Genomic DNA, 57,671 nt, shown 5'->3' with positions numbered 1-57,671 from the left:
GCAGCATAACGAGCGCTACCAGCAACAGCGCCAACGGTTAGAAAGTGAGTATCAAGCGCAGTTAGAGCTAGGCGTTGAGCAGCTTGCCGAATTAAAAGCGCAGCTGGCGATGCCTACCCAAACCAAGCAAGAGGCCCAAGAGGCCGAGCTTGCCCAAGCGCGTTTAGACCAAACACAGCAGCAACGTAGCGCCGCCGCCGCAACGTTGGAAGCGCTGCGCCGCGAGCTTGAAAGCCATAAGCGAGAGCGCGATACCGCGGAGCAACAGCTGGTGCAGTGCCGCCAGCAGCGTGAGCGGGCCGAACAGCACTGCTTTGCGCTTTACCAGCAACGTGACCCTGAGCAGGGCAGCCTGCGCCATTTCTTGCGTTACCACCGCCCCGGCTGGGAGCAGCAGCTCGGCAAAGTGATCGCTCCAGAATTGCTGGAACGCCGAGACCTTGCCCCGCAGCTCGCTGAAGGAGCCAGCGACGACCTATTCGGCCTAGCGCTGGATCTTAGCGCCATTGCGCTGCCAGATTACGCCCAAGACGAAGCCAGCTTGCTGGCAGCAATTGAAGAAGCGGATAGTGTTAAAAAGCGCGCTCAAACGGAATGCGTTGCTGCCGAAAAAGCCCTGAAGCAACACAACGAACGGGTGCAGCAAGCTGATGAGGCCCAAGATCAGGCGCGGATGGGCTATCAGCGTGCCGAACAGGAAGTGGATTATGCCCTTGAGGCTCGCCGCCAGCAGCAAGAGCGCCATACCCAGCACCAGCAAGCACGGCGTGCGGAACATCAGGCGGCGTTGGCTCGCCAGGAGCAGGCTCAGGCCGAACTGCGTGAAGAGAAACGCCAGTCGCTTGCCGAGCTTGCCGAGACGCATCAGGGCCAACTGCTGGAGTTAAAAGCCGACGCCCAAAGCCAGCGGGATAGCCTGGATGGTCAGCTACGCCAGTACAAGCAGCAGCTTAGCGACGCCAACGAAGAACACCAGCGCCAGCGTAGCGAGCTAGAGGCTGCCTTCAGCCAGGAACTTGCCGAGCAGGGCGTAGACCCCGCGCAGCTTCAAGAGACGAAAAAGCGTTTAGAGCAGCAGAGTGAGCGCATTCGTAAGATTGCCGCGCGTCAGGAAGAGCTTACTGAGTACCAACGTTTTATGCGCGTGGAGTGGAGCCAGCACAAGCCTCAGTTGGTGGCCCAGGAAGCCGAGTTTGTTCAGCTTGATCAGCAGTTGAAGCGCGAAAAAGCGCGTCTTAAAAACGACTTCCAGGCCGCACGTGAAACGCACCAAACGGCGGTTAATGCGCTAAAAATTCAGCGCGCAAATGCTTACGGCAGCGTAGAAGCCCTGAAGCCGCTGCTTGGCCAGCTGGAAAGTTTGGACATCGTTGCAGAGGGTACGCCCTTAGCGGACGTTGTGGGTGACATGGAGGAGCGAATTGAGCGAGCGCGCCAAGCGTTAACCAGCCGCCACCAGCAGCTTGAGCAGCTGCGCCGGGGCTGCTTGGACGTAGAAAGCCAACTGATTAAAGATGCCAGCAGCGGCTTTGCCGATGCACTGCAAAGCGAGCGTGAGAAGCTGCCAAACGACAGCCCGCGGCTGGTGTTGCCGCTACTGCGCGACATGCTAAAACTGTTGGAAGATCAACAGCAGCAGTTGATTCAGGAAGGGCGCAATTTAAGTGATGACCTGGATAAATTCTTTATTGTCTTCCGCGACCTAAACCGCCGAATCAGTGCCCAGAGCCGTCGGCTTTCCGATGAAGTTGCAGATGACCTGCGCTTGGAAGGCATCAGCAAAGCGGAAGTGCGCATTCAATCAACCATCGATGAGCTGGGCTTTTGGGAGCCACTGAAGCTGTTTGCCCAGCGCTACAAAGCGTGGCGGGAATCTGGCCAGATGCTGCCTAGCGATGATTACCTAAATGCGCTGGCCGATGTGGTTGACTTGCTGCGCAGCGACCAGCAGTACAGCTTTGAAAGCCTGCTGCGCCTTGAACTGCACCTAAACGAAGGCGGCACTGATCTAGTGATCAAAAACGACCGCCAGTTGTTAGAGTCTTCCAGCCATGGCATGGCCTACCTGATTTTATGTAAGTTTCTGCTGGCGTTTACGCGGTTGCTGCGAGGGGATGCGCAAATCGCCATTCACTGGCCGATTGATGAAATTGGCACGCTGGCCTATCACAACGTCGAAAAGTTGTTCGATGCCTGTGACAGCAACCGTATTCACATTGTCGGGGCGTTCCCCAATCCAGAGTCGGAGGTGCTACTGCTGTTTGCTAATCGCTACCTGATTGAGCGGGATGCCAGCCAGCCTAATCAGCGTGTGCTAAAACGTATTGAACCGCGCCTTAGCCCGCTTGCGCAGCGGATCAAAGCGCGTCAGCAGGAGGTGAGCGCATGATTGAACACGGCCCGCTACTGGAACGCTTGCTGGCTGGCGAGTTTGTCTGCGCCGTCAGTGATGACAACGCCTTTCGCCACTTAGCTAATGAAGAGACCCGCGATGCGATTGACCTTTATCTGCGCCCGCTCAACCGCAGGCTAGCAAGCAATGAGGAAGGCAGTGTCTACTTTTTAGCTTGGCGACAGTTGAACGAAGCCGCTCGGGAGCAGCTGTCGCGCCAGCTGAATGACACGGTTAATAGCCTGTTGCCGCTGCTGGAATGGCTGCAGCTGGTTCAGGAAGCGTTAGGTCGTGACACCTTGGCAGCCCCAGGTGATGTGCTCAAACCCGCCGAGTTCAGCGCTAAGTGTGAAGATAACCAAAGCCTGCGCGAGCGTTTGGAAAAGCTGGCCACGGACAGCTTCTTTGGCTCCCAGAGCGACCAGTTAGATGCCCAGGTAAAGCAGCTATTCAAGCGCTTAAAAGAGCATGGCTACTTACTCCAGCCCCACACCGAGCGTCAGGTATTTGTGGTCACTGGTAAAATTGATTACCTGATTGAGATGGTGCGCTTTATCCGCGATGAGGAAAACTTGCCCATTGACGGCGAGCGGGAAGAGGGTGCCCAGGAGGCGCTGCTGTGAACGAACTGGAAAGCCGCCTTCTGAAAACTGGCGCCGAACGGCTGGCGCTATTGGGCAAACACGCCGAACGGCTGATGCAGGGCTACACCCGTGATGACGTGCCGTTGGACGGCCTCAACGACAGTGCGCTGCGCAAGCTGCTGGCCGCAAGGGTGTTATGGCGCCCCGATGAGCAAAGCGGCGTTAAACTTGCCCCTAAGGTGCGCGAACTGATCGCTGAAATGCTGGCCGATGAAACTCGCCGCCATGTCAATGCCGATGTCGCGGAAACCCTGGAGCTGGTGCGCTCGTTGGTACACAGCTACCGTGAAGCCCGCAGCCGAAGTGAGCACTGGCGACAGGAGCAGCAGCTGCTTCGCCTGCGTCAGGAAGTCGACGACCTGAACGGCCGCTTTGCCGACGCTATTGATAGTCTCTGGCAGCGGCTTAATAGCGACTTCGGCTTTGTTAGCCAGTTGAGCGATAAAATCCGCGAAAATGACCGCGCCCAGAAGCAAATTGTTAGGTTGTTGGATGGCTTGGTGCTGATTGACTTCGACGAGCTGATTGCGTTGGTAGGCAGCGATGGCAGCCTGCGCAAGCTACTGATCAGCCAGCTACAGCAGCGCTTAAGCCACCATTACACCAGCCTGCGGGAAGTGCAGCGGCGGTTGATTGAGCTAATGGCCCGCTTTCGCAAGCAGCAGGCACGCAGCCGCCTGATCAGCGGCATGGTCGCGTTTATGCGTGAGCACCCAGGCTTTGTGCCCGGCAATTACGCCAAACGCAGCGACGTTCCCGCCTTGTTCAACCACGCCGCGCCGCTTAATGCCGCTGCTGCACCAGCGCTAGATCGCGCGCTGGAAAACCGCGTGCTGGCGGAGCTGCTGCATAAATTGCCCACCCCACGCCATGCAGCGCAAACCGTTGAGTCGGCGGTGGCTGCGCTCACGCCGGAAGATAACCTTGCCGCTGCGCGCCAGCAGGCGCTTAAGCAGGATGTCGAACGCTTTTACCTCGCGGTATTAGATCAGCCTCCCGCCGAGCCGATCAGCGCGCTCGCTTATCTGTATGACAGCCACCTTGAATGGCCTGATGAAATTTGGCTGTTTCAGGTTATCTCCGAATACCAAGGCTTGCCGCGTAGCGAGCAGCAGGCGTTTCGCCTACACCAAGAGGAATCACCGGCTAGCTCATTTAACGATCTGCGCTTAATTCATGACGTTGCACTGGCGGTGGCAGTATGACGTTATCAGGCCGCGCCCGGACCGGGCTTAACGGGGTCGTTCGTGAGCTTAACCGTCAGCCGGTGGTAGAAAAATCCCGTGGCAAGTGGGTGGACGACGTAGTGGCGTGGTGCCACCAGCAGGATATTGATCTAACCATGCGGATTTCCAACCAAGCGCTGCGCTTTGACGCCACGCTCATAGCGCAAATCAACAGCATGTTAGAAGCTGACCGTTTGGCACCGCTGGGGCGCTCATTAAGTGGCTTAAGCAGTGCCGCCCAAGCAGCAGAAGGCGTTGAGGAAGATAAAAGCAGCCGCGAAGGCCCACGCGCCAAGCGGGTGTTAATCAGCTTGCCCCCACAGCCCTCGGCATGGCTTGCGCCAGAGCCGCGCAGCATTCGCGATGTGGATGTCAGCGGTTTGAAGCTGGCGGTGTTTGGGGCGCTTGTTCAAGTGGAAAACCTGGACAGCTTCTATGTGTTTTCACCCGAGATAGCAGCGCTTAGCGGCTACGCCCACCCGCTGGTAGTTTACCGTGGCGACAGCCACTACGGCGGCGGTTTCGCCCAACTGACAAACGCCTGGCGCAAAACCAATCGGCCACACCTCTACGCCGGCGACTTCGACGCCAAAGGCGTGACCCTAGCCCTAGACAGCGGCGCCACGCACCTGCTGCTACCCAGCATCGAATGGCTCACCCAGCACGTCACGCCGCTGCACATGCCCGCCGAACAGCTCCCGTTCCAACGCCGCCTACGCCAACTGTACGTTACGTTACCCAACCACCACCCACTGCGCCCGTACTTAGCCCTGCTGGAAAAACAGCGCGGGCTAAAGCAACAGTGGTTTGGTGGGGAGTTGGTGTCTATCGCTCTTAGTTAAAAACTGCCTTAGGGCTGCCACTCAACTCCGCTATTTCAAGTTTTCCCTTAATTAACCGCTAACAGGCTCAACCACACACGACGTTTGGACAGTTTTCCAAAATTGGCTTTGCCCTAAAGGAAAGCAGCGGGGTAGATTCAGTTGAGGTGACTGCATCAACCGTTTGCGACGCTAAGCGGTCATCTGCCAGCGCATATTCACAGATGCTGTTAGGCAGCAAGGCGCGTTTTTCTAACGAGAATTCCGAGAAAGAAGTAGCATTTACTCTTTTTTTTATCAGTAAGTTAGGTGAATTTTGGCAAGGTGGGGTTGCCAGAAAAACGCGCATGCGCACTAATCAACTGTTAGGCAAGGTTAGGTCTTGCCGTTAGTTTCCGCGATATTCCAATTAATAGGAGATTCTTTTGAATAAGGTTGTATATGTGAGTTCATACTTCAAGCCTGTTGGTAAAGCCGTAAAGGTCAAAGTACCAACTGGCGAGAAGAAAAAAGGGCTATTAGGCGGTGAAAAGGATGTCACACGAACAGAAGAAAAGTGGGAGCAAACTGGCTGGTCTAATTGCGAGATTGATGGTGAGAGGTTGGCTGACGATATTGCAAAGGCAGTTAAGTTGCTAAATTCAGAAGGTTATGAAGTTGTGAGCATATCTGAGGCTTTGTCTGGTGCATATAATTACCTCTACGCGACTACAGGCGGCCAGACAAATGCGGGTTACGGCTATGGCTACGGCTATAGTTATACGGAAGGGGTGACAATTGTTGCCAAAAAGATGGCCTAACAAGGTCGGTCACGGCGGCGCCTACTACATCTTGCACCACCTCCATTCCGTAGCCGCGCATGCTGGCGGCGTTAGAACGTCCAGCCGTCGTCGCGGTTCGAGTACGTTTTCGATCAGTTTTAAATGAGGTGTGAACATGAAAGCAGAAACGGAATCACGGATTTATTCGGTGGATGAATATGTCCGTCCGTCTGACGGCGAACCGATTCGTTCGGTTGTTCTGGAAACCAACGACTCTGTCGCTGTTGTTTGGTACGCCCACCCTGGGCAGGAAATAGCTGCCCATGTCCATCCTCACGGTCAAGATACTTGGACGGTTATCTCAGGTGAAGCCGAGTATTATCAAGGTGACGGCGTAGCCACGCATCTTAAAGCTGGAGATATTGCCATAGCAAAACTTGGGCAAGTACATGGTGCAATGAACTCTGGCCCAGAACCTTTTATATTTGTCTCAATGGTTGCGCCGGGCAATGCCGGTTTTGCGTTGGCTGAAAAAATAGGCAGCCACATATGAGTGCCAAGTTACTACGTTTTAATAATCGCCAGCAGGTTACACCGGAGCAAAGGCTGGGTGATCAACCAGGCATTGTCGGAATACATAGAAAAGCAGCAGCCTGAGCAAGAGCGCCGGAAACAAACGTTAGAGGCAATGGAGTCTGCTGCCCAAGGCAAGGTTGTTGATGCCAGCGAAGTTCACCGCTGGCTTAATAGCTGATGAGCCGAAAACGAGCAGGATGCACCGAGGTCAGGTAAGTGAAACTGGTTTTCACGGACGAAGCCATTGATGATTTGAAACGCCTCTGAGAGTTCATTGCGAAGCACAACTCGTCGGCGGCGGCCAGGATTGCCTCTGAGCTTGTTGGCAACATCGAATTACTTCCAGGCTTCCCCAGTGTGGGCGCATCGGTTGAAATGGCACCGGTGCCTGACTTTGTTCGAGATATGGTTTTCGGAAAATGCGTCGTTCGATATTCAGTCCATGCCAGTGCCATCATTGTTCCTCCGGGTGTGGCATGGTCTTGGAGGTGAACGGTAGTAGTTTAACTGCGGCACTCGGATGCCCTAGTATCTGCTTTGCTGCGTAAAAAACACCGGTGTGCTCTGCGTTAGCTGCCATGATTAACGTGTTCGCTATATTGTACATGTTAAGGTCTAAGGCTATACTTGTTCTGTAAGAAGTAAATGTGGAGGCTCTATGAAAATTGTGTCTTTTACAGAAGCAAGAAATAGTTTGAAAGCGGTATTAGATTCCGTTGTTAATGACGCAGATACAGCGGTGATTACTCGCCGTGATTCGGAAGATGCTGTTGTTATGTCGCTAGACTACTACAACAGTCTGATGGAAACGGTGCACTTACTGCGCTCACCGGCGAATGCTGAGCACTTGAATCGCTCAATTGAACAATTCAAAGCAGGTAAGGTAACCCACAGAGACTTGATTGATGAGTAGTCGTTTACTGTCATGGACTGACGAATCCTGGAGCGATTACCTGTATTGGCAAACCCAGGACAAAAAAACGCTGAAACGAATAAACAAGCTTATAAACGACGTTAGACGCTCACCCTTTGATGGTATTGGTAAACCAGAGCCGTTAAAGGAAAACTTGGCTGGTTTTTGGTCGCGACGTATAGATGATACGAATCGATTAGTCTACGCAGTTGATGATAATGCCATTACGATCATTTCATGTCGTTATCACTATTAGATTCAGCGCTTCCACAGGGCAGCTAACAAGTCATTGCGCCGAGAAAATAACTCGCTGGCGCTCGTCATTTTTCGGTGATTAAAACGTTAGCGCTCCACCAAATCCCGAAAGGGTACGTTGTTGGCTCGGGCTCGGGTAACGCAAACAATATAAACCTTGTTGTTGCGTGGTGCGCAGCACGCTATGATGTGCTTATAATTAAATCATTCCGCCACAAGGGACTCAAGCGGTTCTACGCTAGTGGCAGCACCGCTGGTATACAGGCGGATCATGCCAAGAAATTGCGTATGCAGCTTGCCGCTCTTGACACGGCCGTGTCAGTAGAAGGTATGGATATCCCCGGTTTTAGGCTCCACCCATTGAAGGGGAGAGACAAAGCGCGGTGGTCAATTTGGATCAACGGAAATTGGCGCATGACGTTCGAATTTCGAGATGGCAATGCGTATATTCTTGATTATGAGGATTATCACTAATGACGATGCATAATCCGCCGCATCCTGGCGAATTTATTCGGGAAGTGTACCTAGAACCTTTTGGTATCAGCTCCCGTCAGCTTGCTTCCAGCTTGGGTGTTTCACCTTCCACCTTGTCACGGTTGCTTAAGGGGGATAGTGGCATTAGCCCTGAAATGTCTTTGCGCTTGTCGAAGGTTCTCGGACGTGCCCCGGAGAGCTGGCTGGCCATGCAGGATATGTATGACCTATGGATGGCTCGCAGCACAATTAATTTGGACGACCTGCAGCCATTGGATTTTGAGGCCGCTTAACGATGGCTACGGCTGTCGTTGGCATCCTGCCGTAAAGAAACTGAACAACCCAACTTATTGGAAATCTGTATGCCGCCAGCCTAGGTTCAGATTTCTAAAGAGAAAGCACGGACGCGATATGAACCTACTCTTTCTAGGTACCTCCGCCGGTGTGCCCACGAAAACAAGAAACGTCTCCGGTATCGCTTTGCGAGAGAGCAAGGGGAGGAGCTGGTACCTGATCGATTGTGGTGAAGGCACCCAGCATCAGGTGTTGCATACCAGGCTGTCGTTCCATTCGTTGAAAGCTATTTTGATTACCCACGTGCACGGCGACCATTGCTATGGGCTGCCGGGCATACTGGCGAGTGCGGCCATGGGTGGCCGAAAAGCGCCGCTGACTATTGTGGCGCCCGCAGGTATCAAAACTTGGTTGGAGGCCACCTGTGAGGTGACGCAGCTCAGCTTACCTTTCGCCTTAGAGTTTATCGCCTCGGACGACCTGCCAAGCGTTGAGTTTGAGAACATCGCGGTTGAGACATTCAGCCTTTCACATAGGGTGGCGTCTTACGCCTATGCGTTCACGGAGCGCAAGGTTGATGCTGCCCTAGACATGGATAAGTTAGCGCAGAAGGGCATTCCGAGAGGGCCGTTGTGGGGGCAGTTGAAGCAAGGGTTTGATATTGAGTTCGCGGGCGAACAGTTAAAAAGCCATGACTACTTAATCTTTAAAAACACGCCCAGGAAAATAGTGATTGCTGGGGATAACGACCAGCCTGACTTGTTGATCGAGGCGTGCGCGGGGGCGCAAGCCCTGGTGCATGAAGCCACTTACAGCGAAGAGATGGCCCATAAAGCCGGTGATGTGGGGCATAGCTACGGCAAGCTTGTTGCTGATTTTGCCGAAAAAGCACAGCTGCCGAATTTGGTGCTGACGCACTTTAGCCCTCGTTATCAACGTAACCCCCATGCGTCGCCATCCATTGAGAACATCCGCGAAGAAGCCCAACGTGTTTATTCAGGCTCGGTGTTCTTGGCGCGAGATTTTGGCGAATACACCCTGGAAAAATCGGGCCACTTTTCTGAGGTGGTGGGCGAGTAGTGTTTTCTGTGCATGGTCGTCGCTGACCTGTTGCTGGGCTGGTTACGTTTATGTGTTTCGTGTTACAAGCCAGTGCTCGGTGCTGTTTGAGCCCCGATGATCGAACCCAGCAAGGAGAACCATCATGCAAAAGTTGAGAATCGACCTAGTGTCAGATGTAGCATGCCCGTGGTGCGCGATTGGCTACCGGCGCTTAGAACAAGCGCTAGAAACCCTTGATGGTGAGATCGACGTTGAACTCTTTTGGCAGCCTTTTGAACTCAACCGGGATATGCCGCCTGAGGGCGAGCCAATTCTAGAGCACTTGTGCCGCAAGTACGGAAAAGACGCAGCCAGCATGGAGCAGTCCCAGCGCGAGATTATGGCCGCCGCCGAAGCGCTTGGGCTGAATTTCAGCGGTGCCCTGGAACGCCGGGCGAACAATACGTTCGATGCCCACCGCGTGCTGGCGTGGGCTGGAACACAGAACCGAGAGACGGCGCTGCAGTTGGCATTGTTCGAGGCCTACTTTGGTGAGGCGAAAAACCCCGCCGACCCAGAGGTTCTGCGCGAGAAGGCCATCGAGGTTGGGCTTGACGGCGACGCCGCCGAGGCCATCGCCCGGTCGGATCAGTATGCGGACGACGTTCGAGCGGCAGAGCAGAAATTCGTGGAGGCTGGTGTCAATGCCGTGCCAGCCTTCATTCTCGACGGTCGCTACCTGATCTCTGGCGCCCAGCCTGCTGACGTACTTGTGGATGCGCTTCGTCAGGTGGCTGAGGAAAACGCTAGCCGCTAACATTCTAGAAGCTCCGCCTGAAATGAGGGCGGTATTGGCGGTACAACTGGCATTGGGTAGCACTGAACTTTATAGGTTTGAGGCAAACGAATGCGAACAATAATCGTGGTGTTGGCAAGTCTTACCTCTGCGGTAATGGCGATGGCAGAAGATAAGCCACTCAACTGTGATAATGCGATGACCACACTCGATATTAATCAGTGTGCCGCGATGCAGTTGGCGTCAGCGCAAGCGGAGCTGAGCCAGTATGTGAAGGCAAGTGTAACGCATCATGCTGATGACCCTGAGCTGGTGACCGCTATCGAAGCATCGCAGCAAGCTTGGCAGGCCTACGTCAACGCCCATTGTGATGCTGTGTATACGCAGTGGCGTGATGGATCTATTCGGGGAGTGATGGCGTTGACCTGCGAAACCGAGCTGACTCAGCAGCGAACCCATACCGTTTGGGAAACTTTTTTAACCTATATGGACAGTACGCCGCCGGTATTGCCAGAGCCAAACCTGTAACTTAACGCATCTTTAAGGGCGCTATGCCCTAAAACAGACAAGAAGAGACCTGCGAATGTTCAACAGACGCAGGCCCCGGTGTAAATCTCTAAAGAAAACAGGTGTTATCGACGTTCTAGCGTAAGCCAAGAAAGGAAAGAATCGCTACAACGATAACGATTGCACCGACGATATAGATGATATTGTTCATTAGTAAAACTCCTTTTCATAAATCTGAAATTGCGGGCGAACCACCAGACGCGTGGCGCGCGAGATAACGTTATGTGGGGCTAATCCTTTTCCTCATTTTGACGATAGGTTATTGGCTTTCTATAGTCTGTTCGCTAGGGCACAGTGTTGCGAAAATAAAGGCCAATGAGATAGGCATAACCAATCGCTGTTGCCGGGCAATATTTGTAACGCCGAGCGCTTCTGTCCCAACCCCAGCAATCTGTTACCACCGGTGCGGTTGAGCACAGTGAATAAGCTTCTACGGCGGCGATCGGATATATTGCTAATGGCAATGTATAGGAGGCCGATAGGGTAGATTTTGCATCGCTGTTGGTCGTTGCTTGAGTACCATACGCCTTCCTTAAGTGAGGGATTATTATGATTATTGTTGGCAACGATTATGCTGCCACCCTCTTTGCGTAGTCGGCTTTAGCGCATTTTAAACGGGTTTAGCCCGTTAGCCTGCTGCATCATCATGCGTTTGGCGAGCGGTACGCGTTCAGCAAGGTGCAGGCTGAGATCGCCCAGTTGGCGTAGTGGCTTGGAACCGGTAAACAGGTGGTGGAAGCTGTCGGTAGCGGCGATCATCGCTTGGTTGGCCAAGCGGCGTTGGCACTCAAACTTGTGCAGGCTGATGTAGTCACCGGGGTCGCGGCCATTAATGATCAGCTCCGCGAGGGTATCGGCGTCGTGCAGGCCGATGTTTAACCCCTGGCCTGCTAACGGATGCACCACGTGAGCGGCGTCGCCAATCAATGCCAAGCGCTTGCCGATATAGCGTTTGGCGTGCTGGCGTTTAATGGGAAAGCTCGCCCGGGCCACCACGCGAGTTAGCTTGCCCAGCCGCTCGGGAAAGGCGGTTTCAATGGCCATTTTTAGGGCGTCGTTGGATAGCTGCTCACGTGCTTTGGTGGCTTCGTCGCTGTCGTACCACACCAGCGATGCGCGCTGGCCTGATAGTGGCAGCATGGCAATCGGGCCGGTGGGGGTGAAATACTGCCAACTGATATCCTGTTGGGGCAGCTCAGTTTCCACGTTAATAATCATCGCCCGCTGATGATAGTCGTGGCTACTGACGCCAATGCCAGCGAGTTCTCTTAGTGTCGAATGTGCGCCATCCGCACCAACAATCAAGCGGGCGCTTAAGGTTTTGCCGTTATCTAGCTCCAGCATGCGGCCGGTGCTGGCTGCCATGGTGCTAAGCGGTGCGCACTGGGTGTAGCAAGTAACGCTGGGGAGGTTTTCTAAACGCTGCCACAACGCATATTGCAGGGTGCGGTTTTCGATGAAGATGCCGAAGTCGTCCATGCCGCTGTCGTGGGCAGAAAACAGCGAGTGGCCGGAGCCATCCTGGTTGGCGACATCAATATGGCGAAACGGACAGCAGCGATCTTCCGGTAGCACGGTGCCGCTGGCTTCTACAAACGCCAACGAGCGAGCATTAAGCGAGGAGATGCGTAGGTCATAATCGCCGCTAGGTGGGGTGGGGGCGCTGCCGCGCTCTACCAATCCCACCGATATATCCGCATCACCTAAACGGGCCGCTAGCGCAGCGCCCACCATGCCGCCGCCAACAATGACAATATCGTGATCCCACTGCATGAGACACTCCTTACGTTGAATAACGAGGGCATCATATTGCATGACCCTTTATTGTCATACAGTATCGTTTACTTGTCGCAGTGTTGCATAGGGTGATCCATTGACGCAGGCCGTGGAAATGACAAATAGCATCGCCCAGGCGGGTGAAGCGCTGGCGGGGTTTATTGAACGCCATCCTAAGCTGTGGGTGCTTACCGGCGCGGGGGTTAGCACCGACAGCGGCATTCCTGATTACCGCGATGCAGATGGGCAGTGGAAACGACCACCGCCGGTACAGCATGGTGATTTTATGGCATCACTTGCCGTGCGCCAGCGCTATTGGGCGCGAGCGCTGATTGGCTTTAAGGCCCTGCGTGAAGCCCAAGTGAGCGGCGCGCACCGTGCCCTAGCAGCGCTGGAAGCCATGGGCTATGTGGAGCTGCTGGTAACCCAGAATGTGGATCGTCTGCATCAGCGGGCAGGCTCCCGCAAGGTAATTGATCTGCACGGACGCGCAGACATGGTGGGGTGCATGTCATGCGGCTATCAACTCATGCGCCACGCTATGCACAGTGAAATGGCCAGCATGAACCCCCACTTTGCAGCGCTAGATGCCGGCCATGCGCCCGACGGTGACGCGGATCTAGAAACCGACTTTTCGATGTTTAAGATCTTGGACTGCCCACGCTGCAAAGGCATTTTAAAGCCTCAGGTGGTGTATTACGGCGATGTGGTGCCGTCAGCGCGACGTTTGGCCGCCCAAGTGGGATTGGAAAATGCGGATGCTGTTCTGGCTGTAGGCACTTCGCTGATGGTGTATTCAGGCTACCGCTTTTGCCGCGATGCCCACGCCATGGGCTTGCCGGTTGCCTCGCTGTCGCTCGGTGTCACCCGCGCCGATGCGCTATTAACCCACCAGTGGCGTGCACCGTTAACTCCTGTGCTAGAGCAAGCTGTCAGCTGTTTACAGCGGCGTTTACTTGACTAAAGTGCTAGGGTATTAGGCAGCTATATTGCCACCAACCGAGGAGTCGCCCGTGCTGACCTTTGAACACCTGTTTGCCACGTTGCCAGAACCTCTATGGGTTGCCTGTCAACCCACGCCCGTGGCGCAGCCCAGCCTGATCGTGTTTAACGACGCGCTTGCAGTGCAGTTAGGCATGCAAACGCGGCCTGATGATGCCACGCTTGCCCAATGGTTTAGTGGCAACCAACTGCCACCAGACGCAGAGCCACGGGCGCTTGGTTACGCTGGGCATCAGTTTGGTCACTTTGTTCCGCAGTTAGGCGATGGCCGTGCGTTGCTGTTGGGAGAAGTTATCGACCAGCAGGGTGTGCGACGTGACGTGCAACTTAAAGGCAGCGGCCGTACGCCGTTTTCACGTGGTGGCGATGGTCGTTCGCCGCTCGGCCCGGTGTTGCGAGAGTATTTGGTGAGTGAATTTATGGCAGCGGTGGGCGTGCCTACGACCCGTGCGTTAGCAGCGGTTTCGACCGGCGAGCGGGTTAATCGGCAGTTACCTGAGCCGGGGGCAATACTTGCCCGTGTTGCGAGCAGTCATATTCGTGTGGGCACGTTTCAGTTTGCGGCGGTTCGCCGAGATGAATCTGCGTTGAAAGCGTTAGCTGATCATGTGATTGAGCGCCACTATCCCGAGGCGGCCAAGGCCGAAGACCCTTATCTTGCGCTATTAGAAGCCGTTACGGCCCGCCAAGCGGCGCTGGTAGCGCGGTGGATGAGCCTTGGGTTTATTCATGGCGTGATGAATACCGACAACTGCAGTATTGCCGGGGAAACGATTGATTATGGCCCTTGTGCCTTTATGGAGCAGTTTGACCCGCAAAAAGCCTACAGTTCGGTCGATGAAGGTAAGCGCTATGCGTTTGAAAACCAGCCCACTATTGCCCAATGGAACCTAGCCCGCTTTGCCGAAACATTGCTGCCGCTGATGCGCGAAGAAGGTGATACCGTGGTAGCGCAGGCCACCGAGATCATTCGCCGCTTTGAGCCACTGTTTGATGCCGAGCAGCGCCGCCTACAGGCGGATAAGCTCGGCCTTGTAGCAGACAGCGACCAAGCCGCAGCGCTAATGACGGCGCTGGAAAGCCAGATGCACCAAGGCCGCATGGATATGACGGCCACCTTTGATGCGCTGACACATTATGCGCACACCTTAAATGAGCCGCATAAAGAAGCACTGCTAAGGCTGACGACCCAGCCCAATGAACTGGCGGCATGGCTAGAGAAATGGCAAGCAGTACAGGTGGCCAACCAAGACGGTGAGCGCTTAGCTGCCATGCGGCGTGCTAATCCAGTGATCATTCCCCGCAATCACCGTATTCAGGACGTTATCGATGCGGCTTACAAGGGCGATTTTGGCCCCTTCCATACGCTGCTTGGGGTGGTCACCCGGCCTTTCGATGAATCCGTAGAAGCCCGCCGCCTTGCCGCCCCTGCAACGGAAAACGAACAAGTGCTGAGAACATTTTGCGGTACGTAGTCTCGGTTTCTCCTGTGTTAAACTGTGATTATTTACAGGTAAGGGCGGAGGCAAGGGCAATCTGTGCGCAAAATTATTCATTGCGACTGTGACTGCTTCTACGCAGCGGTTGAAATGCGCGACAACCCAGCGCTTAACGATCTGCCTATTGCGATAGGTGGCAGCGTTGAGCAGCGCGGGGTTGTTGCTACCTGTAACTACCCCGCCCGCGAATTTGGTATTCACTCGGCCATGCCCATGGCGCAAGCACTTAAACGCTGCCCGCATTTAACCGTGATCCGTGGCGATATGGCCAAATACAAAGCGGTGGCGCGCCAAGTGTTCGCGATCTATCGCGATGTAACCGAGTTGATTGAACCGCTCTCGCTAGATGAAGCCTTTTTAGACGTTACCGATGTCACTCTGTGCAATGGCAGCGCCACTCGCATGGCCGAAGCAATTCGCCAGCGGGTTAAGCTTGAAGTAGGCATTACCGTTTCGGCAGGTGTTGCACCGAATAAGTTTCTCGCCAAAATTGCCAGCGACTGGCGCAAGCCCGATGGTCTGTTTGTGATCACACCGAACGCTATCGATAGCTTTGTGCAGCAATTGCCGGTCAAGAAAATTCACGGCGTAGGGCCGCGCACGGCTGAAAAACTCGCGGGGCTGGGGATCCAAACCGGCGCGGATTTGCGCGCTCGTCCGCTCACCGAGCTTGTAGAACAGTTTGGCCGTTTCGGGCATCGTCTGTTCGAACTCAGCCACGGGCGCGACGAGCGACCAGTGAAAACCCACCGTGAGCGGAAATCGATTAGCACCGAGCAAACCTATTCGCAAGATTTGCCGACGTTGGAAGCCTGCCGGCTTCAGCTCCCTGAACTGATCAACGATTTAGAGCGGCGCTATGCACGGCTTGACCCACCGCCCGCCGTGCGTGGCGTCATGATCAAGGTCAAATTCAACGACTTTACCCAAACCACCGTGGAACACGCCGACCCCGCGCTGGATCTTGCACAGTTCGAAACTTTGCTCAACGTCGGCTGGGCAAGAGGCGAAAGGCCCGTGCGGTTATTAGGCGTTGGCTACCGTCTGGCAGAAGAAACCACTGTTCAGCAACTGACGCTTTTCTAATTAACCTGTTAATACTTATGTCGATTGACGCTCATTCATAGGCGCGTTAAAACAGACGTATGATAGCCTGTTGGTTTTTTAAATTGTGCGGTGGTGAGTTCCCACGCTGCTTCCCTGTTTTATTCTTGTCTTATTACCCTGCGAGACCGCCATGTCTGCCCATGTCACCCAGCGCCCTCGTTTAGTGTTTGCCCATGCGAATGGCTTTCCTGGCTTAAGTTACCGCACGCTGCTGGAACCATTGGCAGCGTCGTTTGACCTTCACCCGCTGGATCGACTGGGTCATCACCCGGATTACCCGGTGAACCATAATTGGGGCAATTTAGTTGATGAATTGCTGAGTTACCTGCCGGATACGGATGCGCCCTTGCTAGGCGTTGGCCACTCGTTGGGCGGCACCTTGATGGCCATGGCAGCCGATAAACAGCCTGAGCGCTTCTGCGGCGTAATTATGCTTGATCCGCCGTTAATGCTGGGGCCAGATGCCTGGGCGATGAAAGCCGCCAAGCGGTTTGGCTTTATTGATCGCATCACGCCTGCCGGTAAAACCCAAGGGCGGCGCAGTGTGTGGCCTAGTCGAGAAGCAATGGCGAACTCACTGCGCCGTCGTGGGTTATTTCGCCGCTTTACCCCAGCGGCGTTAAACGACTACATTGAAGCAGGCACGCGCTTGTTGGATGACGGTAGCGCTGAGTTAACTTTTGATCCGCGTGTGGAAGTTGAGATTTTTCGCCATTTGCCGGATCACCTGTCAGGATTGCCACGCCGGGTCGGTGTGCCGATTCAACTGGTGGCAGGGCAGGAGTCGCACTTGCTGACTTCCGCGCGGATTAAGCGGCTTCAACGCCATGGGTTAGCCATTAGCGAGGTTCCTGGTACCCATATGTTCCCTATGGAGCATCCAGATGAAACGCGAGCGGCTATATTGGCAGCGTGGCAGCGTTTTGAGCAGGGTGCCAGCAAGCGCGCATAACGCGCATTAAGGAGGCAGCATGTATCTTTCCGTACAGCTAAGTTATTACCCGCTGGCCGATGATTTTAAGCCAGTGGTGAAAGAAGTGGTAAAACGTTTGGAAGCTACAGGGTTAGAAGTGCACCCTAATCGAATGAGTACCCAGGTGTTTGGGGAGTTCGATGCAGTGATGGCAGCCTTGAGTGATGTGATGAAATGGTCATTCGAGACCCACGGAAAAGCGGTCTTTACGGCGAACTTCCTTGAAGGCGACCGGCGTCCGCGTTAACAAAAACGCCGCCCGATTGGGCGGCGTTGATTTTGGCGCTATCAGTTAGTGCTTCAACCAATCATTTAAACCAGTCATTCAAACCAGCGATTCCAGGCACGATTCAATAATATCCAGCCCTTCGTTGAGTACGCTGTCTTCAATCGTGACGGGCATCAAGAAGCGAATCGTGTTGCCGTACATGCCGCAGGAGAGCAGGATCAGCCCTTCTTCACGGGCTTTCTTACATAGCGCCGCAGCAAGCTCTGGATTCGGCGTGCGATCCGTTTTATTAGAGACCAGCTCAAATGCTGCCATAGCGCCCATATTGCGGACATGGTCAATGCAGTCGAACTTGTTTTGCCACTCGCCAAAACGGGCCGCTAGCTTTTCACCTAGCGCCTGGCTTTTCTCGAGAATGTTTTCTTCTTCGAACACTTCCATCACGGCCAGTGCAGCGGCACAGGCGGTGGGGCTACCGGTATAGGTGCCGCCCAAAGAGTTAGGGCCAGAGGCATCCATCACCTTGTCGGTGCCGACAATCGCAGAGATGGGCATGCCGTCGGCCATACTCTTAGCCATCGTCATGATGTCTGGCTCAACGCCGCTGTGCTCAATGGCGAACATTTTGCCAGTACGGCCAAAACCGGACTGCACTTCGTCGATGATCATCAGCATGCCGTGTTCATCGCAAATTTCACGGATCTTTTCTAGGAAGCTCTTAGACGCAGGATAGAAACCCCCTTCGCCGAGCACCGGCTCTAAGACAATAGCGGCGGTGTCTTTTGGGTTGGCGTCGGTTTTCAGGGTCATTTTCAGACCACGAATGGCTTCGTCTTCGCTAACGCCGTGGTAGGGCACTGGGTAAGGGGCGCGGAATACGGTACCTGGCATTGGACCGAAGTCGGTTTGATACGGGGCAACTTTGCCGTTCATGGCCATGGTGTAGAACGTTCGGCCATGATAGCCGCCGTCAAAACAAACCACGTTAGAACGACCGGTGGCAGCACGTGCAATTTTAACTGCGTTTTCAAGCGCTTCTGCACCAGAATTGGCCAGCATTACTTTTGCATGGCCGCGTACCGGTACTAAGTGGCTAAGCTTTTCAGCAACTTTTACATAGCCTTCATAAGGCATCACTGTCTGGCACGTGTGCATAACCTTATCAAGCTGGGCTTTTACAGCCGCAACCACTTTCGGGTGGCGATGCCCTACGTTCAAAACGCCAATGCCGCCCGCGAAGTCGATAAAGCGGTTTCCGTCGGCGTCCCAGATCTCAGAATTTTCAGCACGATCCGCGAAAGCGGTGGCGGGGCTTGCGGCGCCCGCTGCGACGTATTTTTGCTTTAGTTCATTTAATTCAGCGTTGCTCATGGCTCAACTCCTTTGGATGTTGGGTATTTCTTGTACAAGATGTTCAGTGTTGCTGCTCATATGACATAGTCAGTCTTCATTGTTTCAGGATAGTCATTGAGACAATAAAAATGTGTAATAAGAAAAGATAATAGGTAAGTGATAACCAAGTTGGATCAGTAGCTCGTTGCTTCTAAGCCTACACACACCTCTTCTCTTAAGTCTAATAATAGAGGAGTGAGGTCTGGGCTTAAGCAATTGATAGCAGGCTTGGCAAAGAAAAACCCCTGCTGACGAGTAATGCCTGCATGGGCAAGCCATAACGCTTCTGCGCGGGTTTCAACACCTTCTGCGATCAATGCGGTGTTTAGCGCTTTCGCGAGCGAAATAATCGCATTAAGCAGGGCCTGACGTCGCGGTTCTTGATCGCAGTTCATTACCAGTTCGCGGTCAATCTTTAGTATGTCTGGGGTGAGGTCAGTAAGAAGGTCCAGGTTGGCATAGCCGTTGCCAAAGTCATCAAGCGCCGTTTTGAAGCCCATTTCACGGTAGGCTTCAATAATGTTGCGAAGATGCTGGCGGTCACGGACGCGTTCGGTTTCGGTAATTTCAAAAATTAGCCGATCCATTGGCCAACCAACACGCTGAGAAACCTCAAGTGTTGCTTGGATACAGGCTTCTGGTTCGTAAACAGCATTGGGCAAAAAATTGATCGATAAATCAGTTTGCATGTCCAGTTCGCTTGCCATTTCAATTGCCTTAACCCGGCAGGCTTGATCGAAACGATAAAGCAGATCGTCGGTCACCTTGGAAAGAACACTCCAGGCGGACTCACCATTAATACCCCGAACGAGCGCTTCATGGGTTACCACGCGCGCCAATGACACGTCCACAATGGGCTGGAAAGCCATCGTAAAATCAAAAGGGAGATCTCCCTCGCATCGTTTACAGCTTCCGTCTACCCTTGCGCAGTAACCCATGAAATCCCCCCTTTAGCAGTGTGCCTAGTCGCCCATCGGCCAATCGTTCGTGACAGCCGCGGATCAATTTAAAACTTTTTTACTATTTAATCATAGATTGGGGGAGTTTAGTTGCTTGTTAACTTTTCGTATAGGTCTTGTATAGAAATTATGGAGCGCCAAGTCGAACAAAAAAACGCCCAAGCGGGCGCTGAGATGCATCTTCTAGCAGCTACAAAAAAATGATTAATGACGAGCGTTAAATAATGCCTGCTTGTTGCAGAGCACGACGCTGTTCGCTGGTAATGCCAAGCTCGTCGAGCACCTGTTGAGTGTGTTCACCCAGCGAGGGAGGTGCTGTTTGGGCGCTGATAGACTCGCCGTTGATACGGATAGGATTAGCCACTAAGTCGACGTGACCTGCTTGGCGGTGGGGAAGCGTCTGCTTCAAACCGCGGGCTTTGACATGGGGGTCATCAAAGACGCGATCCAAGGTGTTTATTGGCCCGCTGGGCACACCCACGGCTTCAAAGGCTGCTAGCCATTCATCAGTTTTTTGTGTCAATAATACGGCTTCTAACAGAGGGGTCAGCACGTTACGGTGCTGCACGCGTGCACGGTTGGTTGTGAACCGCGGGTCTAGCGGCAGACTTGGCTGATCAACCACTTGGCAGAAACGCTTAAACTGCTCGTCATTGCCAACGGCAACAATCATGTGGCCATCTGCCGTGGCAAATGCTTGGTAGGGCACGATGTTGGGGTGTGCATTCCCGAGTCGCTGGGGTACTTGGCCGGAGGTTAAGTAGTTGAGCGCTTGGTTCGCTAGTACGCCCACCTGTACGTCCATCAGCGACATATCAATATGACATCCAATACCGCTGTCGCGTCGCTGGTAAAGCGCCGCCAGCACCGCATTGGCCGCATACAATCCAGTGAAAATATCGGTAAAGGCAACGCCGCTTTTGACGGGCCCACCGCCGGGCTCATTATCAGGCTTGCCGGTCAGGCTCATAATGCCGCCCATGGCCTGGATCATGAAATCGTAGCCTGCTCGGTGGGCGTAAGGGCTTTCCTGGCCAAATCCGGTGATTGAGCAGTAGATAAGCCGAGGGTTCAGTGCATTGAGGCTTTCGTAGTCCAAGCCAAATTTTTTCAAACCACCTACTTTGAAGTTTTCCAATAGAACGTCTGATGTGGCGACAAGCTGCTTAATTAATGCTTGGCCTTCAGGTTTTGCCATATCCACCGTGACCGAGCGCTTGCCTCGGTTGGCACACAGATAATAGGCCGACTCTGCACTGCCAGAGAGCCATGGAGGCCCCCAGTGGCGCGTGTCATCGCCACTGATGGGGCGCTCTATCTTGATCACATCAGCCCCCATGTCTGCGAGCATTTGCCCGCACCATGGGCCTGCCAGTACGCGTGAAATATCGAGTACTTTGATGCCTGCTAGTGGCTTGGCTGCTGTGCTCATTGGCTGATTCTCTTGTCGCTCGCCGTTTAGAAAAATGACTGAATGCCGGTTTGGGCGCGGCCTAGGATCAAGGCGTGTACATCGTGAGTACCTTCGTAGGTGTTTACCGATTCCAAGTTCACCATATGGCGAATAACACCGTATTCATCGGAAACGCCGTTGCCACCGTGCATATCCCGGGCAACGCGGGCGATATCCAGCGCTTTACCACAGTTATTGCGTTTGATCAGCGAGATCATTTCAGGGGCCCAGTTACCGCTGTCCATTAGACGACCCACCTGGAGGGCGGCTTGCAGGCCCAGCGTGATTTCGGTCTGCATATCGGCCAGCTTTTTCTGGATCAACTGATTAGCTGCTAGCGGGCGGCCAAACTGTTTACGGTCCAGGGTGTACTGGCGGGCGGCATGCCAACAGAACTCAGCAGTGCCTATGACGCCCCAGGCAATGCCGTAGCGTGCTTTATTCAGGCAACCAAAGGGACCTTTCAAGCCGCTAACGTTGGGCAGTAGGTTTTCTTCTGGAATAAACGCATTGTCTAATACGATTTCGCCAGTGATGGAGGCACGAAGGGATACTTTGCCTTCAATTTTGGGTGTGCTGAAACCTTCGGTGCCGCGTTCAACAATAAATCCTTTGATTTGATTATCGTGGGCGGCGGATTTTGCCCAAACCACCGCAATATCGGCAATCGGACTGTTAGTGATCCACATCTTGGCACCGGTTAAGCGGTAGCCGCCGTCAACCTTTTCTGCACGTGTGATCATTGAGCCAGGGTCAGATCCATGGTCTGGTTCAGTTAGGCCAAAGCAGCCGACCATTTCGCCACTGGCCAGTTTGGGCAAGTACTTGTGCTTCTGTTCTTCAGAGCCGAAGGCTTCGATGGGGTACATCACCAGCGATGACTGGACGCTCATCGCTGAACGGTAGCCTGAATCGACGCGCTCTACTTCGCGGGCAATGAGCCCGTAAGCCACGTGGTTCACGCCAGCACCGCCGTACTCTGGTGAAACGGTCGCGCCTAGCAGGCCAAGCTCGCCCATCTCAGTCATGATTTCACGATCGAAGCGTTCTTCACGAAAAGCACTCAGTACGCGTGGCTGCAAGTTTTCCTGGCAGTAGTCGTGGGCTGCATCGCGAATCTGGCGCTCTTCATCGGTGAGCTGGTGTTCAAGCAGCAGCGGGTCATCCCAGTTAAAACGGGTCATGGTGTGGACTCCTAGATTGTCATATCAATGATTCCAATGTATCGCCGTTTTTGTAAAATATCTACATTTTTTGAAAAAGAGTTTAATTGATGTCTCTTGCCTTAAGAACGCGCGTGATAACGGGGACCGGTGTCATCAAGTGGTCACGCATGAGGTTAGCCGCCTGTTCTGTGTCGCGGGCAAGAATGACGTCTACTAAGGCGGCATGTTCTTGACGCTTGATTTCCAGTGCCTGGGGGGACATTACGGTTTCCTGCAGCCATAGATGGCGATAGCGTTCTACTTGATCAAACAGTGTGTTGCGCATCTGTAGCAGGTGAGGCGAGTTGCAGCCGCTAGCAATAGCGGTATGAAATGCCTTATGGCGTAAATCCCAACCATCAAGCAACTCGTCTGGGGAGCTTACCTCGGTCACTTTAGCTAGCCGGTGGGCGGTGGCGAGTACGTTGGCTTCCCAGTCGTCGTCGCCACGTTCAATAGCCAGGCTCAAAATCAGGCCTTCAAGCTGGGCACGCGCGTCGTAGATATCGTTTAGCTCGGCCAACGACATGGGGGCAACGCGATAGCCGCGCTGGCTAATGGCAATGACTAAGCGGTCAGCTACTAGTTGGGATAGTGCTTCCCGCAGTGGGCCGGTGCTGGCACCGTAGTACTCCTTGAGGCGGCTCATCAAAAGCTTCTCTTCAGGCGCGTAACGGCCGCGAATAATGTCGTGCTTCAGTGCGCGATAGGCGCTGATAGCGAGGTTGGGACGCGGCGCATCGTGCTCCATGGTATCTCCTTAGACCAGCTTGGGGCGTGGCGATCAGCATTAAGTAACCGCTATTATCAATAAATTTTACAAATTTGGCACAGGTAACGACATTAGGTGGGCGTTCATTGTTAAATAGCGTTGCATTAGCATCTCACGCTAAAGCCGTGCTAACGTCATTACACCGCGTTTGCTTGTCGTTTACGGCAACCAGAAGCTGGGACTTTATACCCCCTTATCGTCAACCATACTTATAAGTCCAAGAAGGACGAAGGAACCGCTCATGCGAACTCTAAAATATACGGTAGCAGCCTCCATGCTGGCCGTTGCACTTCCCGCCAGCGCACAGCAGCTTTCTATTGCGACCGGTGGAACCGGTGGGGTTTACTACCCAATCGGCGGTGGCTTTGCTGAAATGATTAACAACCATATTGAAGGCGCTCAGGCGACTGCTGAGGTCACGGGTGCCTCCGTCGAAAACATGGGGCTGATTATGCGTGGCGATGCCGATCTGGCGTTAGCCCTCGCCGATACGGTCTATCAGGCTTATAACGGCAGCGGCGACTTTGAAAGCCGCCAGATTGAAAATATCCGTGCGTTGGCGTCTGTTTACCCTAACGCAGTGCAGTTAGTGACGCTGGCCGAGTCGGATATCCAGACCATCGCAGACCTTGCCGGTAAGCGCGTTTCCGTTGGTGCGCCAGGCAGTGGCACCGAGCTAAATGCACGCGCCATACTGGAAGCCAACAGCATTAGCTATGAAGATTTTACGCCTCAACGACTCAACTTTAACGAAACCGCAGATGCCATTCGCGATGGCGATATCGACGCCGGTTTCTGGAGCGTTGGGCCTCCTACCAGCTCTATTCTCAACCTTGCTGCAACCCGTGATATCCGCCTGATCGGTCTTTCCGACGAGGAAGTTGCCAACGCTCAGGAAGAGGAAGCGGTGTTTGCGCCGTACAAGCTGGCAGCGGGTATGTACGACGGGATGGACGAAGCTGTTCAGACCATCGGTATTCCCAACGTGTTGGTGGTGAATTCTGATATGGACGAAGAACTCGCCTATCAGCTGACACAACTGCTGTTTGAAAACACGGACGAGTTGATTGCTGTTCATCCTGCCGCTAACGACACCACCATTGAGTTCACCATGAACTCTACGCCAGTGCCGCTGCACCCGGGTGCGATTCGCTACTTTGAAGAAGTAGGGGCTGATATTCCTGATCGTCTGCGCCCTTAACTGTTGAAGGTCTTGTCATAAGGACCTTGCCATAAGGACCTTGCTATAAGGACATTGCCATGCAGTGGCAACAACGACTGATGACGCTACTGTTTGCATGTCTACCGCTCGCCGAAGTGGGGGCTTCCCCCACTTCGGCGATTGCGTCTATGCGTTTAGCCGTGGTGACTGAACAAGGCGACATTCTAGTGGATGAGCCGATGCCTTCAGGAGGCCGCTGGTGCATTCAGTGGCAACATTCTGTTGAGCACTTTACGGTGCTGGACTGCTATCGCAATGCGGCAGGCATTATGCAGCTAGAGCGTAGTCATCAACCTGACTTTGCTGCAGGGCTTGGCCATATCTTTGGTCGCGGCGAACAGGTCTCAGACGGTGAGGGCGGTTATTGGATCAATGCCATTGATGAGCCTGTCGCTAATAACCGTTATGTATTAAGAGTGGGCTCTTCTGCCGTCAATCACCAAGTGGTGTGGCCGGACGGTGAGCATTCAGCGGTGAGCTTAAGTGAGTACGCATCCGGGCAACGTGTGACCATTCAATTAATTGCACCTAGCGCCGCCCTGCGTGAATAAAAAAGGCATTAGTTAACGCTTCCGAGGACGTTCATGAGCGAATCCACTCCACCGCCGGTTATCATGCCCGGCGCGAATTCGATGCATCCCCGCATTGTACTGTGGTGTATCACCATGGTTGCGGTGGGGCTTTCACTGTTTCAACTCTACTCTGCCGGTATCCAGCCCCTCGGGCTTTTCTACCAGCGCAGTATTCATTTAGCGCTGATTATGTTGCTGGCGTTTTTGATGTTTCCTGCCTTTGGGCCAAAGCGCAAACGTGGCGTGTTGGGTTGGAGCATTGACCTAATTTTCTTTGCGGGAGCTTTGACCACCGGTGGCTATCTGGTGTTCTTTTTAGATGAAATTATCAGCCGGGCTGGTTTTTGGAGTGACACTGATATCTTAGTGGCCTGCATTGCGACGGTTACAGTGCTTGAGGCAAGCCGTCGGGCCGTTGGGTTTGGCATGACGGTGATTGGTCTGCTTGCCATTATCTATGCGTTTGCTGGGCCTCGGGGCGAGTTGCCATGGCTTGGTGAATGGATGCCCGGCATTTTAGAGCATCGAGGCTATACCTTGGACCGCGTCGCGGGGCAGCTCTATTTAGGGCAAGAGGGTATCTTTGGGTTGCCGTTGGGAGTTGCGGCGACCTATATCTTTATCTTCGTACTATTTGGTGCTTTTTTGGAAAGTACCGGTGCGGGTAAGTTTTTTATCGACATGGCCTATGCGGCTACTGGTCGCCAACGGGGCGGCCCCGCGAAAGCTGCCGTGCTGGCTTCAGCTGGAATGGGCTCTATTTCGGGTAGCGCGATTGCCAACGTGGTGACCACTGGGGCATTTACCATTCCGTTGATGAAGAAGCTTGGCTATCAGCCGAAGCAGGCGGGAGGAATAGAAGCAGCCGCCTCTACGGGTGGGCAGATTATGCCGCCGTTAATGGGGGCGGGGGCGTTTTTGATTGCTGAATATACCAATACGCCTTATTTGGAAATCGTTAAGATCAGTATCCTGCCGGCGATTATGTACTTTGCAACGGTGTATCTATTTGTTCATATCATTGCATTGAAGCAGGGGATGCAGGGGTTGGCGAAAAGTGAGCTGCCGCAAATGCGCCAAGTCATGAAAGATGGCTGGCACTTTTTGCTTCCACTAGCGGTGCTGGTGTGGCTGTTGGCGATGAGTATGTCGCCTATGCGCGTGGGTTACTACGCCGTGATCTCTATCCTTGCTGTGGCGGTGCTTCGCTATGCGGTGTGGTACTTCTTTATCGCTCCAAAACAAGGGCAGCAGGTAACCATAAGTCGCACCAAAGGCGTGGTGTGGGCGGGGCTGGTTAAGTTGGTTCAGGGCTTGGAACTTGGTGCACGAAATGCTGTGGCAGTGTCTATGGCTTGTGCCGTGGCCGGGATTATTGTCGGCGTTGTGGGCCTAACAGGGCTAGGGCTGAAGTTCTCTTCCATGATGCTGGCTTTCTCTGGCGGTAATCTCGTGTTGGCGTTGGTGATGGTGCTGCTGGCAAGCTTGATTTTGGGGATGGGGCTGCCGGTTACCGCTAGCTATATTGTCTTAATAGTGTTGGTGGGCCCGGCGCTGACCGCTGAGTTTGGGGTGCCGCTATTGATCGCTCACTTAGTGGTGTTCTGGTATTCTCAGGATTCCAACGTGACACCGCCTATTGCCTTGGCCGGTTTTGCGGGGGCGGCCATTGCAGGTAGTAAACCGATGGAAACCGGCTTCCAAGCGTGGAAGTTTGCCAAAGGGCTCTACTTGATTCCGCTGTTCATGGTGTTTAACCCAGAAATCATTATCGGTGGGCCAGTGCTTGTGGTGGTTTGGAATGCGGTGATTGCCATTTTGGCACTGTGTGCTTTTGCTGCCGCGCTTGAGGGTTACCTGTTTACTAAAATGTCCTGGTTACCGCGTTTGGCGATTAGCGGCGCTATTGTTGGGGTGTTCTATCCCAACCTGCTAACTGAAATTGCGGGGGTGGCCGTGATGGTCGTCGCGATTGGTGCCAACTGGTTCGCCAGTAAACAAGCGCCCCAGCCAACGAGTGGTTAATCGCGACACATTAATACACACCATAAAAAAGCCCGGTGACCGTAAGGCCGCCGGGCTTTCGCATTGCGTAGGTTACGTTTAGAAAATTGACTCTGCGGCACCAGACCCCTGCGAGCCACTAGCCTCTTCCAGTTCGCGGCTGATGCGGCGTTGTTGCTGGAAGCCGGGAAGATGGTCGCGGTGAAAGAGCTCAGAAATGCCCCCTGACTGACCCTCTGCCAGGCGGCGACCAGAAGCGGGGTCTATTCGTGCGGTAACGATGGTATCCGGACGTTCGGGTAGCGCTGAGGGGCTGCCTTCTAGTGCGTCACCCATAAAATCAATCCAGATAGGGAGAGCTGCGTTAGCGCCGTATTCAGCGATGCTGTCATTGCTGTCTTTGCCGACCCACACCGTCGTTACCAGGTTGCTGTTAAAGCCAGCGAACCATGCATCGCGCTGGCTATTGGTGGTGCCTGTTTTGCCGACAATATCGTCGCGGTTCAGGCTCAGAGCGCCACGGCCTGTGCCGGAAGTGATAACGTCACGAAGCATATCGCGCAGAATATAGACCGCCGCTGGATCAGCTACTCGGGGAGCAACTGGGTGCTCTTTACCGTCGATCTCAACCGTTTCCTGCCCTTCAGCACAGCTTGGGCATGCAACCCGAGGCGTTGCCTCGTGGATAAGCTCTTCATCATCGTTACGCGTGACGCGTTCGATAAACCATGGCGCGACCTGGAAGCCACCGTTAGCGATAATAGAATACGCATTGGTCATTTCCATAGGCGTTAAACTGGCACTGCCCAAAGCGAGTGAAAGCCCGCGTGGTAGGCGGCTGGGGGAGAAGCCAAACCCTTCTAAATAGCGAATGGTATGATCCAGCCCCATGGTTTGAAGTACACGAATGGTCACCAAGTTGCGCGAACGAGCAAGCGCTGGGCGCAAGCGCATTGGGCCTTGGAAGTCGCGGCTTGAATTGACTGGGCGCCATAATGAATTACTGCCGTCATCTAATACAACGGGAGCGTCATTGACCACGCTTGCTGCGTTCATATCGCCGTCCTCTAGGGCCGCAAGATAGATGAACGGTTTAAAGATAGAGCCTGACTGGCGTTGAGCCTGGACGGCGCGGTTGAATTTACTGGCATTAAAATCAAACCCACCCTGTAAGGCCAAAATAGCGCCAGTGTGTGGATCTTGTGCAACCAAAGAGCCTTCGGCGTCGGGACGCTGTGACAGGCGTAATGACCCGTCTTCGTTTTCAATCACGCGGACCAGATCGCCACGAACCGCAATTTGATTCGCACTGCTTGGTTCGGCGCCGCGACTGCGGGGGCTTAAATAAGGGCGTGCCCAACTCAGGCCACCCCAGGCAATTGTTTGCAGCTTGCCACCGCGGGTAAGTACTTGCATTTCACGGCCACCACTTTCAACCACAATTGCTGGCTGCAGTAGGCCATAGTTGGGCGTGCGCTCTAGTACCTGAAGCCAGTTGCTGACGTCGCCATCAATGCCTTCCACTTTCGTTTGGCTGCGCTCGGCGGCTTGGCGGGCGGTTTGACGAATTTCTGGTGACTCTGAAAGCTCTTCTTCAAGCCCTTGGGTGGTGGTTTGCTCTTGCGCTTCTACCAAGCTGGCCGCGATATCTTGCTGTTCTGAACCGCGCCAGCCATGACGTAGGTCGTAAGCCAGCAGACCATTTGCCAATGCTTGATGGGCGTAAGGCTGCATTTCGCTGTCAATTGTGGTGTAAATTCGGTAGCCACCGGTATAAGCCCTATCTCCAAATTGCTCGATGGCATATTGGCGAGCCATTTCTGACACATAGGCCGCGTCTACTTCGGTTTGGGTGTAGTGACGGCGAGCGGACACTGGCTCCTGCACAGCCGCAAGATAAGCATCATTATCAATATGCCCAAGCTCGCGCATGCGAAATAGAATCCAGTTGCGGCGAATAAGGGAGCGCTCTGAATTAGCCAGCGGATTAAAGGCTGAAGGCGCTTTAGGAAGCCCCGCGATCATCGCTGTTTGAGCCAGCGTTAATTCAGCCAACGGCTTGTCGTAGTAAGTTTCCGATGCGGCGGCGATGCCATAGGCACGATTGCCGAGAAATATCTTGTTGACGTAAAGTTCGAAAATTTCTTCTTTATCAAGAATCTGCTCCATTTGCAGGGCAAGCAGGATCTCACGAATTTTTCGAGTGAATGTCTGGTCAAGCGTTAGCATGTAGTTACGTGCAACCTGCATGGTAATGGTCGAACCGCCTGACCGAATGGCTCCACCACTCTGCGCCAGTTCAACCGTCGCCCTGGCGATACCACGAGGATCAACGCCTGCGTGGTCGAAGTAGCTGGCATCTTCTGCTGCGATAAGGGCATTGATCATGTCCTGCGGGATATCAGCAAAATCGACGGGCATACGGCGCTCTTCGCCAAATTCTCCAATGAGCTTGCCGTCGTTGGTGAAGATGCGAAGCGGTGTATGTAGCTCGAAATCTTGCAACTGACGTACATCGGGTAGGCCAGGAGAAAAATAGATAGCGGCGCCCACCACTGCCAACGCGGCGGCGCCAATGAGCGCAACAATTAGCGAAAAAAGCGACAGGATGAGGGTTCGAAAAAACGTCATGAACAGATTACACCCGTGGAAAGGAGTATAGACACGGTATCTAAACGGCCGTATCACGAAATTGGCTGCCATTATAGGAAGTCAAGGCAGCGGTCACCAGTGTTGATGTGGTGTAATGCCATTCGCGTGTGACTTTACTAAAAATCATGTAACCTCGAAATTCGCACGATAGGCAGGCGGAGCCGAACCCAAGATGCGCTTACTCAAACCCGGCAAAGGGTTGATTGGAGTCGATATTACCTCGGCGACCGTTAAGCTGTTAGAACTCAAACAGTATAATGATAACTATCAAGTGGAAAGCTACGCCGTTCGACCGTTGCGAGAAGGCGCGGTTATCGAAAGGCGCATCCGTGACACTAATGATGTGGCGAATGTGCTTAGACGTGCGGTTGAGCATGCGAAACCTTCAACCCGTAAAGCAGCAGTAGCCGTTCCGGCGAGCGCTGCTATTACCAAAACGCTTACTTTTCCTGCTTCGTTAAGTGAAGAAGAAATCGAAGAGCGAATAATCGCCGAGTCAGACCGCCATATTCCCTTTCCGTTCAGTGAAGTGGCATTTGATTTTCAGTGCCTGGGGCCTGCTCCTTTCGATGACGACCATCAAGAGGTTATTTTGGTGGCGTGTCGTCAGCAAGATGTGACTCAGCTTACCGAAACGCTAGAACTTGCTGGGCTTGAGCCTGCCGCTGTGGATGTAGAAACATTCGCGATGGAGCGGGCGTTGGCCGAGTTACGTCGACAACTTAACGTAGAAAACGATCCAACTGCCTGTGTGGGGTTAGTCGATATCGGGGCTAATATGAATGCCTTCCATGTTGTGCGTGGTGGGCACATTGTCTATAGCCGCGATACGGTGTTTGGCGGGCGCCAGCTAACAGATACGATTCGCGAGTATTACCACATGAGCATAGAAGAGGCTGGATTTGCTAAAAAGCGGGGAGGCCTGCCTGGCGATTATCAAGAAAAAGTGCTTACCCCTTTTCTAGAAACAGTGGTGCAACAGGTAGGGCGCTCGCTGCAGCTTTATTACACCGCTGGCCGCCAGCATGAGGTTCAACATATTGTGCTAGCGGGTGGTTCTAGTGTGATTCCAGGCCTTGCAGAGCGTATTGCCGATGATAGTGGCATGTCGGTAACCATCGCCAACCCGTTTCAACGTATGCGCATTAATAAACGGCTTAATAAAGAAGCGTTAAGCAATGATGCCCCCGCGATGCTAACGGCCGGGGGTTTGGCGATGCGGGTTAGCCAATGAGCATTAATATCAATCTTTTGCCCTGGCGCGAGGCACGGCGAGAGAGACGGACTCGGCAGTTTTACGGCGTTATGTTGTTTATGTTGCTGGCGGGCGTGGCCGGCGGCTTTGCGGTATTGCACGTCTATCAGCAGCAGTTAGCTGTTCAACAACAGCGCAATAATCATATTTCAGCTCACATAGAGCAGCTAGATAATCAAATCGACGATGTACGACGTTATCAGGGTGACACCGAGCAGTTGGGAGAGCAGCTGGCGCTGTTCCATACGCTTAATAACGAGCGTATGAGTACAGTGAGGCTGTTTAATGATATTGCCGCTAGCGTCGCAGATGGCGTCGTTTATCAGCGCCTGTCGCGCAGTGGACAGCGAGTGAGTCTTTCAGCGGTCGCCAGTAATGAACGTCAGATTTCTGACCAGTTACGCCAAATTGCCGATATGCCGGGGCTGGGGGTGCCATTGTTTTCAGAGGTTGCCAGCAGCCAGGACGACAGTCGGCGTGTTTTTCAGTTTGAAGTAATGCAACTCTCACCCGATGAAGCCGTTTCCATGGAGACAACACCATGACGTCTACCCGTGAGCGCTTCAAAAAGGACTGGCAACGCCTACGCAGCATCGACTGGCAATCGTTGGACATTAAAGAATCGGGTGAATGGCCTTGGCTACTTAAAGCTGCCATAGCGCTACTCATTTTTTTTATTGCTCTTATCGGTATCAACTGGTGGCTGGTGGGAGAGGCGCGCGATTCGCTGGCGACAGAAATGCGCCAAGAAGAGCGTTTGCTAGTCGAGTATCGACGCAAGGCGTCTGAAGCCGCATTTCTGCCGGATATTCGCAGTCAGTTAACCATTCTTGAAGACCAGATGGTGCAGATGCAGGCGATGCTGCCCACTAGTGCAGAAATTCCCTCTTTACTGGATAGCATTAGTGACGCCGCCATTGAAAACCGTCTCATCATTGAAACTATCCGTTTGCGACCTACGGTTAGTAATACGCATTATATAGAGCACCCTTTAGATATACAGGTGCGCGGTGATTATCACGCATTGGCACAATTCGTTGCGGATATCAGTGATTTGGCGCGAATTATTACCCAGCACGATTTAACGCTATTGCCGGTTGATCAGAATAGCGACACGCTACGGATGTCGTTGCTTGCACGCACGTACAGCTACAAATCAGCATCACAAGAGGGAGATAGCACGCCATGAAGCGCTTGTTAGGCCTGCTGTGTATTGCTGGCTTAGCTGGCTGCAGCGATCCTCAGCTAGGGCAGTTAGATCAAACCCTTGCAGAAATACGTCGTGCTCCCGGTGGTAAAGCGCCTGAAATAGTGAAGAAATTACCGGAGTATCAATCCCTCGATTATCGCTTTAGTGATGCGCGCAGTCCCTTTCTGTCGCCTGAAGGTGTCCGCGAAAATGTATTGCAAGTGGAGCAGGCAACCAGCGAACTTGCCCCCGATCAACAGCGCGCTCAAGAGCCTTTGGAGCGTTTCCAGCTCCAGGCATTACGCTTGGTGGGTACGCTACGTATGGGAGGTCGGCACGTTGCATTGATTGCGCCGCCCGAGGGGGAAATTGTGAGTGTTCGAGAAGGTAATTATTTAGGCACTAACCACGGCCTGATTAACCAGATTGGGCCGCGAGAAATCACTATCGTAGAACGCGTTTTCAGCCCTCAACAAGGGTGGCAAGAGCGTCAAGCAACGCTCACCCTTGAGGAATAGCCTTTTTACTTGTTATCGGATACCACGCCATGGTCGTCACCTTTCGCCGAATGTTGCTGTTGTTGATAGCTTTAATGCCGTCAATCAGCATGGCATCAGTGCTCACCGATGTAGATGTGCGCCAAACCAATAGCGGTGACGTAGAGTTAGTGCTGCAATTTAGTGGCGGTGTTGGCCAATTAAGAGGCTATCGCCTAGACGCACCTCCTCGTTTAGCGCTTGATTTAGCCGACACACAAAATGCGATTGCTCAGCGCCGTATCGATGTCAGTCGTGGGGGCGTTGAGCAAGTGACAGTGTTAGAGGGCGGCGGGCGGACGCGTCTCGTGGTTGATTTGAACCGGTCTCTTGATTACACCTCCCGAGTGGTCGGCGACCAGCTAAGAATCACGTTAGCATCAGGTAGCTCTGCGTCTGAGCCAGCGTTCCAGGCTAGCCAAGCTACTCAAGCTCTCCAAACTACCCAAGCTATTCAAACTACCCAGGCTACCCAGGGGCCACGTGTTGAGAATATTGATTTTCGGCGTGGAGAAGATGGTGCTGGGCGTGTAGTGGTGACGTTTGATCGCGCTGGCGTGGTGACTAATGTGCGCGAAGGTAGTGAAGGCAGCGTTATCGCGGAGCTACGTGATGTGGTGTTGCCGGATGCGCTTAACCAAGTTTACGATGTCACCGATTTTGCAACGCCGGTTACCCGAATTACTCCTCGTCTTGGGCAGCGTGATGTACGGTTGGAGCTGCAAACGAATGGCCCCTTCGCGATGATCTCATCGCAAAGTGGGCGTACATTGACGATTGAAGCGCAGCCAGTGAGCCAAGCCTCCCAGCAGGAGCGAGAACAACAGGGCGAATCTTTCACTGGGGCGCGGTTAAGTCTTAATTTTCAAGATATCGAAGTGCGTGCTGTGCTTGCCACTTTGGCAGAGTTTACCGGCCTAAACTTAGTGGCAAGTGATAGCGTTGCCGGACGTATTACACTTAATTTGAATGATGTTCCCTGGGATCAAGCATTAGCGCTAATTTTGCAAAGCCAGGGGCTGGCAAGTCGTGAACAGGGCAATGTGATCGTCGTCGCACCCGCCAGCGAGCTAGCGGCTCTTGAACGCCAAGAGATAGAGACACGCAACCAGCGCCAAACGCTGGCACCGTTAGTCACTGAGTTTATCGAAATAAAATACGCGCGCGCCGAAGACCTTGCTCAGTTACTTCGCGGTGGCGACGGTTTTGGGCTGTTAACTGACCGAGGACGAGTGAGTATTGATCAACGTACTAACACGTTACTGGTGCAAGATACCGCTGAACAGGTGCGCGATATTATCCGCACGATAGACCGTTTGGATGTCGCCGTACGCCAGGTGCAAATTGAAGCAAGGATTGTCATTGCCCGAGATACCGCGTCACGAGAGCTAGGAATTAACTGGGGAGCTTCAAGTACGCGAGGCTTTCAGCAGGACAGCGGCGGCGTTTTTGAAAGGCGAAACGTGAATCCTAACAGCATCAATCGTACCCAGGCGGGTCTGGCTGTTGATCTTGGCTCCACCGCTGCTTCCAATACAGGATTTAGTTTTGGCTACCTTTCTGGTGATATTCTGCTGGATCTAGAACTGCGGGCGCTGGAAAGTGAAGGTAAAAGCCAGACGATTTCTCAGCCCCGGGTGATCACTGCTAACCAGCGCACGGCGATTATTCGCCAAGGTGAAGAGCGAGCTTTTCAAAGCGTAGACGCGCAGGGGAACCCAGATACAGAGTTCAAAGAGGCCGAACTCTCCTTGGAAGTGACGCCACAAATTACGCCGGACAACCGCATCATTATGGATTTGGTGATCAAAAACGATAGTTTTCGGGAAAGTGAGTTTGGTGGTGAGCCGCCGATTGATACCAACCAAATAGAGACTCAAGTGTTGGTCGATAATGGTCAAACGGTAGTGTTAGGCGGTATTTTGACAACAGAACAGTTGAGCCAAATAGCCAAAACACCGTTGCTAGGCGATATTCCTTGGCTTGGGCGGTTGTTTCGCTATACCGAAGAGAGCAATGAAAAGGTAGAGTTATTGGTCTTTATTACTCCACGACTACTTGATGATGGTTTGGCGGTTCGCTGATGCAAGAGTTACCCAATATTTTTTTAATTGGCCCAATGGGGGCTGGTAAAAGCACCATAGGCCGCTTGCTCGCGGCTGAATTATCGCGTTCGTTCTTTGACAGCGATCACGCCATACAAGACCGTTGTGGTGCGGATATTCCCTGGATTTTTGACGTTGAAGGCGAGCCGGGCTTTCGTCTGCGCGAAAGCCACATGATTGATGAACTTACGCAGTTGCCCAACGTGGTAGTGGCGACCGGCGGTGGCGCCGTGTTGCGTGAAGAAAATCGCCGCGCTTTGCGAGAGCGTGGCACTGTGGTTTATTTGCTGACCACCGTTGACCAGCAGCTGAAGCGAACTGCTAAAGATCGGAATCGCCCGTTGTTGCAGTGCGATAATCGTGAACAAGTGCTGAACGACATGTTTGCCACGCGAGATCCGCTCTATCGAGCGACGTCCGACATTACGGTGCGAACTGATCGGCGCAGCCCACGTGCAGTGGTTAACGAAATTCTGCGCCGTGTCCATCGCATAGTAGACCCTTTAGAAGCTGCGCGGGCTCAAAGTAAAAAGGTATCACAATGACTGACATAACAAGTGCCCAGCGTACACTTACCGTGGCATTGGGGGAGCGTAGTTATCCTATTCATATTGGCGTTGGGCTTTTAAAGCGTGCCAATGTGCTAGAGCCTTATCTTGCTGGTCAGCAGGTTATGGTAGTGACGAATGAGACTATCGCGCCCCTATATTTAGAAACGCTTTACGCTAGTCTGCCCAGCCATTTAGAGATTCGTACGGTGGTACTTCCTGATGGAGAGCAGTACAAGTCCATCGAGCAGGTGAGCCGAATTTGGGATGCACTATTAGAGGCAGGGTTTAATCGTCGCTGCACGCTGATTGCCTTAGGTGGTGGTGTGATTGGCGATATGGTTGGTTATGCGGCGGCGGCTTATCAGCGCGGTGTTGCCTTTATTCAGGTGCCTACCACGTTATTGTCCCAAGTAGACTCATCGGTGGGTGGAAAAACTGGCGTTAATCATCCGCTGGGTAAAAACATGATTGGCGCGTTTTGGCAGCCGAAGGCCGTCATCGTGGATATCGATACGTTGGCCACACTGCCTGCTCGTGAGCTTTCTGCAGGTTTGGCAGAAGTTATTAAGTACGGGTTAATCCGCGATGAGCGTTTCCTAAGCTGGTTAGAAGACAATATGCAGGCGCTACGCAATGTTGAGCCCGCCGTTATTGCTGAAGCGATTGCCCAAAGTTGCCAGATTAAAGCCGACATTGTGGCGGAAGATGAAACTGAGCAGGGAGTTCGCGCGCTGCTCAATCTAGGGCACACCTTCGGCCATGCCATTGAAGCGCACCAAGGTTACGGTAATTGGCTACACGGCGAAGCCGTTGGCGCAGGTATGGCGATGGCCGCCGCGCTTTCCCATCAGCTTGGTTGGATTGATGACAATGCCCTAGCACGCGCTAATACGGTAATTAAAAGTGCCGGACTGCCGCTAGCAGCGCCTGCGGGAATGTCAGCAGATGACTTTTTAGCCCGCATGAAGTTGGACAAGAAAAATATCGATACTCGGTTACGTTTGGTGCTGCTCAACGCCCTGGGTGAGGCCTGCGTGAGTGACGCCACGCCACCTGATAGGCTGCGTGAGCTACTTAATCATTATCCGCGTGGCTAAAATATCGTATCGATAAAAAAGGTTTAAAACCCGCCATTGCGGGTTTTTTATTGTCTGGTCGTTAAGTAACGATCGCTTTGTATGTAATCCGTATGCCTTATGCGCTATCGGCATGGGTTTTTTGAGCCATTCACGACTAAAGTCTAATGCAGGCTTTTTATCGTTGAAATTTCGTTTTGCTGGCTTGCAAGTGGTTGAAGTTAATATGTTTTTTTATTAATCGCGAATGCAACTGCAAGATTTGACTAGGTTTTTTAAGGAGTGGCGGGGCCTGGGTGATTGCGCTACATGCAGGCAAATCGCTATGCTGAGTGTCCTTTTCTTGAAGCGGTGCGCGCGGGAAATGCGCTATTTTGAGCGGGCTGTCAGGTACTAAAAAAATAAAAACCCGTAATCATAACACGAAAGCACTGCTAAATAAATACGCTGACTAGAGGCACGCCCATGAATAGAGGTCTTCACCAGCCTGGCGAGTTTCGCGACAACTGTGGCTTTGGCCTTATTGCCCATATGGAAGGGCAGGCCAGCCACGACTTGCTGAAAACGGCTATTGAATCACTTACCTGCATGACCCATCGCGGCGGTATTGCGGCAGACGGCAAAACCGGTGACGGTTGTGGCTTGCTGCTGAAAATGCCGGTGCAATTCATGCGCGCTGCCGCGAAACAGGCGCTTGATGCGACGCTTGGCGAACGCTTTGCGGTAGGTGTTATCTTTTTGCCAGATGACGATGCACGCGCAGCTAATGCTAAGGAAGTCCTTGAACGCGAGCTAAATAACCGCGGCTTAGACGTATTGGGCTGGCGCGAAGTGCCCACCGACTCAAGCGTGTGTGGCCCTATGGCGCTAGACTGTTTACCGCGAATTGAACAGCTGTTTGTTCAGCCAGGCAGTAGTGAAAATTTAAGCAGCGAAAGCTTTGGCGTCGATTTGTTTATGGCGCGTCGCTATGCCGAGCAGGCGCTTCGCGGCGACGAGGACTTTTATGTCGCTTCGCTCTCATCAGAAGTTGTCTCTTATAAAGGTTTAGTCATGCCGGAAGATTTACCGGCATTCTACAAAGACCTTAATGATCCTCGCCTGGAAACCGCAATTTGCGTGTTTCACCAGCGTTTCTCCACTAACACCGCTCCGCGCTGGCCGCTAGCACAGCCATTTCGGTTATTGGCGCATAATGGCGAGATTAACACCATTGAAGCCAATCGCGGGTGGGCAAACTCCCGTAAAGCCAACTTTGTTAATGAGCGTCTGCCTGATATTGCTGAGCTTGACGAAATCGTCAATACCACCGGTTCTGATTCCTCAAGCATGGATAACATGCTGGAAGTGCTGCTGACAGGCGGAATGGAGTTGCACCGTGCGGTGCGCATGATGGTGCCACCTGCGTGGCAAAATGTTGAGACGATGGACGCCGAGTTGCGCGCGTTCTATGAGTACAACTCCATGCATATGGAGCCATGGGATGGCCCCGCTGGCGTAGTAATGACCGATGGCCGCCAAGCCGTTTGCATGTTAGATCGTAACGGCCTTCGTCCAGCGCGCTGGGTGATTACCAAAAATGGCTACATTACGTTAGCGTCTGAGATTGGCACCTATGGTTACCGTCCTGAAGACGTGGTCGCTAAAGGTCGCGTTGGTCCTGGTCAAATGCTGGCCGTAGATACTCAGAGCGGCGAAGTATTGCACACCCACGATATCGATAACCGCCTGAAGTCGGCGTACCCCTATAAGCGCTGGCTTAAGCAAGAGGCCAATTACCTAGAGTCGGCGCTGACTGAGCTTGCGCGTTTCCAGACAATGGATACTGACGCACTTAACGTTCAGCAGAAAATGTTCCAGGTGAGCTTTGAAGAGCGTGATCAGCTACTGCGTCCGTTGGCGGAAAGTGGCCAGGAAGCGGTTGGCTCGATGGGTGATGATACGCCTATGGCCGTGTTGTCTAGTCGTCCACGTCTGTTGACCGACTTCTTCCGCCAAAAGTTTGCTCAGGTAACCAATCCGGCGATCGATCCCCTTCGTGAAGCGATCGTTATGTCGCTGGAAACTTGCTGCGGTGCTGAGTTAAATGTCTTTAAGGCGACACCAGAGCACGCTCACCGCTTGATTCTGACAACGCCGGTGCTATCACCACGTAAGTTCACCGCATTGGTTAGTCAGGACGATCCTGCCTTTGCTAGCCACACACTGTCACTTGGCTACGACCCAGAGCACACCAGTCTTCAGCGAGCGGTTACCTCACTTTGCCAAGAAGCCGAAGCACAGGTAAAAGCGGGTAAGGTGATTTTGGTGTTGACTGATGCCGACCTTCCCAAAGGCCAGTTGCCTATTCAGGCTGCTCTAGCGGTGGGGGCTGTTCATTCTCATCTTGGTCGTTTGGCGCTGCGCCCTAACGCTAATATCGTGGTGGAAACCGGCTACGCAAGGGATGCGCACCAAATGGCGGTATTGTTTGGGGTCGGCGCGACCGCCGTTTACCCGTGGCTTGCTTACCAAGTGATGGCCGATATGCACCGCACCGGTGAGCTAACAGGCAACCCGGCTGATGCCCGTGAGAATTACCGCAAAGGCCTGCAGAAAGGACTGTTCAAAATCCTTTCAAAGATGGGTATCTCAACGCTGGCTTCTTACCGCGGTTCTATGTTGTTTGAAGCAGTGGGGCTGTCTGACGAGATCATGGATACCTGCTTTGTGGGCATGGCCTCACGTATTCAGGGTGCTGGCTTTGCAGAGCTACAGATGCAGCAAGAGTTATTGGCCAAGGATGCCTGGATTGCCCGCAAAGGTATTTCCCAAGGCGGGATGCTGAAGTATGTCCATGGTTATGAATATCACGCCTACAACCCAGATGTCGTGATGTCGCTGCAAGCGGCAGTTCAAGAAGGCAGCTATGAAAAATGGAAAAAATTCGCACGGCTGGTCAACGAGCGCCCGGTAGCCACTATTCGAGACCTGCTTAAGCTCAAACCGGCTGAAACGCCGATTTCAATAGACGATGTTGAGCCGATTGAAGCGCTAATTCCACGTTTTGATAGTGCCGGCATGTCGCTGGGTGCGCTTTCGCCGGAAGCCCATGAAGCACTGGCCCAGGCCATGAACGAAGCGGGTGGGCGCTCTAACTCAGGCGAGGGTGGCGAAGACCCTGCTCGCTACGGCACCATTCGTAGTTCGAAAATCAAGCAGATTGCTTCTGGCCGCTTTGGCGTTACTCCGGCCTATTTGGTCAATGCCGATGTATTGCAGATTAAAGTAGCCCAAGGTGCGAAGCCTGGCGAAGGGGGGCAGCTTCCTGGTGGCAAGGTCAACCAGCTGATTGCTCGGCTGCGCTACTCAGTGCCCGGTGTGACGCTGATTTCGCCGCCGCCGCACCACGATATCTACTCGATTGAAGACTTAGCGCAGTTGATCTTCGACCTTAAGCAGGTCAACCCGGACGCTCAGGTCTCGGTAAAATTAGTGTCTGAGCCAGGCATTGGCACCATTGCTACCGGTGTGGCGAAAGCCTACGCAGATTTAATCACCGTTTCCGGTTATGACGGAGGCACTGCGGCAAGTCCTTTGACCTCTATTAAACACGCGGGTTCTCCTTGGGAGCTTGGGCTGCCCGAGGTTCATCAGGCACTGCGCATTAACGGCCTGCGCGACAAGATTCGCTTGCAAACAGACGGTGGCCTTAAAACGGGGCTAGACGTGGTTAAAGCAGCAATTCTGGGGGCTGAAAGCTTTGGTTTTGGCACCGCGCCTATGGTGGCGTTGGGTTGTAAGTATCTGCGTATTTGTCACTTAAACAACTGTGCGACCGGGGTGGCAACGCAAGATGATTTCCTGCGTGGCGAGCACTTCCGCGGCACCGTCGATATGGTGAAAAACTACTTCCGCTTTATTGCTGAAGAAGTGCGTGAACTGATGGCTATGTTGGGCGTACGCCAGTTGACCGACCTGATAGGTCGTACGGATCTGCTGGAAGTGTTAGAAGGTAATACTGCTGCTCAGCGTAAGCTGGATTTAACCTCACTGCTGTCGAATGATTTTGTGCCTGCGGATGCGCCGCAATTCTGCAACGTAAGTCGGAATGTGCCTCACGACCCAGGTGCTAAAAACCAGGAAGTGCTGGCCGCGCTGAAAGAGGCCATTGAAAACCAGTCGGGTGGTGAGTTTGATTTCACCATTACCAACTGTGACCGCAGCGTAGCCGCTTTAACCTCGGGTGCCATTGCCAAACGTTACGGGGAAGATGGCTTAGAAGCAGCGCCGGTCACTGCGCGCTTTACCGGGGTCGCGGGGCAAAGCTTCGGCGTTTGGAACGCTCGCGGCTTGAACCTCTATCTCGAAGGCGATGCCAACGATTACGTCGGTAAAGGCATGAACGGCGGCAGCATTGTGATTGTACCGCCCAAGGTTAGTCAGTTCGAAAGTCATAAAACCGCCATTATTGGTAACACTTGCTTGTATGGCGCGACGGGTGGCACGTTATTCGCCGCAGGGACTGCGGGTGAGCGTTTTGCGGTGCGTAACTCCGGTGCTACTGCCGTTATTGAAGGTGCGGGTGATCACTGCTGCGAATATATGACCGGCGGTTTGGTCTGCGTATTGGGTGAAACTGGCGTTAACTTTGGCGCGGGTATGACCGGTGGTTTTGCCTATGTATTGGATGAAGACCGTACCTTTGTGGACAAGTACAACCATGAGCTGGTCGAGATCCACCGGGTCAACACCGAAGCGATGGAAGCGTATCGCCGGCACTTACGTGAAATGATTGAAGCCTATGTTGCGGCAACAGGCTCTGATCGGGGTGCGGCGATTCTGGAAGACTTCGGCGACTACGCACGTCACTTCTGGCTAGTGAAGCCAAAAGCGGCAAGCCTGGGTAGTTTGCTGAATCAATCTCGGCGTCAGCCGGAATAACCCGCCAGTGCCTACGCTTCGAGGAGAAAAATCATGGCTAACCGTTTAAATAACGATTTCCAGTTTGTTGATGTGGGTCGTAAAGACCCACAGAAAAAAGCCGCACACACCCGGGCAAAAGAGTTCGCTGAAATTTACGAGCCCTTTAAACCCACGGATGCCGCGAGTCAGGCGCACCGTTGCCTGCACTGTGGTAATCCGTACTGCGAGTGGAAGTGCCCGGTCCATAACTATATTCCCAACTGGCTCCAGCTGGTGGTGGAAGGCAACATCATTGAAGCTGCTGAGCTTTCACACAAAACCAACTCGTTGCCTGAAGTGTGTGGCCGCGTATGTCCGCAAGACCGCTTATGTGAAGGTGACTGCACGCTGAACGATGGCTTTGGCGCGGTCACTATTGGCTCGGTGGAGAAGTACATTACCGATACCGCGTTCGCCATGGGTTGGCGTCCGGACATGTCGAAGGTTGAGTGGACCGATAAGAAGGTCGCCATCGTAGGCGCGGGGCCAGCAGGTTTGGGGTGCGCGGATATTCTGGCACGTAATGGCGTCAAGCCAGTGGTGTTTGATAAGTATCCCGAGATTGGCGGTCTGCTCACTTTTGGTATTCCAGAATTCAAACTGGAAAAAAATGTGATGGAACGTCGTCGCGCCGTCTTTGAAGAGATGGGGGTTGAATTTCGCCTGAACACCGAGATTGGCACTGACATCGAATTCGACACGCTGCTGCAGGAATATGATGCTGTTTTCCTGGGGATGGGCACTTATAAGTACATGGAAGGTGGTTTCCCCGGTGAAGATTTGCCTGGTGTGTATAAAGCGCTGGATTTCCTGATTGCCAACGTTAATCGCCGGTTAGGTTTTGAAAAAGATCCTAACGACTTTATCTCGATGGAAGGTAAGCGTGTGGTGGTGTTGGGTGGCGGTGATACAGCAATGGATTGTAACCGCACCTCGATTCGTCAGCGCGCTGGCAGTGTCATCTGTGCTTACCGCCGTGACGAAGAAAACATGCCCGGTTCTCGCCGTGAAGTAACCAATGCGCGGGAAGAAGGGGTTGAGTTCCTGTTCAACCGTCAGCCGGTAGCGGTAGTGGGTGAAGAACAGGTTGAAGGGGTTAAGGTCGTGCGTACCCGACTGGGCGAGCCTGATGAAAATGGCCGTCGACGTCCTGAAGTGGTGCCTGGCTCTGAAGAAATTATTGCTGCCGATGCGGTCGTGGTGGCGTTCGGTTTTCAGGCAAGCCCTGCACCTTGGTTTGACGGCGCTAATATTCAGGTCGATGAACGCGACCGCGTCAAAGCACCAGAGCACGGCCAGTACGCCTATCAAACCAGCAATGAGAAAATTTTCGCGGGTGGCGATATGGTGCGCGGTTCAGACTTGGTAGTCACCGCGATTTATGAAGGTCGCCAAGCGGCTGAAGGGATTTTGGATTATCTAGGCGTTTGATTTCGCGGGGTAAGGGCAGGCGGGGCTTCAAGCCTGGGACTCTACCGACATCAAGCCAACGCGAGGGCGCTGTGAACCCATCCGTGGGCGCTATTTTCGTCATTTGACCGCCAGGGACGGCGTAAATGCTGAAGAAATACCCTCGCTTAGGCCTGATGCCGGCGTCGCTAGATGCCAACAGCAGTTCAAATTGAGCCTTAAGGCGTACTCTGCTATTCTGTCGTCCCATCCTGGTGTGGCTTTCTGCTACGCCTTTTGATCACGTTTCGACAGGTTTTCCATGACACGATATATCTTCGTGACCGGCGGCGTTGTGTCCTCTCTTGGCAAGGGCATCGCGTCGGCCTCGCTGGCGGCGATTCTAGAGGCTCGCGGCCTTAAGGTCACCATGCTCAAGCTCGACCCCTACATCAACGTGGACCCGGGTACCATGAGTCCCTTCCAGCACGGCGAGGTGTTCGTCACCGAGGATGGCGCCGAGACGGACTTGGACCTAGGGCACTACGAGCGCTTTATTCGCACTAAAATGACCCAAGGCAACAATTTCACTACGGGCCGTGTGTACGAGAGTGTGCTGCGTAAAGAACGCCGTGGTGATTATCTGGGGGGGACCGTTCAGGTTATTCCTCATATTACCGATGAAATTAAACAGCGCGTCTATGCGGGCGGTGAAGGCTTTGATGTGGCGCTGGTGGAAATCGGTGGCACGGTGGGTGATATCGAATCGCTGCCGTTTTTAGAGTCTATTCGCCAGATTCGCAGTGAGCTTGGCGCTAGCCGGGCGATTTACATGCACCTTACGCTAGTGCCGTATATCAAGACGGCAGGCGAAACTAAAACTAAGCCGACCCAACACAGCGTTAAAGAACTACGTTCCATTGGTATCCAGCCGGATATTTTGATCTGCCGTAGCGAAGTCGAGCTGGAAGAGAGTGAACGCCGCAAAATCGCTCTGTTCACTAACGTAGAAGAGCGTGCAGTTGTACCGTTACAAGATGCCGATACCATTTATCGCATTCCGTTGATGCTTCATGAGTACGGCCTGGACGATATCGTCTGCGAGAAGCTGCGCCTGGAAGCAGCGCCCGCCGACCTTTCGGAATGGGTCAAGGTGCTGGATTCCAAGCTGAACCCGCTAAAGTCGGTAAGCATTGCCATGGTCGGTAAGTACATGGAACTGCTGGATGCCTATAAGTCGCTTAACGAAGCGCTTATTCACGCAGGTATTCAAGGTCGAATTAAAATCAATATCGACTATATCGATTCTGAAGATATTGAACATCACGGTACCGAGCGGCTTGCTGGTAAAGATGCCATTTTAGTGCCAGGCGGTTTCGGTGAGCGTGGTGTAGAAGGAAAAATTCTTACCGCCCAGTTTGCGCGTGAGAACAACATTCCCTATTTAGGTATTTGTTTGGGAATGCAGGTGGCGGTCATCGAGTTTGCTCGCAATGTGGCTGGCTGGAAAGACGCTAACTCTACTGAATTTACTCATGATACCAAGCACCCTGTGGTGGGCTTGATCACAGAGTGGATTAACGCTGAAGGTAAGATCGAGCTACGCGATGCCGCGTCTGATTTAGGCGGCACAATGCGTTTAGGTGGGCAGATTTGCCATTTAAAAGCAGGTAGTAAGGCTCGCGAAGCCTACGGCGCTGATGAGATTGTTGAGCGTCATCGCCACCGCTTTGAAGTCAATAACCAGTTTATTGATGAGTTGGAGCAGGCGGGCTTGGTTATTTCAGGTAAGAGCGTCGACCAATCTCTGGTAGAAGTAGTTGAGCTGGCCGATCACCCTTGGTATGTAGCGTGTCAATTTCACCCGGAATTTACCTCGACACCACGTGACGGACATCCGCTATTCTCTGGGTTTGTTAACGCGGCCCTTGAGCACAAAACGGCACGTACACGCGCTCACACAACGACTCAGGAATAAGGGAGAGCGAATCGCATGTCCTCGACGTCTCAATCACCCTTTTCAGAGCGTCATATTAACGTTGCCGGCCTAACCGCCGGCAATTCTTTGCCGCTGATGCTATTAGGCGGCATGAATGTGCTGGAGTCGGCGGAGCTTGCCGATGAAGTGGCACAAGCCTACGTTAATGCGACGCAAACGCTGGGGATGCCTTATGTGTTTAAGGCAAGCTTCGATAAAGCAAACCGCAGTTCGATTCACTCTTATCGCGGGCCTGGGTTAGAAAAAGGCTTGCAGATTCTAGCGGATATCAAAGCACGCTATGGCGTGCCTATTATTACCGACGTTCACGAACCCTGGCAGGCTGAACCCGCGGCTGAAGTCGCCGATATTATCCAGTTGCCAGCGTTTCTTGCCCGCCAGACTGACTTGGTAGTAGCAATGGCCAACACGGGTGCTGCGATAAATATTAAAAAGCCGCAGTTTCTAGCACCTCACGAAATGCGTCATATCCTCACCAAGTTCCAGGAAGCTGGCAATGATCGCTTAATGCTATGCGAACGTGGCACCAGCTTTGGTTATAACAACTTGGTGGTAGATATGCTGGGCATGGGTGATATGAAGCAGACTGGGTATCCGGTGTTCTTCGATGTCACCCACGCCTTGCAGCGCCCGGGTGGACGTGCAGACAGCGCCGATGGCCGTCGTGCTCAGGTGGCAGAGCTGGCCCGTGCGGGCGTTGCCGTGGGCTTGGCAGGGGTTTTCCTAGAAGCTCACCCCGATCCAGATAACGCTAAGTGTGATGGGCCCTGTGCATTGCCATTGGATCAACTAGCGCCATTTTTGACTCAGCTGTCGCAGTTAGATGCGCTGGTGAAGGGGTTCGCGCCTCTAACCATCCGTTAACCGCGATGGCAACATGGTATACATTTGACCCACAATCACCCATTAGACCGACAACCAAAGGATACTGTTATGACCAAAATTGTTGAAATCAGCGCGCTAGAAGTGCTCGATTCCCGCGGCAACCCAACCGTTCAGGCCATGGTTCGCCTGGAAAGTGGTGCCGTTGGTGAAGCATGCGCGCCAAGCGGTGCTTCTACAGGCTCCCGCGAAGCGCTTGAGCTGCGCGATGGCGACAAGACACGCTACCTTGGCAAGGGCGTTTTAAAAGCCGTTGAGGCCGTGAATGGCAAAATCAGAGATGCGTTGTTGGGAATGGATGCGCGTGATCAGCGTGGGCTAGACGACGCCATGCTGGCCCTGGATGGTACTGAAAATAAAGCTAACCTGGGCGCGAATGCTATTTTAGCCGTGTCGCTTGCAGCCGCTAAAGCCGCTGCCAATGCTAAAGGTGTGCCGCTGTATGCGCACATTGCCGAGCTTTATGGCCAACCAGGCCAGTACAGCATGCCGGTGCCGATGATGAACATTCTTAACGGCGGCGAGCACGCTGATAATAATGTTGATATCCAGGAGTTCATGGTACAGCCCGTAGGCGCAACGAACTTCCGTGAAGGTCTCCGTATGGGCGCGGAAATTTTCCATGCGCTAAAAAAAGTGCTGTCTGCTAAGGGTCTTTCTACGTCAGTTGGTGACGAGGGCGGTTTTGCCCCCAACCTGGCATCCAACGCGGATGCCCTGGCGATCATTAAGCAAGCTGTTGCTGATGCCGGTTACGTACTGGGTAAAGACGTAACCTTGGCGCTTGATTGTGCTTCTTCCGAGTTCTACAAAGACGGCCAGTACAACCTGTCTGGCGAAGGCAAAAGCTACGATGCGGAAGGCTTTACCGAGTATCTGGCCGGCCTGTGTGCGGACTATCCTATCGTCTCCATCGAAGATGGCATGGATGAATCTGATTGGGCAGGCTGGAAAGCACTGACTGATAAGTTGGGTGATAAAGTACAACTTGTTGGCGATGATTTGTTTGTTACCAATACTAAGATTCTTAAACGCGGTATCGACGAGCAAATTGGTAACTCAATCCTGATTAAATTCAACCAGATTGGTTCGCTGTCTGAAACCCTGGATGCGATTAAAATGGCCCAGGATGCTGGCTTCACCGCGGTTATTTCTCACCGTAGCGGTGAAACTGAAGATACAACGATTGCTGATCTGGCGGTAGGCACCTGTGCAGGCCAAATTAAGACGGGCTCCCTATGCCGTTCTGATCGTGTAGCGAAATATAACCGTCTGCTGGTTATTGAAGCGGAATTGGGCGATGTGAGTTATCCAGGCCTAAAAGCCATTAAAGGGCAGTAAGCGAAAAATCAGCGTCGGCGTGTAAGAGATCTCTCAAAATTTTGTAAGAGATCTCTTACAAATAGTGGCAATACTTGCTCATACAAGTGTAAAAAAAGATAATTTTTTCCACTTATTTTTTAATAAGTATATGACTTTAAATCGATTAATGAGAAATGGGCGAGCCGGAGAGGCTCGCCCATTTTTATGTAGGCACGCTTGAGTTGCTTTGGCTTTCTGCCAAACTGCGAGCAGGACAGGGGAGGCAAGGATGCTTTAGGCAGGATGCAACGGGATGCAGGTCAGATACGCCGGGTGACACAATGACGTGAGTCTCGGCAAGGATGGTATCTGAGGAAGTTGACACAGGGAGTGGTCAGAGGAAGTGCTTGGAGCGGGCGGCCTACGGGCCGCCTTTTTTTGTCCAGTAGTGCGAGCAAAAAACCAGCGCGGGCGCTGGTCTGAAAGTACGCGTTTTGGGTTAGCGTTCTAGCCTTTCCAGCTTGCCGGTTTTGCCGTCCCATTCTTCTGCATCTGGCAACGGATCTTTTTTCTCGGCAATATTCGGCCATACGTCGGCTAATTCAGCGTTGATTTCTATAAATTGTTCTTGGCCATCCGGCAGCTCATCTTCAGAAAAGATAGCTTCAGCGGGGCACTCCGGTTCACATAAGGCGCAGTCAATACACTCGTCTGGGTGAATGACCAAAAAGTTGGGGCCTTCGTAGAAACAATCGACCGGACAGACTTCCACACAGTCGGTGTATTTACACTGGATGCAGTTCTCGGTAACGACAAACGTCATCTTGCTATCCCTCTTGCGAGACCGGAGTTTCCCGGTCGTGGTCAATAGTTAATGGTTATAAATCGGCCGTTTTTTATAAGATAAAACAGTATGGGCGACATTCTAGTGGTGCCCTTTCGTGGCGGCAAGCGCTTGTGGCTTTCCTTTCATCCCATTACAGCAGTTCTCGCCACTTATATAGGAGTGCTAGCGCTTCACGAGGCGTTAAATCATCTACATCGGCCTTGCCGAGTGCTTCCACTACGGGGTGCGGTGCACTGGCAAACAAATCGTTTTGGTGAGGTGCTGCGGAAACGCTACTTGGACGCTGCAGCTCATCCACATCGCGCTGCTCCAGAGTCATCAGTTTTTCACGGGCTCTGCGTATTACATGGCTAGGAACACCTGCCAACTGGGCTACCTGTAAACCATAGCTTTGGCTCGCCGGGCCAGGCTCGATGCGGTGCATAAACACGATGCTGTCGCCATGTTCGGTGGCTGTCAGGTGAATGTTTGCCACGCCATCGGCCTGTTCGGGTAGCGCGGTCATCTCAAAGTAGTGAGTGGCAAACAGGGTCAGTGCCTTTGCTTCAGCTAGATATTCAGCACTGGCCCAAGCCAGTGAAAGGCCGTCAAACGTGCTGGTGCCTCGTCCAATTTCGTCCATCAATACCAAGCTATGCTCGGTAGCGTTGTGCAAAATATTAGCGGTTTCAGTCATCTCTACCATGAACGTAGAGCGACCGCCTGCTAAGTCGTCGGAGGAGCCGATACGGGTAAAAATACGATCGACCGGGCCTATTTCAGCGCTATCGGCAGGGACGAAGCTGCCGCTATGAGCGAGCAGCGCAATGAGCGCAGTCTGACGCATATAGGTTGATTTACCGCCCATGTTAGGACCGGTGATAATCAACATGTGCTGATCAGGTGTTAGCGTGACATCGTTGGGAACAAACGGTGTGTCACTGACGTGTTCGACAACGGGGTGCCGTCCAGCGGTGATTCTAATGCCAGTGGCATCGCTAAGCTGGGGTCTTACCCAGTTAAGTGCTTCGGCACGTTCGGCAAAGGCGCATAGTACGTCAAGTTCTGCTAGCGCCCGCGAGGTGTTTTGCAGTGCGTGAAGCGCTTCGTTGAGCTCGATTATCAGGCGTTCGTAGAGCCATTTTTCCCGAGTGAGCGCCCGTGACTTGGCTGAGAGTGCTTTGTCTTCGAACTCTTTTAGCTCTGGAATGATAAAGCGTTCAGCATTTTTTAGTGTTTGACGGCGAATATAGTCGGCGGGCGCCTGCTGCGCTTGAGAACGGGGTAATTCAATAAAGTAGCCATGAACTCGGTTGTAGCCGACTTTTAAGTTGGCGAGGCCAGTGCGTTCGCGCTCGCGCAGTTCCAACTGAACGAGGTAATCCCCGGCATTTTCAGCCATACCACGGTGTTCATCTAGCTCGGTGTCAAAACCGCTCGCAATCACTCCGCCATCGCGAATCACTACCGGCGGATTCTCAACTAGCGCGCGCGTTAATGTATCCGCTATCTCTGGGTAAGGGCGAATGTGGGGTTTAAGGCCATCGATGGCGCTACCGCGATCAATCTCGCTTAACAGTTGCTCTAGTGCGGGTAGCATTACTAGGGCGTCGCGCAGCCGTGCAAGGTCTCTAGGCCGGGCGCTGTATAGTGCGACGCGGGCTAAAATGCGCTCGACGTCGCCGACATCATTTAACGTATCGCGTAGTGATAGGTAGGCCGCTTCAATCGTGAGCAGAGCTACCCCCGCATGACGATTTTCTACGACATCACGCTGACGCAGCGGGCGGTTAAGCCAGCGCTTTAATAAGCGCGAACCCATCGCGGTGGTGCAAGTGTCCAGCACACTGGCAAGGGTGTTGTCGCTGTTACCACCCAGATTGATATCAATTTCTAGATTACGCCGACTGGCCGCGTCAATCACCACGGCATCATCGCGGTTTTCGACGCTAATTGCGGTTACGTGGGGCAGGCGAGAGCGCTGGGTATCCCGCGCGTAATCAATCAAGACGCCCGCAGCAATCAACGCAGTGGTTAAATGTGCACAGCCAAAACCGCGTAAATCCTGGACTTCAAACTGATCGCACAGGCTACGGGTGGCGCTATCTAAGTCAAATAGCCACTCTCCTTGGCGTCGTAGGCTGCGCTTTTGAGACCAAGCATCAGGCAGGGTCAAACTTTCGGGTACAAGCAGTTCGGCAGGTGACAGACGGGTTAGCTCTGCCTGCATCTCGGCTTCGCTTTCTACTTCCAATACGTTGAATCGCCCACTGGATAGCTCCAGCCACGCTAGGCCCCAGCCGTCTTTGCTGGGCGCAACGGCGACCAGCATGTTATCGCGCCGGGCATCTAGTAAGGCTTCATCGTGAAGCGTGCCAGGGGTGACGATGCGCACGACTTGTCGATCTACGGGGCCTTTGCTGGTGGCAGGGTCACCGATTTGCTCGCAGATGGCGACGGATTCACCGGCTGACACCAAACGGGCTAAATAGCCTTCAGCGCTATGGTAGGGTACACCTGCCATAGGAATGGGCTTGCCCCCTGACTGGCCGCGCTGGGTAAGGGTGATATCCAGCAGCATCGCAGCGCGCTTAGCATCATCGAAAAATAGCTCGTAAAAGTCACCCATTCGGTAAAACAGAAGTACTTCAGGGTGATCGTGTTTAATCTTAAGATATTGCGCCATCATCGGCGTGTGAGCGGGGCTGGCCTGTGACATGGGCGTCCTGGTTGAGCGTTGCGCAAGCAGTTTCAGCTTGCGGCATGTTCTTTGTCAGTTACTTTAAGCGATTTCTTTGAGTGATTTTTTTGAGTGATTTCTTTGAGTAATTTCTTTGAGAAAGTTAATCACGCTATTCTACGCTGAACAGAGGTCTCACATGAAGGAGTCACCATGGCACCTAGCGTTTCAAGCCTAAAGAATCTAGACCTATCACTGCTTGCTCAGCGACTGGGAAGGCTGTGCGAGCAACTTGGAGTTGAAGTTTCCACGGCAGAGTCCTGTACGGGAGGCGGCATCGCTAGCGCCATTACTTCTGTAGCGGGGAGTTCAGCGTATTTTACCGCAGGCTATGTAACCTACTCCAATGCCGCTAAAACGCGTATGTTGAACGTGCCCAAGGCGGTTCTTGACGCCCATGGAGCGGTCAGCGAGCAGGTCGTTAATGCAATGGTGAAAGGTGCTTGCTTAGCAAGTGGTGCTGGCTTAGCCGTCGCAGTGAGTGGGGTGGCAGGTCCTGGTGGAGGCAGTCAAGAGAAGCCCGTGGGTACCGTATGGCTTTCCTGGGGCAGTGCAGAAAGCCAGCAGGCAGAGTGCTTCCACTTTCACGGCGACCGACAGGCGGTGCGTGAACAAGCCGTACGCGAGGCGTTGGCAGGTTTCGTCGCGCGGTTGATGGCTCAGGCGAAAGACAGTGAAAAGAAATAAATATTAAATATGGTGCTGAGGATTTGTTTAGCCGCTAATCTTTGGCATACTACTGGCTAATTATACAGTTTGTGATGAGGAATTTCTGCATGGCTCAGGATGACAACCGCACCAAAGCGCTAAATGCTGCACTTAGCCAAATTGATCGCCAGTTTGGTAAAGGAACCGTTATGCGCCTTGGCGATACACCGCGCGTGGTTATGCCATCTGTCTCCACGGGTTCATTGGGGCTTGATATTGCACTTGGTATTGGCGGCCTACCGTATGGCCGTGTATGTGAAATATTTGGCCCAGAGTCATCTGGTAAAACCACGCTAACCCTATCAGTCATCGCTCAGGCGCAAAAACAGGGCAAGGTATGTGCGTTTGTCGACGCAGAGCATGCTCTCGATCCAAGTTATGCAGAAAAGCTAGGCGTTAATTTAGACGATCTGCTGGTTTCGCAGCCTGATACCGGTGAGCAAGCGCTGGAAATTACCGATATGCTGGTACGTTCCGGTGGTGTCGACGTGATTGTAATCGACTCCGTTGCTGCGTTAACGCCGCGTGCTGAAATTGAAGGTGAAATGGGCGACTCCCACGTGGGTCTTCAAGCACGTTTAATGTCTCAGGCCTTACGTAAAATTACCGGTAATATCAAAAACGCCAACTGTTTAGTGGTGTTTATTAACCAGATCCGTATGAAGATCGGCGTGATGTTCGGTTCGCCTGAAACCACGACCGGCGGTAACGCGCTTAAATTCTACGCCAGTGTGCGTCTGGATATTCGCCGTACCGGCTCCGTTAAATCGGGGGATGAGGTGACGGGTAATGAAACGCGCGTGAAAGTTGTTAAAAACAAGGTGGCGCCGCCATTTCGTCAGGCAGAGTTCCAAATTCTTTATGGTAAAGGTATCTACCATGCGGGCGAGGTTATTGACCTGGGCGTTCAGTGTAGCTTGGTAGACAAAGCAGGCGCGTGGTACAGCTACAAAGGCAAGAAAATTGGTCAGGGCAAAGCCAATGCTGCGCAGTATTTAGAAGAGCATCCTGAGATTATGGAAGAGATTGAAGCACAAATTCGAGCGCAGCTACTTGCCGCACCAGAGGCGAAAAAAGAAGAAGCGCCTGCGGCTGATGTTGCCGCCGAAAGCGATGATGATTTGCTATAAGCCGCGTTATGATGCTGTTCTCTAAACCGCTGAGCAAACGCTATGTTTTCTTCCGGCGGTGAATTAACGCCACGGCAAGTGGCGATCCAACTGCTGTCTCGGCGCGAGTACTCTCGCGCTGAGCTAGCGCGTAAATTGCAGCAGAAATCTTTTCAGCCTGATGATATTGCTGTCTGCTTGGACGCGTTGGAAGAGCAGGATTTGCAGTCCGATGAGCGCTTCGCTGAAAGCTTTATACGGTCGCGTATTCTTCGTGGGCAAGGGGTTATCCGTATTAACGGTGAGCTTCGCCAGCGTGGCGTAGATCAGGAAACGTCAACGACGGCCTTTGCCAAAGTAGAAGAGCGCGAAGCCGTGGACTGGTTTGAACTAGCCCGTGATACCTTGGTTCGGCGCTTTTCTTCGCCAGGTGATACTCCCAAAGAGCGTGCTAAGCGTGAGCGATTCCTCGCCTCACGTGGATTTGATTTCGAGCAAATTCGTTACGCGCTTTCCTGTTTGTAATTTTCTCTAGGTTAGCCTTTCTGGTTGTTTTTTCGCCGTCTGTTTCAGTTCTGCCACTAACTGCGGCTTCAGTCGTTTGACAACTGCGTTATAATGCACCCTTTGCGACCCCATCGGGTGGCGGCGACAGCGCCCTGGGGCATCATGCTTTCTTGTCACGGATACCCTATGAAAAGCGCAGAGATCAGACAGGCCTTTTTATCTTTTTTTGAAAAGCAGGGGCACACCATTGTGCCCACCAGCTCGCTTGTGCCGGGCAATGACCCGACGCTGCTCTTCACCAATGCAGGCATGGTGCCTTTCAAAGACGTTTTTCTTGGCCGCGATCCGCGACCCTATGTGCGCGCCACATCAGCCCAGCGTTGCGTGCGTGCTGGCGGTAAACACAATGATCTAGACAACGTCGGCTACACCGCTCGTCACCATACGTTCTTTGAAATGCTGGGTAACTTTAGTTTTGGTGATTACTTTAAGCGTGAGGCCATTCGTTTTGCTTGGACGTTTCTGACCGAAACGTTGGGTCTGCCCAAAGAGAAACTCTGGGTAACGGTGCATATTAGTGACGATGAAGCAGAGCGTATCTGGAAAGACGACATCGGCATTGATCCTGACCGCTTCTCAAAACTTGATGAAGATAATTTCTGGCAGATGGGCGACACTGGTCCTTGTGGCCCTAGCTCTGAAATCTTTTTTGATCATGGCTCCGATGTATGGGGTGGTCCGCCTGGCAGCCCTGAAGAAGATGGTGATCGCTATATCGAGATCTGGAATCTCGTATTCATGCAATTCGATCGCGATGCCGCCGGTACATTGAATTCGCTACCCAAGCCTTCCATTGATACGGGAATGGGTTTGGAGCGTGTGGCGGCTGTGATGCAGGGTGTTCACTCTAACTACGAGATCGACCTATTCCAAAACCTGCTGAAAGCTGCCGCTGAGGCGACGGGGCACGATGACACCGCGACGCCATCGTTACGTGTTATTGCTGACCATATTCGCTCTTGCGCGTTTTTGATTACAGACGGCGTATTGCCCTCCAACGAAGGCCGCGGCTACGTTCTTCGCCGGATTATTCGTCGAGCGATTCGCCATGGGCATAAACTTGGCGCTTCCGAGCCGTTCTTCCATAAGCTGGTAGCAGCACTAGACGCTGAAATGGGTGGCGCCTACCCCGAGCTGCGCGATGCCAGCGACCAGATTGCTCGAGTGCTTCTTAAAGAAGAGGAGCAGTTTGCGCGCACGTTAGATCATGGCATGGGGCTACTAGATGCGGCGCTTGAAGAGCTTCAGGGTGACGTGCTGCCTGGTGAGACCGTCTTCAAGCTTTACGATACTTACGGTTTCCCCTTCGACCTAACTGCCGACGTATGTCGTGAGCGCGAAGTTACCTTGGATGAAGTCGGTTTCCAGCGTGAGTTAGAAGCGCAGCGTGAGCGCGCAAGGGCGGCTAGCCAGTTTAGCGCAGACTACAGCGCTGCGATCGACTTGGAGGGCGAAACCCAGTTTACGGGTTACGAACACCTAGCCGACCAAGCGACGGTCACTGCCATCGTGGATGGCGAAGGTAATGCCTTGGCGGCTCTGGAAGCTGGCCAGAAAGGCACCATTGTACTGGATCGTACGCCTTTCTATGGCGAATCGGGTGGCCAGGTGGGCGACACCGGTTACTTATACGTTGATGGCGGTCGTTTCCAGGTAACCGATACACAGAAACAGAGCGGCCATCACCTTCACCAAGGCATCATGGTAGAAGGTGCGCTTAGCGTCGGTGCCAGCGTCCGAGGTGAGGTAGATGCCAGCTTGCGTAATGCAACCATCCGCAATCACTCGGCGACGCATTTGCTGCACAAAGCGCTGCGTATGGTGCTGGGTGATCACGTTCAGCAAAAAGGTTCGTTGGTAAATGCGGAACGCCTGCGTTTTGACTTTAGCCATTTTGAACCGATGTCCGCTGAGCAACTAGCGGAAGTAGAGCGGCTGGTAAATGAGCAGATCTTAGCCAATGCGCCGACCAAAACGGAGCAGATGAGCCTAGCAGAGGCGAAATCCAAAGGGGCCGCTGCATTGTTTGAAGCAAAGTATGCCGATAACGTGCGAGTACTAACCATTGGCGCCGATGACTTTTCTATTGAGTTGTGTGGTGGTACTCACGTGAACCGCAGTGGTGATATTGGTTGTTGCCATGTGGTCAGCGAAGTGGGCATCGCCTCAGGTGTGCGTCGTATCGAAGCGATCACCGGCGAAAACGCGCTGGCTTACTTCCGCGAGCAGGAAGCCCGCGTGCAGCGTCTTGGTGAGCGCCTGAAAACCAAGCCGGAGCAAGTGGAAGCAAGGGTTGAGTCGCTGGTTGAACGTAATCGCGCGCTTGAGAAAGAGCTTGAGCAGCTTAAAGCCAAGCTCGCTAGCGCTGCAGGCAGCGACATGCTTAGCCAGGTACAAGAAATTAACGGTGTTAATTTGCTGGTGACCCAGCTTGAAGGCGTTTCCGGTAAGGATTTACGCGGCGTACTTGATCAGTTGAAAAACAAGCTTGGCTCTGGCGTGATCCTGCTCGGTGTTGCGGATACGTCGGCAGGTAAAGTTAGTTTGATATCCGGTGTTACCCAGGACTTAGTTGGCCGTGTAAAGGCAGGTGAATTAGTCAATCATGTTGCTTCGCAGGTGGGCGGTAAAGGCGGTGGCCGCCCGGATATGGCGCAAGCGGGTGGAAGTTTGCCCGATGCCTTGCCGGCGGCACTAAGCAGCGTGCCAGCTTGGTTGAAAAATACGCTTAGCTAAATACAAAGGCCGGTGGCACTATCTGTGCTACCGGCTTTTTTGTTAAATAGTAATAATATCCACCCTCCATTCCCGAACCTATAGGAAAAAACGGCATATGGCATTATACGTACAGAAGTTCGGCGGCACCTCGGTGGGCTCTGTCGACCGTATCAAGGCCGTGGCGGAAAAAGTTAAAGGCTTTCGCGACCAAGGGCACCAGATAGTGGTGGTGGTCTCGGCGATGAGCGGGGAAACTAACCGCCTGACCGATATGGCAAATGCATTAAATGATGAACCCGCGCCGCGCGAAATGGATATGCTGCTCTCTACCGGTGAGCAGGTGACGATTTCGCTGCTGGCAATGGCGCTTCAGCAAATTGGTGTTTCTGCTACGTCTCATACCGGTGCTCAGGTCGGTATTCATACCGATAGTGCCTACACCAAAGCGCGCATTCAACGTATTGAAACTGATGATCTGAAAGCCGATCTTGATGAAGGCAAAGTGGTCGTAGTGGCTGGTTTCCAGGGCGTTGACGAAGATGGCAATATTACGACGCTTGGCCGCGGTGGTTCAGATACAACAGGTGTTGCGCTTGCTGCAGCGCTTGGAGCCGATGAGTGCCAGATATACACCGATGTTGATGGTGTTTACACCACGGACCCCCGCGTGTGTTCCAAGGCTCAGCGCCTTGAGAGCATTACCGTGGAAGAAATGCTTGAACTCGCAAGCCTAGGTTCCAAAGTACTACAGATTCGCGCCGTCGAATTTGCGGGTAAGTACAACGTACCACTTCGCGTGTTGTCGAGCTTTGAAGAAGGCCCCGGCACCCTAATTGTTGCAGAAGCAGACCAAGACGAGGACGCTATGGAAGAACCGCTAATCTCCGGTATCGCATTTACCAAAAACGAAGCTAAATTAACCTTACTGAACACGCCTGATGTTCCTGGTGTGGCGTCGCGTATTCTCGGCCCTATTGCAGACGCCAATATCGAAGTCGATATGATTGTACAAAACGTGGCGCCTGCCGGTGATTACACTGACTTCACTTTTACCGTCGCTAAAGGTGATTATAAAGCGACCAAAAAGTTGCTTGAAGAGACGGTAATCCCGGATTTAGGCGGCGGCGAGCTGCGTGGTGATGATAATATTGCTAAGGTATCTCTCGTCGGTGTTGGTATGCGCTCTCATGCGGGCGTTGCCTCCAAGATGTTCCGTGTGTTGGCTGACGAAAACGTCAATATTCGTATGGTTTCTACATCGGAAATTAAAATTTCCGTTGTTATTGATGAAAAGCATATGGAGCTTGCGGTTAACGCCCTACACAAAGCATTCGGTTTGGATAAGTCTGATATCGAATCTGAATAACAATTGCGCGCTAAACCTTCTACGCTGAAAAGTACTTGCTGCCGCGTGGTGGTGAGCTTTCTTTCAACGGGAGGTTAAGGTGTCATAGGGGCTTGAGCCATTGGTGGTAGCGGCACCATGACGCACACAATAGCGTGGTGCCGCTTTAAGCGGACACATCCCGTTGTACTCAACGTCTGAGAAGGAGATCAGCCATGCTCATCTTAACCCGCCGGGTTGGCGAAACGCTGATGATAGGCGATGAAATCACCGTCACGGTGTTAGGTGTGAAAGGTAATCAAGTGCGGATTGGTGTTAATGCGCCAAAAGATGTCGCTGTCCACCGTGAAGAGATTTACCAGCGCATCCAACGTGAACGTAATAGCGAAAGTGAAGCTGAATAGCTGGACGCCTATTTCGCGCCCATTAAGGGCGTTTGAGCGGTAAGAGAGCAGGTCGGCGCGAAAAAAGTCGGTACAAGGCTGGACACCAGCCATCATAATCGGTAACATTCGCGCCGTGCTGTTGAGGAGAGGTGGCCGAGTGGCTGAAGGCGCTCCCCTGCTAAGGGAGTATAGGGTTTATAGCCCTATCGAGGGTTCGAATCCCTCTCTCTCCGCCAACTGCATAAAGCAACATCAATGAGATAAGCGCCCGTAGCTCAGCTGGATAGAGTACCTGACTACGAATCAGGGGGTCGGAGGTTCGAATCCTCCCGGGCGCGCCATCTTGAATTAAGAAGTTATTGATGTTATTGTGTTTTCATCATCCAAGTGATGTTAAATACAATTAAGCGCCCGTAGCTCAGCTGGATAGAGTACCTGACTACGAATCAGGGGGTCGGAGGTTCGAA

General features: G+C 53.0%; 49 protein-coding genes and 2 tRNA genes (1 of these 51 running past the window's edge). 42 read left to right on the top strand and 9 right to left on the bottom strand.

Features of this window, described 5'->3' with window-relative positions; translation table 11 throughout:
- The 14 genes from ELY33_RS12140 to ELY33_RS12070 form a co-directional block, all read left to right on the top strand.
- On the top strand, positions 1–2,389 hold the 3' portion of the coding sequence (locus tag ELY33_RS12140; RefSeq protein WP_126948176.1) for an ATP-binding protein. 1,277 nt of this gene lie to the left of the window's left edge; 2,389 of the gene's 3,666 nt are visible here — the last part of the coding sequence; its start codon lies beyond the left edge, outside the window; it ends in the stop codon at positions 2,387–2,389.
- Entirely contained in the window at positions 2,386–3,015 is a 630-nt protein-coding gene (locus ELY33_RS12135) for a condensin complex protein MksE (RefSeq protein ID WP_126948175.1), read from the top strand. The genes ELY33_RS12140 and ELY33_RS12135 overlap by 4 nt, the downstream gene beginning before the upstream one ends.
- On the top strand, positions 3,012–4,241 hold the full coding sequence (locus ELY33_RS12130; protein WP_126948174.1) for a hypothetical protein: 1,230 nt from the start codon (positions 3,012–3,014) through the stop codon (positions 4,239–4,241). Before ELY33_RS12135 ends, ELY33_RS12130 begins: the two co-directional genes overlap by 4 nt.
- Positions 4,238–5,104, top strand: coding sequence for a DUF7281 domain-containing protein (locus tag ELY33_RS12125; protein ID WP_126948173.1), 867 nt, complete (start codon positions 4,238–4,240; stop codon positions 5,102–5,104). The genes ELY33_RS12130 and ELY33_RS12125 overlap by 4 nt, the downstream gene beginning before the upstream one ends.
- 404 nt (positions 5,105–5,508) lie before the next feature.
- Positions 5,509–5,883 (top strand): hypothetical protein, encoded by a 375-nt coding sequence (locus tag ELY33_RS12120; protein WP_126948172.1) that lies wholly within the window; start codon positions 5,509–5,511, stop codon positions 5,881–5,883.
- 136 nt (positions 5,884–6,019) lie between these two features.
- A complete protein-coding gene (locus tag ELY33_RS12115) occupies positions 6,020–6,397 on the top strand; it encodes a cupin domain-containing protein (RefSeq protein ID WP_126948171.1) in 378 nt (125 codons plus the stop codon).
- Between the two features lie 57 nt (positions 6,398–6,454).
- Entirely contained in the window at positions 6,455–6,598 is a 144-nt protein-coding gene (locus ELY33_RS12110; RefSeq protein WP_244208604.1) for a hypothetical protein, read from the top strand.
- Positions 6,599–7,078: 480 nt separating this feature from the next.
- The gene (locus ELY33_RS12100; RefSeq protein WP_126948169.1) at positions 7,079–7,333 is read left to right on the top strand and encodes a type II toxin-antitoxin system Phd/YefM family antitoxin; all 255 of its coding nucleotides are present in this window, start codon (positions 7,079–7,081) and stop codon (positions 7,331–7,333) included.
- Positions 7,326–7,589, top strand: coding sequence for a Txe/YoeB family addiction module toxin (locus tag ELY33_RS12095; RefSeq protein ID WP_126948168.1), 264 nt, complete (start codon positions 7,326–7,328; stop codon positions 7,587–7,589). The genes ELY33_RS12100 and ELY33_RS12095 overlap by 8 nt, the downstream gene beginning before the upstream one ends.
- Before the next feature lie 74 nt (positions 7,590–7,663).
- Positions 7,664–8,062, top strand: coding sequence for a type II toxin-antitoxin system RelE/ParE family toxin (locus ELY33_RS12090; protein ID WP_340148121.1), 399 nt, complete (start codon positions 7,664–7,666; stop codon positions 8,060–8,062).
- On the top strand, positions 8,062–8,355 hold the full coding sequence (locus tag ELY33_RS12085; RefSeq protein ID WP_126948167.1) for a HigA family addiction module antitoxin: 294 nt from the start codon (positions 8,062–8,064) through the stop codon (positions 8,353–8,355). The genes ELY33_RS12090 and ELY33_RS12085 overlap by 1 nt, the downstream gene beginning before the upstream one ends.
- 118 nt (positions 8,356–8,473) lie before the next feature.
- Positions 8,474–9,436: a ribonuclease Z gene (locus ELY33_RS12080; RefSeq protein WP_126948166.1), complete on the top strand. Its 963-nt coding sequence runs from the start codon at positions 8,474–8,476 to the stop codon at positions 9,434–9,436.
- Positions 9,437–9,560: 124 nt separating this feature from the next.
- Positions 9,561–10,214 carry a DsbA family oxidoreductase gene (locus ELY33_RS12075; protein ID WP_126948165.1) on the top strand — a complete coding sequence of 218 codons (654 nt, stop codon included), beginning with the start codon at positions 9,561–9,563 and terminating at the stop codon, positions 10,212–10,214.
- Between the two features lie 90 nt (positions 10,215–10,304).
- Complete coding sequence (locus ELY33_RS12070; RefSeq protein WP_126948164.1) at positions 10,305–10,721, top strand: lysozyme inhibitor LprI family protein; 417 nt, start codon at positions 10,305–10,307, stop codon at positions 10,719–10,721.
- A gap of 639 nt (positions 10,722–11,360) precedes the next feature.
- Here ELY33_RS12070 and ELY33_RS12065 read toward each other — a convergent pair.
- Positions 11,361–12,533, bottom strand: coding sequence for a UbiH/UbiF/VisC/COQ6 family ubiquinone biosynthesis hydroxylase (locus ELY33_RS12065; protein ID WP_126948163.1), 1,173 nt, complete (start codon positions 12,531–12,533; stop codon positions 11,361–11,363).
- Positions 12,534–12,651: 118 nt separating this feature from the next.
- Here ELY33_RS12065 and ELY33_RS12060 point away from each other — a divergent pair, with 118 nt between their 5' ends.
- From ELY33_RS12060 to ELY33_RS12040, 5 genes are all read left to right on the top strand, one after another.
- Positions 12,652–13,500: an NAD-dependent protein deacetylase gene (locus ELY33_RS12060; RefSeq protein ID WP_126948162.1), complete on the top strand. Its 849-nt coding sequence runs from the start codon at positions 12,652–12,654 to the stop codon at positions 13,498–13,500.
- 49 nt (positions 13,501–13,549) lie between these two features.
- The gene (locus ELY33_RS12055; protein ID WP_126948161.1) at positions 13,550–15,013 is read left to right on the top strand and encodes a protein adenylyltransferase SelO; all 1,464 of its coding nucleotides are present in this window, start codon (positions 13,550–13,552) and stop codon (positions 15,011–15,013) included.
- A gap of 63 nt (positions 15,014–15,076) precedes the next feature.
- On the top strand, positions 15,077–16,123 hold the full coding sequence (gene dinB, locus ELY33_RS12050) for a DNA polymerase IV (RefSeq protein ID WP_126948160.1): 1,047 nt from the start codon (positions 15,077–15,079) through the stop codon (positions 16,121–16,123).
- A 151-nt stretch (positions 16,124–16,274) separates the two neighbouring features.
- Positions 16,275–17,096 carry an alpha/beta fold hydrolase gene (locus tag ELY33_RS12045; protein WP_126948159.1) on the top strand — a complete coding sequence of 274 codons (822 nt, stop codon included), beginning with the start codon at positions 16,275–16,277 and terminating at the stop codon, positions 17,094–17,096.
- 19 nt (positions 17,097–17,115) lie between these two features.
- Positions 17,116–17,364: a YkoF family thiamine/hydroxymethylpyrimidine-binding protein gene (locus ELY33_RS12040; RefSeq protein ID WP_038481590.1), complete on the top strand. Its 249-nt coding sequence runs from the start codon at positions 17,116–17,118 to the stop codon at positions 17,362–17,364.
- A gap of 78 nt (positions 17,365–17,442) precedes the next feature.
- Here ELY33_RS12040 and gabT read toward each other — a convergent pair whose 3' ends face one another.
- The 5 genes from gabT to csiR form a co-directional block, all read right to left on the bottom strand.
- Positions 17,443–18,717, bottom strand: coding sequence for a 4-aminobutyrate--2-oxoglutarate transaminase (gabT, locus tag ELY33_RS12035; protein WP_126948158.1), 1,275 nt, complete (start codon positions 18,715–18,717; stop codon positions 17,443–17,445).
- A 155-nt stretch (positions 18,718–18,872) separates the two neighbouring features.
- Positions 18,873–19,676: an EAL domain-containing protein gene (locus ELY33_RS12030; RefSeq protein ID WP_126948157.1), complete on the bottom strand. Its 804-nt coding sequence runs from the start codon at positions 19,674–19,676 to the stop codon at positions 18,873–18,875.
- Between the two features lie 238 nt (positions 19,677–19,914).
- Positions 19,915–21,129, bottom strand: a complete 1,215-nt coding sequence (locus ELY33_RS12025) for a CaiB/BaiF CoA transferase family protein (RefSeq protein WP_126948156.1) — start codon at positions 21,127–21,129, stop codon at positions 19,915–19,917.
- A 26-nt stretch (positions 21,130–21,155) separates the two neighbouring features.
- The gene (locus tag ELY33_RS12020; protein WP_126948155.1) at positions 21,156–22,334 is read right to left on the bottom strand and encodes an acyl-CoA dehydrogenase; all 1,179 of its coding nucleotides are present in this window, start codon (positions 22,332–22,334) and stop codon (positions 21,156–21,158) included.
- A gap of 82 nt (positions 22,335–22,416) precedes the next feature.
- Positions 22,417–23,106 carry a DNA-binding transcriptional regulator CsiR gene (csiR, locus tag ELY33_RS12015; protein ID WP_126948154.1) on the bottom strand — a complete coding sequence of 230 codons (690 nt, stop codon included), beginning with the start codon at positions 23,104–23,106 and terminating at the stop codon, positions 22,417–22,419.
- Positions 23,107–23,368: 262 nt separating this feature from the next.
- Here csiR and ELY33_RS12010 point away from each other — a divergent pair, with 262 nt between their 5' ends.
- The 3 genes from ELY33_RS12010 to ELY33_RS12000 are packed head-to-tail and all read left to right on the top strand — an operon-like array spanning position 23,369 to position 26,946.
- The gene (locus ELY33_RS12010) at positions 23,369–24,328 is read left to right on the top strand and encodes a TAXI family TRAP transporter solute-binding subunit (protein WP_126948153.1); all 960 of its coding nucleotides are present in this window, start codon (positions 23,369–23,371) and stop codon (positions 24,326–24,328) included.
- A gap of 59 nt (positions 24,329–24,387) precedes the next feature.
- Positions 24,388–24,900, top strand: coding sequence for a DUF1850 domain-containing protein (locus ELY33_RS12005; RefSeq protein ID WP_126948152.1), 513 nt, complete (start codon positions 24,388–24,390; stop codon positions 24,898–24,900).
- Between the two features lie 33 nt (positions 24,901–24,933).
- Positions 24,934–26,946, top strand: coding sequence for a TRAP transporter permease (locus tag ELY33_RS12000; protein WP_126948151.1), 2,013 nt, complete (start codon positions 24,934–24,936; stop codon positions 26,944–26,946).
- 78 nt (positions 26,947–27,024) lie between these two features.
- Here ELY33_RS12000 and ELY33_RS11995 read toward each other — a convergent pair whose 3' ends face one another.
- Positions 27,025–29,556 carry a penicillin-binding protein 1A gene (locus ELY33_RS11995; RefSeq protein WP_126948150.1) on the bottom strand — a complete coding sequence of 844 codons (2,532 nt, stop codon included), beginning with the start codon at positions 29,554–29,556 and terminating at the stop codon, positions 27,025–27,027.
- Positions 29,557–29,749: 193 nt separating this feature from the next.
- On the opposite strand from ELY33_RS11995, the gene pilM reads away from it, so the two are divergent.
- The 12 genes from pilM (at position 29,750) to eno (ending at position 46,844) form a co-directional block, all read left to right on the top strand.
- Positions 29,750–30,811 carry a type IV pilus assembly protein PilM gene (gene pilM / locus ELY33_RS11990; protein ID WP_126948149.1) on the top strand — a complete coding sequence of 354 codons (1,062 nt, stop codon included), beginning with the start codon at positions 29,750–29,752 and terminating at the stop codon, positions 30,809–30,811.
- Positions 30,808–31,377: a PilN domain-containing protein gene (locus ELY33_RS11985; protein ID WP_126948148.1), complete on the top strand. Its 570-nt coding sequence runs from the start codon at positions 30,808–30,810 to the stop codon at positions 31,375–31,377. The genes pilM and ELY33_RS11985 overlap by 4 nt, the downstream gene beginning before the upstream one ends.
- Positions 31,374–32,021, top strand: coding sequence for a type IV pilus inner membrane component PilO (locus tag ELY33_RS11980; protein ID WP_126948147.1), 648 nt, complete (start codon positions 31,374–31,376; stop codon positions 32,019–32,021). The genes ELY33_RS11985 and ELY33_RS11980 overlap by 4 nt, the downstream gene beginning before the upstream one ends.
- Positions 32,018–32,539, top strand: a complete 522-nt coding sequence (locus tag ELY33_RS11975; RefSeq protein WP_126948146.1) for a pilus assembly protein PilP — start codon at positions 32,018–32,020, stop codon at positions 32,537–32,539. Before ELY33_RS11980 ends, ELY33_RS11975 begins: the two co-directional genes overlap by 4 nt.
- 29 nt (positions 32,540–32,568) lie before the next feature.
- Positions 32,569–34,641 (top strand): type IV pilus secretin PilQ, encoded by a 2,073-nt coding sequence (locus ELY33_RS11970; protein WP_126948145.1) that lies wholly within the window; start codon positions 32,569–32,571, stop codon positions 34,639–34,641.
- Positions 34,641–35,207, top strand: coding sequence for a shikimate kinase AroK (gene aroK, locus ELY33_RS11965; RefSeq protein WP_126948144.1), 567 nt, complete (start codon positions 34,641–34,643; stop codon positions 35,205–35,207). Before ELY33_RS11970 ends, aroK begins: the two co-directional genes overlap by 1 nt.
- Entirely contained in the window at positions 35,204–36,310 is a 1,107-nt protein-coding gene (gene aroB, locus ELY33_RS11960) for a 3-dehydroquinate synthase (protein ID WP_126948143.1), read from the top strand. Before aroK ends, aroB begins: the two co-directional genes overlap by 4 nt.
- A 444-nt stretch (positions 36,311–36,754) precedes the next feature.
- Positions 36,755–41,212, top strand: coding sequence for a glutamate synthase large subunit (gltB, locus tag ELY33_RS11955; RefSeq protein WP_126948142.1), 4,458 nt, complete (start codon positions 36,755–36,757; stop codon positions 41,210–41,212).
- 33 nt (positions 41,213–41,245) lie between these two features.
- Entirely contained in the window at positions 41,246–42,664 is a 1,419-nt protein-coding gene (locus tag ELY33_RS11950) for an FAD-dependent oxidoreductase (RefSeq protein ID WP_126948141.1), read from the top strand.
- 280 nt (positions 42,665–42,944) lie between these two features.
- Complete coding sequence (locus tag ELY33_RS11945) at positions 42,945–44,600, top strand: CTP synthase (RefSeq protein WP_126948140.1); 1,656 nt, start codon at positions 42,945–42,947, stop codon at positions 44,598–44,600.
- Positions 44,601–44,615: 15 nt separating this feature from the next.
- Positions 44,616–45,485 (top strand): 3-deoxy-8-phosphooctulonate synthase, encoded by an 870-nt coding sequence (gene kdsA, locus ELY33_RS11940; protein ID WP_126948139.1) that lies wholly within the window; start codon positions 44,616–44,618, stop codon positions 45,483–45,485.
- Positions 45,486–45,554: 69 nt separating this feature from the next.
- On the top strand, positions 45,555–46,844 hold the full coding sequence (gene eno / locus ELY33_RS11935; RefSeq protein WP_126948138.1) for a phosphopyruvate hydratase: 1,290 nt from the start codon (positions 45,555–45,557) through the stop codon (positions 46,842–46,844).
- 460 nt (positions 46,845–47,304) lie between these two features.
- Here the strand turns inward: eno and fdxA are convergent, their stop codons facing one another.
- Together fdxA and mutS are read right to left on the bottom strand one after the other, a co-directional pair.
- Positions 47,305–47,628, bottom strand: a complete 324-nt coding sequence (gene fdxA, locus ELY33_RS11930; protein WP_126948137.1) for a ferredoxin FdxA — start codon at positions 47,626–47,628, stop codon at positions 47,305–47,307.
- A gap of 154 nt (positions 47,629–47,782) precedes the next feature.
- A complete protein-coding gene (mutS, locus tag ELY33_RS11925; protein ID WP_126948136.1) occupies positions 47,783–50,350 on the bottom strand; it encodes a DNA mismatch repair protein MutS in 2,568 nt (855 codons plus the stop codon).
- 174 nt (positions 50,351–50,524) lie between these two features.
- On the opposite strand from mutS, the gene ELY33_RS11920 reads away from it, so the two are divergent.
- The 8 genes from ELY33_RS11920 (at position 50,525) to ELY33_RS11885 (ending at position 57,545) form a co-directional block, all read left to right on the top strand.
- Positions 50,525–51,058, top strand: a complete 534-nt coding sequence (locus ELY33_RS11920; protein WP_126948135.1) for a CinA family protein — start codon at positions 50,525–50,527, stop codon at positions 51,056–51,058.
- Between the two features lie 89 nt (positions 51,059–51,147).
- Positions 51,148–52,209 carry a recombinase RecA gene (recA, locus tag ELY33_RS11915; RefSeq protein ID WP_126948134.1) on the top strand — a complete coding sequence of 354 codons (1,062 nt, stop codon included), beginning with the start codon at positions 51,148–51,150 and terminating at the stop codon, positions 52,207–52,209.
- Between the two features lie 42 nt (positions 52,210–52,251).
- A complete protein-coding gene (locus tag ELY33_RS11910; protein WP_126948133.1) occupies positions 52,252–52,713 on the top strand; it encodes a regulatory protein RecX in 462 nt (153 codons plus the stop codon).
- Between the two features lie 168 nt (positions 52,714–52,881).
- The gene (gene alaS / locus ELY33_RS11905; protein ID WP_126948132.1) at positions 52,882–55,491 is read left to right on the top strand and encodes an alanine--tRNA ligase; all 2,610 of its coding nucleotides are present in this window, start codon (positions 52,882–52,884) and stop codon (positions 55,489–55,491) included.
- A gap of 97 nt (positions 55,492–55,588) precedes the next feature.
- Complete coding sequence (locus ELY33_RS11900; protein ID WP_126948131.1) at positions 55,589–56,839, top strand: aspartate kinase; 1,251 nt, start codon at positions 55,589–55,591, stop codon at positions 56,837–56,839.
- A 194-nt stretch (positions 56,840–57,033) separates the two neighbouring features.
- Positions 57,034–57,222, top strand: a complete 189-nt coding sequence (gene csrA, locus ELY33_RS11895; protein ID WP_039180068.1) for a carbon storage regulator CsrA — start codon at positions 57,034–57,036, stop codon at positions 57,220–57,222.
- Between the two features lie 125 nt (positions 57,223–57,347).
- Positions 57,348–57,440: transfer RNA gene (locus tag ELY33_RS11890), tRNA-Ser, on the top strand.
- 28 nt (positions 57,441–57,468) lie between these two features.
- A tRNA-Arg gene (locus tag ELY33_RS11885) sits at positions 57,469–57,545 on the top strand.
- Positions 57,546–57,671: the final 126 nt, after the last annotated feature.

It is taken from the genome of Vreelandella andesensis (genome assembly GCF_003989795.1).
In the GTDB taxonomy this organism is placed as follows: domain Bacteria; phylum Pseudomonadota; class Gammaproteobacteria; order Pseudomonadales; family Halomonadaceae; genus Vreelandella; species Vreelandella andesensis.
The sequence above is the reverse complement of the archived record's forward strand: the minus strand, read 5'-3'. Positions and strand labels throughout refer to the sequence as shown.

What these genes read in the sequence shown, in the direction of transcription:
- ELY33_RS12135 (WP_126948175.1), top strand. Translation starts at nt 2,386, where the DNA reads ATGATTGAACACGGCCCGCTACTGGAACGCTTGCTGGCTGGCGAGTTT.
- ELY33_RS12125 (WP_126948173.1), top strand. Translation starts at nt 4,238, where the DNA reads ATGACGTTATCAGGCCGCGCCCGGACCGGGCTTAACGGGGTCGTTCGT.
- ELY33_RS12115 (WP_126948171.1), top strand. Translation starts at nt 6,020, where the DNA reads ATGAAAGCAGAAACGGAATCACGGATTTATTCGGTGGATGAATATGTC.
- ELY33_RS12100 (WP_126948169.1), top strand. Translation starts at nt 7,079, where the DNA reads ATGAAAATTGTGTCTTTTACAGAAGCAAGAAATAGTTTGAAAGCGGTA.
- ELY33_RS12095 (WP_126948168.1), top strand. Translation starts at nt 7,326, where the DNA reads ATGAGTAGTCGTTTACTGTCATGGACTGACGAATCCTGGAGCGATTAC.
- ELY33_RS12085 (WP_126948167.1), top strand. Translation starts at nt 8,062, where the DNA reads ATGACGATGCATAATCCGCCGCATCCTGGCGAATTTATTCGGGAAGTG.
- ELY33_RS12080 (WP_126948166.1), top strand. Translation starts at nt 8,474, where the DNA reads ATGAACCTACTCTTTCTAGGTACCTCCGCCGGTGTGCCCACGAAAACA.
- ELY33_RS12075 (WP_126948165.1), top strand. Translation starts at nt 9,561, where the DNA reads ATGCAAAAGTTGAGAATCGACCTAGTGTCAGATGTAGCATGCCCGTGG.
- ELY33_RS12070 (WP_126948164.1), top strand. Translation starts at nt 10,305, where the DNA reads ATGCGAACAATAATCGTGGTGTTGGCAAGTCTTACCTCTGCGGTAATG.
- ELY33_RS12065 (WP_126948163.1), bottom strand. Translation starts at nt 12,533, where the DNA reads ATGCAGTGGGATCACGATATTGTCATTGTTGGCGGCGGCATGGTGGGC.
- ELY33_RS12060 (WP_126948162.1), top strand. Translation starts at nt 12,652, where the DNA reads ATGACAAATAGCATCGCCCAGGCGGGTGAAGCGCTGGCGGGGTTTATT.
- ELY33_RS12045 (WP_126948159.1), top strand. Translation starts at nt 16,275, where the DNA reads ATGTCTGCCCATGTCACCCAGCGCCCTCGTTTAGTGTTTGCCCATGCG.
- ELY33_RS12040 (WP_038481590.1), top strand. Translation starts at nt 17,116, where the DNA reads ATGTATCTTTCCGTACAGCTAAGTTATTACCCGCTGGCCGATGATTTT.
- gabT (WP_126948158.1), bottom strand. Translation starts at nt 18,717, where the DNA reads ATGAGCAACGCTGAATTAAATGAACTAAAGCAAAAATACGTCGCAGCG.
- ELY33_RS12030 (WP_126948157.1), bottom strand. Translation starts at nt 19,676, where the DNA reads ATGGGTTACTGCGCAAGGGTAGACGGAAGCTGTAAACGATGCGAGGGA.
- ELY33_RS12025 (WP_126948156.1), bottom strand. Translation starts at nt 21,129, where the DNA reads ATGAGCACAGCAGCCAAGCCACTAGCAGGCATCAAAGTACTCGATATT.
- ELY33_RS12020 (WP_126948155.1), bottom strand. Translation starts at nt 22,334, where the DNA reads ATGACCCGTTTTAACTGGGATGACCCGCTGCTGCTTGAACACCAGCTC.
- csiR (WP_126948154.1), bottom strand. Translation starts at nt 23,106, where the DNA reads ATGGAGCACGATGCGCCGCGTCCCAACCTCGCTATCAGCGCCTATCGC.
- ELY33_RS12010 (WP_126948153.1), top strand. Translation starts at nt 23,369, where the DNA reads ATGCGAACTCTAAAATATACGGTAGCAGCCTCCATGCTGGCCGTTGCA.
- ELY33_RS12005 (WP_126948152.1), top strand. Translation starts at nt 24,388, where the DNA reads ATGCAGTGGCAACAACGACTGATGACGCTACTGTTTGCATGTCTACCG.
- ELY33_RS12000 (WP_126948151.1), top strand. Translation starts at nt 24,934, where the DNA reads ATGAGCGAATCCACTCCACCGCCGGTTATCATGCCCGGCGCGAATTCG.
- ELY33_RS11995 (WP_126948150.1), bottom strand. Translation starts at nt 29,556, where the DNA reads ATGACGTTTTTTCGAACCCTCATCCTGTCGCTTTTTTCGCTAATTGTT.
- pilM (WP_126948149.1), top strand. Translation starts at nt 29,750, where the DNA reads ATGCGCTTACTCAAACCCGGCAAAGGGTTGATTGGAGTCGATATTACC.
- ELY33_RS11985 (WP_126948148.1), top strand. Translation starts at nt 30,808, where the DNA reads ATGAGCATTAATATCAATCTTTTGCCCTGGCGCGAGGCACGGCGAGAG.
- ELY33_RS11980 (WP_126948147.1), top strand. Translation starts at nt 31,374, where the DNA reads ATGACGTCTACCCGTGAGCGCTTCAAAAAGGACTGGCAACGCCTACGC.
- ELY33_RS11975 (WP_126948146.1), top strand. Translation starts at nt 32,018, where the DNA reads ATGAAGCGCTTGTTAGGCCTGCTGTGTATTGCTGGCTTAGCTGGCTGC.
- ELY33_RS11970 (WP_126948145.1), top strand. Translation starts at nt 32,569, where the DNA reads ATGGTCGTCACCTTTCGCCGAATGTTGCTGTTGTTGATAGCTTTAATG.
- aroK (WP_126948144.1), top strand. Translation starts at nt 34,641, where the DNA reads ATGCAAGAGTTACCCAATATTTTTTTAATTGGCCCAATGGGGGCTGGT.
- aroB (WP_126948143.1), top strand. Translation starts at nt 35,204, where the DNA reads ATGACTGACATAACAAGTGCCCAGCGTACACTTACCGTGGCATTGGGG.
- gltB (WP_126948142.1), top strand. Translation starts at nt 36,755, where the DNA reads ATGAATAGAGGTCTTCACCAGCCTGGCGAGTTTCGCGACAACTGTGGC.
- ELY33_RS11950 (WP_126948141.1), top strand. Translation starts at nt 41,246, where the DNA reads ATGGCTAACCGTTTAAATAACGATTTCCAGTTTGTTGATGTGGGTCGT.
- ELY33_RS11945 (WP_126948140.1), top strand. Translation starts at nt 42,945, where the DNA reads ATGACACGATATATCTTCGTGACCGGCGGCGTTGTGTCCTCTCTTGGC.
- kdsA (WP_126948139.1), top strand. Translation starts at nt 44,616, where the DNA reads ATGTCCTCGACGTCTCAATCACCCTTTTCAGAGCGTCATATTAACGTT.
- eno (WP_126948138.1), top strand. Translation starts at nt 45,555, where the DNA reads ATGACCAAAATTGTTGAAATCAGCGCGCTAGAAGTGCTCGATTCCCGC.
- fdxA (WP_126948137.1), bottom strand. Translation starts at nt 47,628, where the DNA reads ATGACGTTTGTCGTTACCGAGAACTGCATCCAGTGTAAATACACCGAC.
- mutS (WP_126948136.1), bottom strand. Translation starts at nt 50,350, where the DNA reads ATGTCACAGGCCAGCCCCGCTCACACGCCGATGATGGCGCAATATCTT.
- ELY33_RS11920 (WP_126948135.1), top strand. Translation starts at nt 50,525, where the DNA reads ATGGCACCTAGCGTTTCAAGCCTAAAGAATCTAGACCTATCACTGCTT.
- recA (WP_126948134.1), top strand. Translation starts at nt 51,148, where the DNA reads ATGGCTCAGGATGACAACCGCACCAAAGCGCTAAATGCTGCACTTAGC.
- ELY33_RS11910 (WP_126948133.1), top strand. Translation starts at nt 52,252, where the DNA reads ATGTTTTCTTCCGGCGGTGAATTAACGCCACGGCAAGTGGCGATCCAA.
- alaS (WP_126948132.1), top strand. Translation starts at nt 52,882, where the DNA reads ATGAAAAGCGCAGAGATCAGACAGGCCTTTTTATCTTTTTTTGAAAAG.
- ELY33_RS11900 (WP_126948131.1), top strand. Translation starts at nt 55,589, where the DNA reads ATGGCATTATACGTACAGAAGTTCGGCGGCACCTCGGTGGGCTCTGTC.
- csrA (WP_039180068.1), top strand. Translation starts at nt 57,034, where the DNA reads ATGCTCATCTTAACCCGCCGGGTTGGCGAAACGCTGATGATAGGCGAT.